Consider the following 55304-nt stretch of genomic DNA (forward strand, 5'->3'; position numbering starts at 1 on the left):
CACTCTGTGCGACCCCCCGGGGATGGCCCCTGGGGAGGGAAGCCCTTGCAAACACGGGTGGGGACCCCGGGCCGGGCGGGAGACCAGGAGCCAAGGGGGGGGGGGCGCCGGGGGGCCCCCCGCCTCCGGGTGTGCGCGGGCCGCTTCGTGGGGCCCGTAGCGGCTACATCGGCTGCGGATCGGGAGTGATCCGGCTCCGGACCGCGGACTGGACGTCCTCCTCCTCGGCCGGATCCGCGGCCAGGCGGCGGAGGCGGTCGACGACGCGGGCGTCGCCCGTGGCCGCGTGCCGGGCGGCCACCTCGCGGGTGCTCTCCTCGCAGTCCCACAGGCATTCCACCGCGAAGCCCGCCGCGAAGGAGGGGTCGGTGGCGGCGAGGGCTCGGGCCGTGCGGCCGCGCAGGTGGGAGGAGGAGGTTTCGCGGTAGACGTGGCGCAGTACGGGCGCCGCGCAGCCGATCGACAGCCGGCACGCCCCGTCCACGAGGGCGTAGAGCCCGGCGGCGTCGGGCCCGTCCCCGCGGACGGTCTCGCGCAGGGCGCCGAGCACCAGCGGGGCGTCCCCGGCGCCGCCGCGGGTGGCCAGGGTGCGGCCGGCGGCCGCCCCGAGCGCGTCGGGGCGGTGGATCCAGGCCCGGGCCCGGTCCAGTGCGGCCTCGCCGCACATGCGTTCGTAGGCCGCGACGGCCGGTTCGTCCGCGGCGGCCTCGATCAGGTCGAGGACGGCCGGGTTCTCCGGCTCGGCCACGACGAGGTGGTGCAGGGCGGTGGCCCGTGCGGCTTCTCCGGCCGCTCCGGCGGCCGCGGCGAGGATCTCGTCCCGGTCCTCCGGGGCGGCCACCGCGGCCAGGCAGCGGGCCGCGGGGACGTGCAGCGGGGTGCCCCGCCGCAAGCCGTCCTCGGCCCACTCGAACACCGCCTGGACTCCCCAGCCGGGCCGCGGCCCGGAGGGGGTGAGCTGGCGCTGCCAGCGCTCGAAGGAGCCTTGCTCCCGGGCCGCGCGCAGGCGGGCGCCGTACGCGGGCATCTCCTCCCACAGGCGCCACGGACGCGGCTCGTAGGCGTCGCGCACGGCGGCGGCCAGCCGCGCCGCGCCGCCGAGGCCCTCCGGGAAGCGGGCGAGCACCGGTCCGGCCAGGGCGCGCAGCCCGGCGTCGTCGTCGCGCAGGGCCAGTTCGTCCAGTGCCCAGGACCAGTTCGCCCCGGCGGCGGCGTACCGGCGCAGCAGCCGGAGCGCGTCGGTGCGCCCGTAGGACGCCAGGTGTCCGAGGACGGACAGGGCGAGGCCCGTACGGCCCTCGGCGTCCCGGTCGCCGTCGGCATCGCCGTCACCGGCGGGTCCGACGGCGTCCATGACGTCCTGGGCGCAGAAGAGGTGCGCCTCGATCTCCGCCAGGTCGCCGTCGAGGTCGAGGTACAGGCGGGCGTAGTACAGGGAGCGGTTCTCGACCTGCCAGTCGCGGCGCGGATCGCGCAGGACGCACAGGTTCAGAGCCGCCAGCGCTTCCGCGCGCGGCGCCGCGAGGGCGTGCAGCGTGCCGTCGCCACGGCCTCTCTGGAGGAGGCCGAGCAGCGTGCCGCTCGGCGCTATGACTGGTTCGAACATGGGAATGGCCTCAAATCAAGCTGGGGACGCGACCGGGAATCGGGATTCACGTGGCCGCGTAACAGCATGTCGGGGCGCCCGCCGTCTTCCGCTCGATGTAGACCATGTCCTTCTCTCTTTCGTCGCTGTCCGGAGCTCCCCCGTACCCCGTACTTCGGGGTGCTCTCCGGATCCGTCGCCATGATGACCCAGCCGGTTTGTGCACCGCGACCACATTTACGGCCTCCCCTGCGGTGCAGCGCTCCCCCGGGGGGCTTCAGTGGGCCCCGAACAGCTCCACGAGATCGGTCTTGCCGAACATCCGCGCCGTGTCCACGGCGGACGGCGTGCCCGCATTCGGGTCGGCACCGCCCGCGAGCAGCGCGCGGATGACGGACTCCTCGCCCTTGAAGACGGCTCCGGCCAGCGGCGTCTGCCCGCGGTCGTTGGCGCGGTCGGCCTCGGCCCCGCGCTGGAGGAGGGCGGTGACGGCCTCGGCGTGGCCGTGGTACGCGGCGAGCATCACGAGGGTGTCGCCGCGGTCGTTGGTGAGGTTCGCCGGCACGCCGGCGTCGACGTACGCGGCGAGGGCCGCGGCGTCGCCCTGCCGGGCCAGGTCGAAGATCTTGGTGGCGAGCTCGACGACGTCCTCGTCGGGGGCTCCGGCACCCTGAGGGGGAACCCGGGAGGAACCCTGGGAGTGCTGCTCACTCATCGGACATGCCGCCTTTCAACCTCTGCCGCTGCTGGTGTGGAGTCGCCCCGGGCCCTGGAGGGCGGGGCGGTACGGCACCGGGGCCGTACGGGTGAATCGACAGGGTACTGCCCGTCACGGGACATGACAGGACTCCCCAGAGGTAAAGATCAGCACGGATCACCCACATGCCCTCCACGCCAGCCGAGCTGAGCCGGTCAAGTGAAATACCGACTTATTCACCCAGATGCACCTTTTGTCGCATTGATACTTGCTGTGAGCCTGGAAGTACTCATGGTGACTGTCCCCATCAACCAGGAGAACTTCCCATGGTCCTCAACATCTCGGGCGTGGTGCTGCTCGGCATCATCTGCTTCCTCTTCTTCCGCAAGGACGGGATGAAGCTGTCGCACGCGTTCGTCTGCGCGCTCTTCGGCTTCTTCCTCGCAGGCTCCGCCATCGCCCCCAGCATCACGGCCAGCACGGCCAGCATCGCCTCGCTCCTCGGCGGCATCAAGCTCTGATCCCGCCCGCTCGACCCGACAATTCCAGGAGACGCCCGTGGCCCGGCGACCACTCCCCCGCATCCTCACCGGCGGCACTGCTTCGCTGGCCCGGGGCCGCGAGATCGCGCGCACAGCGGCCGACAGTGCCACGGACGTCATCCACCCCCTGCTGACCATCGGACGCGGGCTGCGCCTCCTGGCTGCCGCCGGGCGGCGCACATGGTCCGCCACCCCCAAGGACAAGCGCGGTCCCACGCTCTTCCTGGCCGCCGCCTGCGTCCTGGTCGTCGCGCTCATCCCGTACGGGCCTCTGCTGGCCCTCGTCACGGTCATGGGCGCCGCCGCCTGGCAGGGACGGGACCGCACACCGGTGCGGACCGGTCCCACCGAGGCGGAGTCCGAACGGCTCGCGGCCCTCTACGAAGCCCTCGTGCCGTACTTCTCCCTCCCCGAGGACCCGGCCCCGCTCTTCGCCCACGGCGGCGAATGGGACAAGGCCCTGACCGACCACGAGTTCGACGAGGCGGGGCGCATCACCCGGCTGCGCATCCGCTACCCGGCCTACTTCACCGACGGGGAGCCCACCGCACGGGCCCGGATCGAGCAGCTGCTGCACGCGAAGTCCGGGCGCGGGCGCGAGTACCTCTTCGTCTGGGACGAGGAGGGCAACCAGCTCGACCTCAGCGTCCTGGCGGCGCTGCCGACGGGGATCGCCGCCCAGCCGTTCGTGACCTCCCCCGGCGAGACCGTGCTCGGCTTCACCGACCCGGGCGGGGTGCAGCGCACCCTGCCCGTGCTCGACGGCGAGGAGCAGCGCGACGTCCCGCCGGTGCTGTGGCGTACGGGCGCCCGGTCCACCGAGCCGCACCTGCTGGCCGTGGGCCAGCCCGGCAGCGGCACCTCCACCCTGCTGCGCTCGCTCGCCCTCCAGGCCCTGCGCCACGGCGACGTGCTGATCGTCGAGGGCGGTGGGCACGGCGAGTACGCCTGCCTGACCGGCCGCGACGGCGTCCTGGCCGTCGAGTGCGGCCTGACCGGCGCCCTGGCCACCCTCGAGTGGGCCGCGAACGAAACCGAACGCCGGCTGATCGCGGCCAACCGGGCCCGCCAGGCGGGCCGGCCGGCCCCGGAGGACACCCTGCGGCCGCTGTGGATCCTGCTCGACCGGCCGAGCGTGCTCGGCCACCTCGCCGCCGCGGACGGCCGCCCCGACCCGCTCTCCCGGCTCGACGTCGCCCTGCGGCACGGCCGCGCCGCCCACGTCACCGTGGTGGTGGCCGAGCAGTTCGAGAACCTGGAACTCCTCGGCGACGCCGTCTTCGCGCACACCCGGGCCCGTGTCGTGCTAGGTCCGGCCTCCGCCGGCCAGGTCGCGGCGGTGCTCGGCGCGCCCCCGCACACCACCCCGACCGCCGAGGTCCCTCCGGGGCGCGGCTACGCCCGGCTGGGCTCCGGCCCCGTCCACCGGCTCCAGGTCCCGGCCACGCCGGACCCGTACGACGAGACGACGAGCCCGCTCCACCGGCAGGCCGTGCTCGACCTGCTCCCGGAGCGCCGGATGCCCGGCCCCCAGGTGCCGACTGCGCTCAAGGAGCAGCCGCACGCCCCGGACGAGCCGGGACCGGCGGAGGTGGTCGCGGCGCAGCCCGCGCCCGCCGACGCCTCCGGGATCCCCGAGGTCGGCGCCGCCGAGAACGCCCGCTGAGAACGCCCCCTGAGAACGCCCGCCGGGCTGCGCCTGCCCGGCCGGCGGTCAGGCCACGAAGGTGCGCGGGGCGTCGGATCCCGCGCCGGCGCCCGTGGCGACCAGCCGGGCCGCCGTGGCCAGCCGTACGGCCGCCTCGTCGGCCACCCGACCGCCCACCGTGAACGGCAGCCGTACGTACCCCTCGAACGCGCCGTCCACACCGAAGCGCGGTCCCGACGGCACCCGCACTCCGACGCGCTCGCCCACCTCGGCCAGCCGGGAGCCGGACAGCCCGCCCGCCCGCGCCCACAGGGTCAGTCCGCCGCGCGGCACCTCGAACTCCCAGTCCGGCAGCTCCCGCCGCACCGCGGCCACCAGCGCGTCGCGGTTCTCGCGGGCCTGGGTCCGGCGCAGCTCGGCGGCCTGCTCCCAGCCGCCCGTGCTCATGAGCCAGTTGACGGCCAGCTGCTCGACCACCGGCGTGCCCAGATCGGCGTACGCGCGGGCCGCGACCAGGCTGCGGATCACGTCCGGGGCCGCCCGGACCCAGCCGATCCGCATGCCCGCCCAGAACGCCTTGCTGGCCGAGCCGACCGTGATGACGGTGCTGCCCGCCGGGTCGAAGGAGCACACCGGCCGCGGCATCTCGAGCCCCGGCTCCAGCCACAGCTCGGTCATCGTCTCGTCCACCACCAGCACCGTGCCGGCCGAGCGGGCCGCCTCGACCAGCGCCCGCCGCTGCTCCTCGTCGGCCAGGGCGCCCGTCGGGTTGTGGAAGTCGGCGACGACGTACGCGAGCCGCGGGGCGGAGTCCCGCAGGACCTGCCGCCAGACGGGCAGGTCCCAGCCGCCCAGGGCGTCGGCCATCGCCACCGGCACCAGCCGGGCCCCCGCCGCCCGCATCAGCTGGAGGATGTTCGCGTACGACGGCGACTCGACGGCGATCCGCTCGCCGCGCCCCGCGAAGAGGTGGCAGATGGCGTCGATCGCACCCATCGCGCCCGTCGTCACCATGATCTGCTCGGGCATGGTCGGGATGCCCTGGGCCGTGTACCGGTCGGCCAGCATCCGGCGCAGCACCTGGAGTCCGGCCGGGTAGTCGCCGTGCGTGTGCGCGTACGGCGGCAGTTCCTCCAGCGCGCCCTGGACCGCGCGCGTCAGCCACGGCTCGGGCGCCGGGAGCGCGGCGCAGCCGAGGTCGATCATCGAGCCGAGGGCCTCGGGCGGCAGCGGTTCGAGTCCGCGGGCGGGCAGCGGGTTCCCGGCCGGTACGGACGTCCAGCTGCCCGCGCCGCGCCGGGACTCCAGGAAGCCTTCCGAGCGCAGGGCCTCGTAGGCGGCCGCCACGGTGGTGCGGCTGACCTCCAGGGCCTGGGCGAGCTCCCGCTCGGCGGGCAGCCGGGCGGCGACCGGGACGCGGCCTTCGAGCACCAGGAGCCGGATGCCGTCGGCGAGCGAGCGGTACGCCGGGGGCTTGCGGGCGCCGGGCGCGGCGGGCCGGGGCTGCTGGGAGGTGATCAGCCGGGCGAGCTGCGCCGCACCGACGGCCGAGGTCCACTGAGCCATGATGAGGGTCCACCTTCGCGGGATTGGCCTGGCAGGAGGGGTCGGAAGGGATCCAAAAGCGCCTCCAGGGTGTCATGGTGCGGTCCACTCCCGCCAGGGGGCCGTCCACTCGGCTGCAGGACCGGCTGCCGAACGCCGGCCGGCCCGTTGCCGGACCCCTGCCTGCCGGCCCCGCCCAGCCCGTGCCTGCCGCGGCGGCCGCCCCGCCGAGGGTGGATACTGCCGCCGTGACGCACGTACGCCCCCGCCATCCGTATCTCGACCACCCCGCCCCGATCCCGTTCGCCCATCGCGGCGGGGCGGCGGACGGCCTCGAGAACACCGTGACCGCCTTCCGCCGGGCCTCCGGCGCCGGCTACCGCTACTTCGAGACCGACGTGCACACGACGGCCGACGGGAAGCTGGTCGCCTTCCACGACTCGACCCTGGACCGCGTGACGGACGCCTCGGGGCGGATCTCGGACCTGCCCTGGGACGAGGTCAGCCGGGCCCTGGTGGCGGGCAAGGAACCGCTGCCGCTCTTCGAGGAGCTCCTCGAGGAGTTCCCGGAGGCCCGCTGGAACATCGACGTGAAGTCCGAGCCGGCCCTGTACCCGCTGATCGACCTGATCAGCCGCACGCGGGCCTGGGACCGGGTCTGCGTGGGCTCGTTCTCGGAGGGGCGGGTGGCGCGGGCGCAGCGGATCGCGGGTCCGCGGCTCGCCACCTCGTACGGCGTGCGCGGGGTGGTGGGGCTGCGGCTGCGGTCGCTGTCGATCCCGGCGGCCCTGCGGGTCGGGGCGGTCGCGGCGCAGGTGCCGGAGGTCCAGTCGGGCATCCGCGTGGTGGACCGGCGCTTCGTGGACACCGCACACGCGCGCGGGCTCCAGGTCCACGTGTGGACCGTGAACGATCCGCAACGTATGGAAGCGCTCCTGGACCTGGGAGTCGATGGCATCATGACCGACCGGATCGACATCTTGCGCACGGTGCTGGACCGACGCGGGGCCTGGGCCTGACACGTCCCGGCCCGCGCGCGCGGCCCCGCCACCGGTGCCGTACGGGGACCAGCGAGGGGGCACCGTGAGTGCTGAGAACACGGATCCTGCGGGGGTGACCGCAGGACCTGACGGCCCCGGCGGCCCCGCCGGACCGGACGGACCGGTCAGACCGGATGGGCCGGTCAGGCCGGATGGGCCGGGCGCCGCGGAGGCGGCGGCGGGCGCGGCCGCGGAGCGCCGCCGCGAGCAGCACGGATGGTACTTCTACGACTTCGCGTGCTCGGTGTACTCCACGAGCGTGCTGACGGTGTTCCTCGGCCCCTATCTGACGGCGGTCGCCAAGGCCGCGGCGGACGCCGAGGGCTTCGTGCACCCGCTGGGCGTGCCGGTGCGCGCCGGGTCCTTCTTCGCGTACACGGTCTCGGTCTCGGTGATCGTGGCGGTGCTGGTGATGCCGCTGGTGGGCGCGGTCGCGGACCGTACGGGCCGGAAGAAGCCGCTGCTGGCGGCGGCCGCGTACACCGGCGCCACGGCGACGGTGGGCATGTTCTTCCTGAACGGCGACCGGTACCTGCTGGGCGGGCTGCTGCTGATCGTGGCCAACGCCTCGCTCGCCGTCTCGATGGTGCTCTACAACGCCTACCTGCCGCAGATCGCCGGTCCCGAGGAGCGCGACGCGGTCTCCTCGCGCGGCTGGGCGTTCGGGTACACCTCGGGCGCGCTGGTGCTCGTACTGAACCTGGTGCTCTACCAGGGGCACGAGTCCTTCGGCCTGTCCGAGGGGGCGGCGGTGCGGATCTGCCTGGCCTCGGCGGGGCTGTGGTGGGGCGCCTTCGCGATCGTCCCGCTGCGGCGGCTGCGCGACCGCGCGGTGGTGCGCGAGCCGGGCGCGGAGGCCGTCGGCACGGGCTGGAAGCAGCTGGTGGCCACGCTCAAGGACATGCGCAAGCATCCGCTGACGCTGTCGTTCCTGCTCGCGTACCTCGTCTACAACGACGGCGTGCAGACGGTGATCTCCCAGGCCTCCGTCTACGGCTCCGAGGAACTGGACCTGGAGCAGTCCACGCTGATCGTGGCGGTGCTACTGGTCCAGGTGCTGGCGGTGGCGGGGGCACTGGGGATGGGGCGGCTGGCCCGGACCTACGGCGCGAAGCGGACGATCATGGGCTCGCTGGCGGCGTGGACGCTGACGCTGGGCGCCGGGTACTTCCTGCCCGCCGGGGCGCCGGTGTGGTTCTTCGCGCTGGCCGCCATGATCGGGCTGGTGCTGGGCGGGAGCCAGGCGCTGTCGCGCTCGCTGTTCTCGCACCTGGTGCCGCGCGGAAAGGAGGCGGAGTACTTCTCGGCGTACGAGATCAGCGACCGCGGGGTGAGCTGGGTGGGGCCGCTGGTGTTCGGTCTCACGTACCAGCTGACGGGCAGCTACCGGGACGCGATCATCTCGCTCGTGGCCTTCTTCGCACTGGGGTTCGCGCTGCTCGCACGGGTGCCCGTGCGGCAGGCCGTGGAGGCGGCCGGAAACCCGGTTCCGGACCGGATTTAGACGTCGAAGTAAAAGGCCGGTAGTGTACGCCTTTGGCCTGCCAGGCGGACCGTTACTGCGTGCTGATGAAGTGAAAACGCTGGGTGACATCTGCTGCCAGATGTGACAAAACGGGCATTGGTGGGTACAACAAGGGGCGGCACGACGGGCGACGCATGACCCGGAGCGGGAATCTATACCGCCGACCGGACGTTGACCGGATGACGACGACAGCGACACCTGTCCTGTGGGCGACAAGCCCGGGAGGCACGATTCATGAGTGAGCGAGCTCTCCGCGGCACGCGACTCGTGGTTACCAGCTACGAGACGGACCGCGGCATCGATCTGGCCCCGCGCCAGGCGGTGGAGTACGCATGCCAGAACGGACATCGATTTGAGATGCCGTTCTCGGTTGAGGCGGAAATTCCGCCGGAGTGGGAGTGCAAGGCGTGCGGCGCCCAGGCACTCCTGGTGGACGGGGACGGGCCCGAAGAGAAGAAGGGCAAGCCTGCGCGAACGCACTGGGACATGCTCATGGAGCGGCGTACCCGCGAAGAGCTGGAGGAGGTGCTGGCCGAACGGCTGGCGGTCCTCCGGTCCGGCGCCATGAACATCGCCGTGCATCCGCGGGACAGCCGCAAGTCCGCCTAGCGCGGGCGCGCACAGCGCACACGAGAGCCGCGGGGCTCTGCCACTCTCAGTGGCAGAGCCCCGCGGCTTTTGCGTTGCGCGGACGCGGCCTCGGTTGCGCGGACCGCGCACACGGCCGACCCGGGTCAGCCCCGGGTCAGGGGGTCAGCGGCGGCTGCTGCTGCGGGGGCGCCGGCGGGCGGTCCTCGCGGATGACCTCGCCCTGGACGATCTTGCCGTCCGGGTAGTGGATCCGCGCCTGCTGGAAGGCGTCGCCGAGGCTGCCGGGCGCGGCGGCGGTCATCCGGCGCTCGAGGGAGCGCCCCGCGGCCTTGGAGACCAGGCGGCGCACCGGCGGCAGGAGGAGCAGCAGGCCGGCGGCGTCCGAGACCAGGCCCGGCATGATCAGCAGCAGCCCGGCCAGCATCGTCAGGCCGTTGCCCTGGCCCGTGGCGCGGGGTTCGGGCACGGCCCCGGCAGCCGCCTGGGCCTGCGCCTGCTGGAACGTTTCGGTCAGGTTCTTGAAAGCGCGCCGTCCGGCCCGCTTGATGACCACCGCGCCGAGCACGAACCCGCCGGCGAGCAGGGCCACCACGCCCAGTCCGCCGATCCACCCGCCGACCAGGATCAGCAGCCAGATCTCCAGCAGGAGCCAGGCGGCGACGGCCAGGGGGGCGAGGTTGCGGGCGCGCGAGCGCCTGCGGGCGGTCGAGGTGGGTACGCCGGTCGTCATGCCTCCAGTGTGCCGCGCCCGCCGTAAAAGCGGGTTCAGGGCCCCTCCAGGGCTCCGGGGAGAGTCCTCCGGCGCCTCGGGAGCCCCCTCGGGCCACGGGAGCCTCAGGGGCGCCTGGTGCCCCTGCCCTGCTCCTTGCCCTGCTCCTTGCCCTGCTCCTTGCCCTTCGCCATGCCCAGGATCTGGGAGGCCCGGGTGCCCACGCCCCACGCCGTGACCCGCCAGAGGGCCTCGACCACGATGTCCCGGCTCATCTTGCTGTCGCCGAACTCGCGCTCCACGAACGTGATCGGAACCTCCACCACGTGGAAGCCCGCCTCGACCGCCCGCCGGGCCAGGTCGACCTGGAAGCAGTAGCCCTGCGAGGCGACCTCGTCCAGGCCCAGCCCCTCCAGGGTCTCCTTGCGGAAGGCCCGGAAGCCGCCGGTGATGTCCCGGATCGGCACGTCGAGCATCAGCCGCGAGTACGTGCTGCCGCCGCGGGAGAGGAACTGACGGTGCCGGGGCCAGTTGACCACCCGGCCGCCGGGCACCCAGCGGGAGCCGAGCACCAGGTCCGCACCCTTGAGCGCGGTGAGCAGCCGGGGCAGCTCCTCCGGCTGGTGCGATCCGTCCGCGTCCATCTCGATCAGGACGCCGTAGCCGTGCTCGATGCCCCAGCGGAAGCCCGCGAGGTAGGCGGCGCCGAGCCCCTCCTTGCCCTTGCGGTGCAGGACCCGGACCCGGTCGTCCTCGGCGGCGAGCTCGTCGGCGATCTTGCCGGTGCCGTCCGGGCTGTTGTCGTCGGCCACGAGGATGTGGGCCTCGGGCACCGCGGCGCGCACCCGGGTGACGATCGGCCTGATGTTCTCCGCCTCGTTGTAGGTCGGAATGATCACCAGGGCCGTGCCGAGCGGTCCGTACCGCCGCTCACCGCCGTCGCTCACTGAATCCCCTTTGCGCGTCCGTTCACAGAAGCACCACCTTAGCGAGCGCCGGAGGGCGCCTTTGCGCCGACGCGGTCCAGGCGGCCCGGGGAGCGGCGGATCGGGGCCCGGAGCCCTTCGGGCCGGCCCGGTGCGCTCACTGGCTGCGGGCGGCCGGGGCCGTTGTCTACTGGACGTCCGGGCCCCACCCGGGTCGCACCCGCCGACCCGGCAAAACCTTCCCTCGCCCCCGAGGCGCGGGCGCGCTGCATTGCGGGTGCGGTTCGACGGGGTCGGACGTCCTGTGGTGGACGCGGGAGAACCTACCCGCCCCCGGCGGCCCGCTGTCAACACCCCCCTGACCTGGCTTTTTCCTCAAAAGGGCCTGGTCAGTACGGAGACCGGGCAGCAGGTGCACCGGGGGGCGCGCACATCGATCGGCGCAACGGCCCCGGGTGCCGTCACCCCTGTGGCCGTACGAACACGGGCCGGCCGCCGACGTACGTCCCGAGGCAGAGCGGCAGGTCACGGCCGGGGGTCAGGTCCGGGAGGCCCGGGGTGCCCGAGCGCGGGTCGGTGGACCAGCGCGCCACCCGGTCGTCGGGCGCCTGCACCACGAGCTCTTCGGTACGCCAGAGCGCGTAGTCGGCCGGGGCGCCGGGGACCAGGACGCCTGCGTCGTCGCGGCCCAGGGCGCGCCAGCCGCCGCGGGTGTGCGCGGTGAAGGCGGCGCGGACCGAGATCCGGTGCTCCGGCGTGCGGTGGAAGGCGGCGGCGCGCACCGTGCCCCAGGGGTCGAGCGGGGTGACGGGGGCGTCCGAGCCGAAGGCGAGCGGGACGCCGGCGCGCAGCATCGCCGCGTACGGGTTGAGGGTGCGGGCGCGCTCGGCGCCCAGCCGCTCGGCGTACATGCCGTCCTCGCCGCCCCAGGCTGCGTCGAAGGCGGGCTGGACGGAGGCGGTGAGGCCCAGTTCGGCGAAGGCGGCGATGCTCGCCGCGTCCATCATCTCGGCGTGCTCGACGCGGTGCCGGGCGGCGCGGATCCGGGCGATGCCGAGCTTCCCGGCGGCGCTGCGCACGCCCTCGACGACCGCGGAGACGGCGGCGTCGCCGATGGCGTGGAATCCGGCCTGGACGCCCGCCTCGGTGCAGGCGGCGACGTGGGCCGCGACGTCGGAGGCGTCCAGGTAGGCGGTGCCGGTGTGCGCGGCGTCGCGGTACGCGTCGTGCAGGCAGGCGGTGTGCGAGCCGAGCGCGCCGTCGACGAAGAGGTCACCGGCCGCGCCGACGGCGCCGAGCTCGCGGGCGCGTGCGACGTCCTGTTCGGCCCAGTAGCCGAAGACGCGCGGGCCGCTCTCGCGCCGGGCCAGGTCCAGGAGGGCGGTGAAATCCTCCTCGGAGGAGATGCCGGGGCCGCCGCACTCGTGGAGGGACCCGATGCCGAGGGAGGCGGCCTGCCGCAGGGCGGCCCGCTGGGCCTCCTCGCGCTGGGCCGGGGTGACGGCCGCGAGTGCGGCGGCCCGTACGGCGTGGTGGGCGTCGCGTGTCAGCGGCTCGCCGTCGAGGAAGCCGGGCCGGTCCCGGACGCCGGTGACCTGGTCCAGGAGGGCGGTGGTGACGACGGCGGAGTGCACGTCGACCCGGCTGAGGTAGAGGGGGCGGCCGGCGGCGGCCTCGTCCAGTTCGCGGCGGTGCGGGGCCCGGCGCTCGGGCCAGCGTGCCGCGTCCCAGCCGTGGCCGAGCAGGACCCGGTCGCCGGGGCGGCGGGCGGCGTGGTCGCGTACGAGCGCGAGGGCGTCGCCCAGGGAGCGGGCGCCGGTGAGGTCCAGCCCGGTCAGGGCCAGGCCCGCGGCGGTGGTGTGCACGTGGGCGTCGGTGAACGCGGGAGTGACCAGGGCGCCGTCCAGGTCGACGGTCTCGTCCACGCCGTCGGCGAAGGCGTCCGCGGCGCCTTCGGAGCCCACCCAGGCGATGTGCCCGCGCTCGACGACCATCGCGGTGGCGAAGGGGTCGGCGGGGCTGTGCACTTCGCCTCGGCGGAGCAGGACGGTGCGGTGGGGTGCGGCGGCTCCGGCTTCGTCGGCGGGGCCTGCGGGGGTCTGGGTCATGCGGACAAGTCTCGCGCCTCCCGGCGGCCGGTTCCGCACGGGGTGGCCGGGAACGCGGCAGTCGGGCGGGCGGCCGGACGGAGTCCGCCGGGAGACCGGCCCGGGGTCGGGTGGGGTCAGATGCGGGGCGGGCGGGCCTCGTACGGGGTGGACAGCACCACGGTGGTGCGGGTGGACACCCCTGCGAGGGCGCGGAGCCGGCCCAGCAGGTCTTCCAGTTCGAGCGGGGTCGCCACCCGGACCTTCAGGATGTAGTTCTCGTCGCCCGCAACGCTGTGGCAGGCCTCGATCTCGGGGACACCGGCGAGGCGTTCGGCGATGTCGTCGGGCGCGCTCAGATCGAACGGCTTCACCGAGATGAACGCCGTCAGCGGCAGGCCGACGGCTTCGGGGTCCACGACGGCCGCGTAGCCCCGGATCACGCCGCGCTGCTCAAGCCGGCGTACACGTTGATGGACCGCCGACGTGGACAGGCCGGTGGCCTTGCCCAGGTCCGTGTAGCTCATCCGCCCGTCTCTGACGAGCAGGTCCACGATCTGGCGGTCCAGTTCCTCCATTGCGCTCATAGCCGCCCAACCTATTGCCCCGGAGTGCCTCCGGCACAGTGGCGGCGGGCCGTACGAGGCACCTGCAGCAGGCATGTGACGAAGGCCACAACGGTATGCGGGCGTACCCCGGGGTGTTGTGGTTACTCGTGCCGCGCGACGGGAAGTGCTTGCTGTGGCCGAGGCCGAACATGCCCGCCCGGCCCACCCAAGGGGGAGTACATCCATGCCGAACACCAAGCGCGCCGGTCGCACCGAACCGGAGCCCCTCGATCTCGCCGACCCCGTCGACGAGGAGGATCCCGGGCACGGCGACGACCTGTGGTCCGCCGAGTCCTTCGAGGTCCACCACGCGGTCTGCCCCGACTGCACCCAGTCGATCGCCCTCGTCGCGGACGAGGAGTTCCTGCCGGAGCACGCCCTGTGCCTGAGCCCCTGGAACCCCTTCGGCCTCACGGTGTGCCCGGGCACCGGCCGCCCCGCGACGCCGGCCGCCGAGGAGCAGGATGCCGAGCCGGAGCCCCAGGAGCTCGACGGATTCGTGCTCCTGACGCTCCCTCAGGGTCTGGACTGGCGGACGCAGCCCTTCTCGCACGTCGGCGGTCCGGGCTCGCTCCCGGTCAGACTGACGCAGCCGCAGCTGGGGCAGCGCCACCACGCGCAGGCGGCCTGAGCGCCGTTCGCCGGCGGTTCACCAGTAGGTGCCCTGCACCATGGCGGCCAGGCTGGCATGGTGCAGGATCAGTCCGTCCGGGTCCGCCGGGACCTCGACCTCGCCGAAGTGCGCCTGCCGGTAGGCGATCCTGAGCATCACGATCCCGTGCCGCAGTGCGGCGTAGAGCGTGTGGAACTCCATGTCGCGCGGGGTGTGGCCGGTGAGTTCGGCGTAGCGGCTCTCGACGGCCTCGCGGCGCAGGAAGTCCGGCAGTCCGGTCTGGCCGAATCCGACCGTCAGATCCTGGAAGAACCGGTGGAGATAGACCGTCCAGCCGAGGTCCACCTCCCGCGGCGCGTACGCCGCCATTTCCCAGTCGAGCACGGCGACCGGGTCGAATCCCGCGTAGATGACGTTGCCGATGCGCGCGTCGCCCCAGTTGAGCACGGCCGGTCCCTCGTCCGCGGGCCAGAGCTCCTCCAGGCGGTCGAAGGCGCGCTCGATGAGCGGTGACCGGGACAGGCCGCGAACCACCCAGTCGTAGTAGGCGCGTTGGGCGTCGACGTGGCGGCGCAGCGGGCTGCCGCTGCCCGGGGGCAGCAGGAACTCCGCCTCTTTCGCGGGGAACTGGTCGTGCAGCCGGGCGAGCAGCGAGACGCTCGCCTCCTCCAGGCGGGCGCGCTCTGCGTCGGTGGCCGCGTGCAGCCAGTTGCCCTCGTAGGTGTACGGCATCACGTCCGGCGGGACCCGGCCCTCGGCGCGTTCCATCACGAAGAACGGGGCCCCGAGCGGCTCGGGGTCCGTTTCCAGCCACTGGACCCGGGGCACGGGCACGTCCGTGTGCTCGGCGACGAGGCTCATCACGCGGTGCTGGCGGGGCATGTCGTACGACGGGAAGACGGTGTAGGCGGCCGGGTCGGCGGCCAGGCGCAGGGCGCAGGCCCGGAGCGGGGTGTCGGGGTGCTCGATGTCGAAGAGCAGGGTCTCGCTGGACATGCCGTTGGAGGCGGGCACCGAGACGCCGGTGATCTCGGCGCCGGGGAGTTCGCGGCCGAGCCAGCGGGCGAGGCGGCGGCCGAGCTCCTCGGGCTCGCGGGTGGAGGTGCGGGGTCGTGGCGCGGTTGCCATGGGTGCTCCTGTCCGCTGCGGTGGGTTCGGGTGGTGGCCGGGGCCGGTGCGCCGGCGCCGGTGCGCCGGGCGCGGGCTCAGGGGGCGACCGAGTCGTAGCCGGTGAAGCCGCTCGGGTCGTGGCGGCCGAACGAGCCGTGCTCGAAGATGCCGTGGCCGATCCGGCCGTCGAGGGTGAAGCGGGCCGAGTGGTCGGTGACGCCGTACGCCGCCATGGGGTGGGCTGCCGGGTCGGAGAGGTCGTACGCCCGCCGGTCGGTCCAGCCGCGGCCCTGCCAGCTGCCGTGCTGCCAGTCGGTGGCGGGCGGGTAGCCCGCGCCGACGGCGAGCGGGGAGGAGACCAGGATCTCCACGCCCAGTTCGAGGGGCTTGCGGGCCGGGTCGGTGAGGTGGACGACGGCGGACACGGGGTGGCGGGTGCCGGGGCGGTAGCGGATGTCGGTCTGCGGCCAGCCGAGCTGGACGTCGCGGCGGCCGCTGCCCTCGGGGAAGACCTGGACGGCGTCGTTGAGCGTGCGGTGGCCGTCCGCGTCCTCCTGGACGACGACCATGAGGAAGCGGTCGTCGAAGCGGACGGGGATCCAGAGCCAGTGGAAGCCCTCGGGGCGCAGCTCCTCGGCGGCCCGGCCGCCGTCCTCGCCGGGGATCGGACGCACGCCCCAGCTGCGGTCGCGGGTGCCGGTCCACTCCCCCGGGGCGAGCCGGATCTCCTCGCCCCGCGCGCGGATGGTGCCGGTGACGGTGCCGGCCTGGACGAAGCGGCGGCCCTCGAGCATGAGCCGGTCTCCGCGGCGCTGTACGTGGTGCGGTTCCCAGAGGGCGGGGAAGTCGGCGGTCCAGGTGAGGTCGTAGGCGAGGCCGTCTGGGTCGTCGGGTGACGTGTCACATTGCAATGTGAACTGCTTCAGCGGAACGTCGACGGTGATCCTCAGCGGCCCCACCGACAGGTTCATCCGGTCGTCGCCGAGCGCGTCCGAGGCCCGTACGGCGAGCAGTTCGTCCCCGAGGCGCAGGGTGGCGTAGGCGTCGATGACCCCCGCGTTGGGGTAGACGCCGAGGCCGAGGATCAGCACGGCCCGGCCCTCATGGTCGAACACGTGGAAGATGCAGCGGTCGTAGGCGTTCCGGTCGCCCGTCGCGACGTGCTTCATCGACAACGGCGCTTGGTGGACGGGGTACTCGTCAAGGGCGATGGGGCGGTCCGCGGGCACGGCAAACCTCCTGGGCACGGTCGGCACGGTCGGCACGAGCGGAGTTGACGGTACGTCAGAAACCGTGCCCGGGACCATAGTCGTGCCGCTCGCCGAGACGCGGAAGGGGGGCCGGGGACACCTCGAACGGATCCCCGACCCCCCTGGGCGATTACCTGCCCCTCCGGCCTCGCGTTGGCCGGTCATGACCCTGCTCCAGTCCACCAGCGGCCGCCGACGCCGGCCGACGCCCCCGGGTTACGAAGAATCGGTTCATCAGCATCCTGCCGATCCGCCGATCTACCGGGCCCTGCTCGACCGCTGGGCCGTCGACGGCCGGACCCTCCCGGGTCGGCGCGACCCCGAGTGGTCCCGGCTCACCTCCACACCCGTGTGGCCCGGCGCCGGACGGTACTGAGCGCTCCCGCCCGGACCCGCCCGACGCGCGGCCCGGCGCGCCCGCACGGCTCAGCGCGACTCGGGGCCCGCGAGGTGGCGGGCGATCACCATGCGCTGGATCTGGTTGGTGCCCTCGACGATCTGCAGCACCTTGGCCTCGCGCATCAGCCGCTCCGCCGGGAAGTCCGCGGTGTAGCCGTAGCCGCCGAGGACCTGGACGGCGTCGGTCGTCACGCTCATGGCCGCATCGGTGCAGAAGAGTTTCGCCATCGCGGCCTGCCGGGAGAACGGCTTGCCCGCGTCCCGCAGCCGCGCGGCCGCCAGGTACAGGGCCCGGCCCGCCTCGATCTTCGTGGCCATGTCCGCGAGCATGAACCGCAGCCCCTGGAAGTCCGCGATCGGCCGGCCGAACTGCTTCCGCCCGGCCGCGTAGGAGAGCGCCTCGTCCAGGGCCGCCTGGGCCACGCCGATGGCGCAGGCCGCGATCCCGAGGCGCCCGGAGTCCAGGGCCGAGAGCGCCAGGGTGAAGCCCTGACCCTCGTCACCCAGGCGCCGGCGGTCGGAGACCCGTACGCCGTCGAAGTGGATCTGGGCCGTCGGCGAGCCCTTCATGCCCATCTTCTTCTCGGGCAGGGCCGCGCTCAGCCCCGGGGCGTCGCCCGGGACCAGGAAGGCCGTGATCCCGCGGGGGCCCTCGCCGCCGCTGCGCGCCAGCACGGTGTAGAAGTCCGCGACCCCACCGTGGGTGATCCACGCCTTGGTGCCGCTGAGGACCCAGTCGTCGCCGTCCCGGACGGCCTTGGTGCTCAGCGAGGCGGCGTCGGAGCCGGAGGAGGGCTCGGAGAGGCAGTACGCGCCCAGCAGGCCGCCGCCGAGCATGGCCGGGAGGAACTCCGCCTGCTGCTCCTTGGTGCCGAAGCCGGCCAGCCCGTGGCAGGCCAGGGTGTGCACGCTGACGCCGAGGCCGACGGTCAGCCGGGCCGCGGCCAGCTCCTCCAGGACCTGGAGGTAGACCTCGTACGGCTGCTCGCCGCCGCCGAATTCCGAGCCGTACGGGAGCCCGAGCAGCCCCGACTCGGACAGCAGGGCGAAGAGCTCGCGGGGGAAGTGCCCGGCCTCCTCCTGCTCGGCGGCGTGCGGGCGGATCTCGCGGTCGGCGATATCGCGGACGAGTGCGAGGAGGTCCTGGGACTCCTCGGTGGGCAGCTGACGGTCCACCGGCTGCGGGGCACGGTCGGTCATGGCGGCGCTCTCCTCCCATGTTCGGGAACTGCAGCGGACGCGGGCCGGGTGAGCACGCGCCGCCGGATGTACTGGTTCTCGCACCCGATGCTGCCCTTTCGGATCACGAAAGCGGCTGATCAGCGGCTGCGGCGGGGCCGAGTATGCCCGATGACGGGAGTTCCGTCACGGGTTCAAGAGATGAAAGGGCCGGTCAGACGGTTGCGGCGGCCGGCGGAGCCGGGCATTCGGGAACGAATTCCTCGATCACCGTCAAAGTCGCTCTCAGCAGGCGCACGAGCATGGCTCCGAGCTGGTCCCGGTCCGGTGCGTCGGCGCGCGCGCCCTCCGCGATCCACTCCAGGGTGATGTCCTCGACACCTCCCAGCCACCCGACGAGGGCCAGCCGGGCCAGCGGGGGCACGGCACGGCGGCCGTAGGCTCCCTCGGCGATGGTGGCGGCGAGCTCCTCGCGCACGGCGTCCCGGATGGCGAGCACCTCCGCGTCGGAGCCCACGCCTCCCGTGACGATGGTCCGGTAGGCGGCCTGGTGGTGCTGGGCGAAGGTCAGGTAGCCCTCGATGGTGCGGCGCACCCGCTCGGCGCGGGGCAGTTCGGTGTTGCTGCCCGCCCGGGCCACGAGCTCGGCGACCGAGTCCTCGACGATGGCGAGGTAGTAGCCGCGCTTGCTCTTGAAGTAGTAGTAGATGAGGCCCTTGGCGACGCCCGCCTGCCGGGCGATGTCGTCCATCGAGAGCGCGTCGTACGCGGTGTCGGCGAACAACCGCCGTCCCGTCGCTATGAGTTCGGCCCTCCGGACCTGGGATCGCTCGGTCGCACCACGCTGTTGACTCAAAACCGGCCCTAGCCTCGAACTGCCACAGGATGGACCGCAGTATGGCAGACCTAACCGGCCCGGTTTCCCCGCTTCGGGATCACATCAGACCGGTCTGGGTGACGAACATCGCCAGGACGACCACAAGGGTCCAGCCGAGCACGTGCTCGAGCCACTTGGCCCCGTCCCCGGGACCCCCGGTACGGACGAGCTTGCGGGCACGGGTCAGGGCGGCACTGGTCGCAGTCATGGCGTCTCACATCGGTTCGTCGGGCTGTGAACGTCCCCCCGGTGCGTCCAATGTGCCAGCGATCCGGGCCGGTGCGGTAGAGACGTTGGTCACCCGTGGCGCGCGTCACGCGAAGGGCCCCGGCCGCAGCGCCGGGGCCCTCCTGCGTGCCGGTCAGGCCCTTCTGCGGCCGGCCATGGACGACATCGCCAGGCCGAGCAGCAGCGCGACCGCACCGGTGATGACGTTGCTCCACACGCTGCGCGTCGTGCTCATGTCGCCCGCCATGACCCAGGGCGACACGATCGTCCACGCACCGATGGCTATGGCGGCCCACGCCATGGAGTGCGTGCGCTCGTAGGCGGACCCCAGGCCGCCCATGAACAGGCAGTACGCCGCGCCGGTGATCAGGTTGCAGATCGCCAGCGGAGTCAGGTTGCTGAACCCGACGATCCACGGCGAGGCCGCCAGGAAGACACCCGTGAGCAGGGCCAGTGTCTCCACGGCCTGGGCGCGGGGGGTGATGGTCGCCGCCTCGAACCGGGAGCGCATCTCGGCGAGGTCGGGGTGGTGCTCGATGGTGGGATGGATGGACATGGCGGGCCCTCCTACAGGAGCATTTATATGCCCTTTATCCCCTATGAAACGCTTGTCCGGCGCCCTTGGTCAACGGCTGGTCATCCGGTCCGCAGAAGGCCAGGTCAGAGCACTCCGACCGCGGCCAGCGCCCTGATCTGGGAGGCACTGGGACGGGCCGGTGCGTACAGGTAGCAGACCCCGCCCGAGCCCGAGACCGCCTTGCCGGCGGCGTTGTACCGCCTGGTGCGCAGCCAGACGTTCTCGAACTGGCGCCGCTGGTAGATCCGGCGCACCGCCTCGTCGGTGGCGGAGTTCGGGTCGTTGGCGACGACGTCCCCGGAGGGCGTGAAGCCGACCACGGTCATCAGGTGCCCCGCGGTGCCGTAGCCCGCGCCGGTCAGCTCGCCCTCCCGGAAGGACTGCGAGGTGATGACCGGGATCCCGGCGCGGACGAGCAGTTCCGCGTCGGCGAGGGAGCACAGGCGGGTGACGACCCCGGCCAGGCCGGGGTAGGTGGCGGCGTACGCGGCGTTGAAGGGCCAGTTCCCGCAGCCCTTGTACTGGTGGTCGTAGGTCTGGCGGGCCGCGTGGCACACCTGCGGGTCGTCGTAGGCGGGGTCGACCCAGGCGAGCTCGGCGGGGCTGGGGGCCCGCCCCCAGTACTCGATGGTCATCTGCGAGGAGGTGGGGCTGCACCAGGCCTCGCCGCCGTTGTCGTACTGCGGGTACCGGCCCTTGTGGATCTCCTGCGAGTACCGGGGCACGGGCAGTTCCCGCGCCGACCCGGCGGCGGTGGCGACGGGCGCGGCGGGCACCTCGAAGCGGTCCGGGACGTCCGAGGCCATCGCCCCGGCCAGGTGGACCACCGGAGAGCGCCGGGTGCCGGGCGTCCGGTACAGGGTCAGCCGCAGCTGCCAGTCGGTCATCCGCAGGCCCGCGGCGGCGGCCGGGGGGTCGAGCGCGAGGGTGTCCGTCCACACGGTGCTCTTGCCGTCGCCCTGCCCGTCGACCGACGTGCGCCGGATGTCGTCCTCGCCGGAGGCCCAGCGGGCCATGACGTACCAGGGGCTGCGGGTGCCGTCGCCGTAGCCGGCCCGCAGGTCGGCCTGGATCCAGGTGCCGGGCGGGGTGAGGGCGTTCCAGGAGGCGATGACCTCGGTCGCGGGCACGGCGGGGCGGTGCACCGGGGAGAACCAGCGCGCGTACTCCCATTCCTTTGTCCGGCCGGTGTGCGGATCGGTGTACTCGGTGCTGCCGAGGGCCACCGCGATCTGCAGTCCGGGCCGCGATCCGGTGGCCGGTCCGGTTCCGTCGTGGATTCCGGCCCGCCAGTGGCTGCGGCCGTACCAGAAGCGGTTGTCGACGGTGCGGGCCGGGGCGGCGGCGCGGGGGCCGGCCGCGGCCAGGACGGTCCCGGGCACGGCGGCGGCCGCGGCGACGGCGATCGCGGCGGCCAGGACGGCCCGGCGCGGAGTGGAAGCGGTCATCGGCGGGGAACCCCCAGTCGGATCCGGACGGCTGTCCGGCCACCTTCCCAGTCCGCGGCCGCCCGCGGCCAGGCAATGGGGCCGTGTCCCGGCTAAGTACGCTGGTCGGGTGGAACGCCTCGACGCACTTGCCCGCGAACTGACCGCCCTGCCGCCCTCCTGCGGCCCGGTGCGGCTCGTCGCCGTCGACGGGCACGCGGGCTCGGGCAAGAGCACCTTCGCGGGCCGGCTCGCCGAGGCGCTCGGCGGGGCGCCGGTGCTGCACCTCGACGACGTGGCCACGCACGCGGAGCCGTTCGCCTGGACGGGCCGCTTCCGGGAGCAGGTGCTCGACCCGCTCGCCGCCGGGCGCGCCGCGCACTGGCAGCCGTACGACTGGGTCGCGCGCCGGTTCGGCCCGGTCCGGGTCCAGGAGCCGGTGCCGCTGCTGCTGATCGAGGGCGTGGGGACCGGGCGCCGGGCCCTGCGCCCGTACCTGGCGCGTCTGCTGTGGATGGAGACCCCGCGCGCCGAGTCGTGGGGGCGGGGACGCGCGCGCGACGGGAGCGCGCTTTCCGCCTTCTGGGACGGATGGGAGCGCGCGGAGCTCGATCACTTCGCGAGCGATCCTTCGCGCCCCTTCGCCGACACCCTGGTACGCCAGAGCCGTACGGGATACGAGTGGTCTTCGGGGGCAGGTGCGACACCGGAGGCGGCCACTTTCGTCACCGAGGGTGACGACATGCCCTCCGTTTGATCCTCGCTCAAAACTGGCCCCGGGCAGCCCCTCGCACCCGCTTGACCTGGGCGCCGCGACGGCCTTACGTTCTGAATGTGCGGCCCCAACCGGCCGACACGGACACGAAGCCCCCGATTGTTCCCCCGTGATCGGGGGCTTCGTTCTGCCTTCCGCCGCCCGCTCCGGTGGGCCGGACCCCCGCGCCACTCGTTCACCCTGCGTCACGAACGGCACTCGGCGCCCCGGGGCGCCGAGTGCCCGTCGCACCCTACGTAAGGACCGTAACCGCAGGTACGATGCGAACCTGATCCGGCGAAGCGGCCTGCGTAACTCCCGTCCAAGACGCGGAGGTTGGGGGATGCAATGGACTTCGGCAGGCAGGGCGGCACGTACGCCCCGGCCGAACTCGCCTGGCTGCGCGGGGTGGACGCGTACACGATGGGCGCATATCCGCAGGCCGAGGACGAGTTCAGAGCCGCCGTGCAGCTCGATCCCGGCATGGCGGACGCCTGGCTGGGCCTGCACGCGCTCCGCGTGGACACCACCAGTGCGCTGCTGCGCATGTACGCCCACCGGGACCGGTTCGGCGAGCAGCGGACGCGCCACCGGCGCACGCTGAACTCCTGGTACTGGCTGGGCTGGTGGGTGCAGCCGGTGCTGGAGAGCCGCCGCGACCTGCTCCTCGCGCACGCCTCCCACTGGCTGGACGGCCGCCACGTGCCGGAACTGGACCAGGCGCTGGCCGGGCTGCCGCCGGTGGACGCCGACCCGCAGGTCCGCTTCCTGCACGCCTGCCGCGCGTACCTGGTCAAGGACTGGGACCAGCTCGTGCGGCACACCGAGCCGCTCGTCGACGACCCGCTGCTGGGCATCGAGTCGGGGCTGTTCGGCGGGATGGCCCGGGTCCGCCTGGAGATGTACGGGCAGGCCGAGCCGGTGCTCTCGGCCGCACTGATGCGCTGCCGCAGCGAGCAGCCGCAGCGCAAGGAGCTGCGGTACTGGCTGGCGCGCGCCCACGAGGGCACCGGCCGCAGCGCCGCCGCCCTCCCCCTCTACCGCGCCGTGCACCGGGTCGATCCGGCCTTCATGGACACCGCGGCCCGGCTGACCGCGATCGCCGAGGGCGACGGGCTGGACGGCACGGACGGGCTCGACGCACTGGACGGGCCGGGCTTCCCGTCCGGCGGGGACTACGCCGCCGTGCCCATGGGCGGCGGCACCGCGCAGGACATCGCCGAGGGGCAGTCGGATGCGGACCCGCTGCTGGCCCCCGAGCCGCCCGAGGGCCGCGAGGCCCGGTTCGGTCCGGGACCGGCGGCCCCGCCGCCCGCCCCGGCCCCGCCGGAGCGGGCCCGCCGCAAGCCCGCCGTACCGCTCCAGCCCGGGCCGCCCGCGCTGCCGGCCGGGCCGGCGGACCCCGCGCTGCTCGCCGAGGCGCTGGCCGAGCTGGAGCGGATGGTGGGGCTGGAGCCGGTCAAGCGCCAGGTGAAGGCGCTGTCCGCACAGTTGCACATGGCCCGGCTGCGGGCCGGGCAGGGGCTGCCGGTCCAGCCCCCGAAGCGCCACTTCGTCTTCTCCGGGCCCTCCGGCACGGGCAAGACGACCGTGGCCCGGATCCTGGGCCGGGTGTTCTACGCCCTCGGGCTGCTGGGCGGCGACCACCTGGTGGAAGCCCAACGGGCCGATCTCGTGGGCGAGTTCCTCGGCCAGACCGCAGTGAAGGCCAACGAACTCATCGATTCGGCGATCGGCGGGGTGCTGTTCGTCGACGAGGCGTACAGCCTGTCCAACTCCGGTTACAGCAAGGGCGACGCGTACGGCGACGAGGCCCTCCAGGTGCTGCTGAAGCGGGCGGAGGACAACCGCGACCAGCTGGTGGTCATCCTCGCCGGCTACCCGGCCGGCATGGACCGGCTGCTCGCCACCAACCCCGGGCTGTCGTCGCGCTTCACCAGCCGCGTCGACTTCCCCAGCTACCGGCCCCTCGAACTGACCTCGATCGGCGAGGTGCTCGCCGAGGCCAACGGCGACCGCTGGGACGAGGAGGCCCTCGACGAACTGCGCAGCATCAGCGCGCACGTCGTGGACCAGGGCTGGATCGACGAGCTCGGCAACGGCCGCTTCCTGCGCACCCTGTACGAGAAGAGCTGCGCCTACCGCGACCTGCGGCTGGCGGGCTACCCGGGCACCCCGGGCCGCGAGGACCTGGCCACCCTGCGGCTGCCCGACCTGATGCAGGCGTACGGCGAGGTGCTGTCCGGCCGCGGCCCGCAGGACCGCGGCCGGACGGATCCGCCACCGCTGTGAGCGCCCGTCTCCCCGGAGACGGCCTAGCGGACCAGCGCCTCGGCGGGGCGGCGGGCCGCCGGGGCAGGGGCGCGGCGCCGGTGCGCCGGGTCCCGTACCTCCCCGACGAGCATCTCCAGTACGTCCTCCAGCGCGACGAGTCCGAGCACCCGGCCGGCCGGGTCCGCGACCTGGGCCAGGTGGGTGGCGTCCCGGCGCATCACGCTCAGCGCGTCGTCGAGCGGGAGGGTGGCGCTCAGCGTGGTCATCCGGTGCCAGACGTGCTGGGGCACCGCACGCTCCCGGTCCTCCAGGTCCAGCACGTCCTTCACGTGCAGGTAGCCCATGAAGACGCCGCCGTCCGAGCGGACCGGGAAGCGCGAGTAGCCGGTGCGCACGGTCAGCGCCTCGATCTGCCGCGGGGTCGCCGAGGGGCCGACCGTGACCAGCTGGGCCCGGTCGAGCAGGACGTCGGTCACCGGGCGGCTGCCCAGCTCGAGGGCGTCCTCCAGGCGCTCCTGCTCACCGGGCTCCAGGAGCCCGGCCTGCCGGGAGTCCTCGACCAGGCGGCCGAGCTGGGCGCTGGTGTAGACGGCCTCCACCTCGTCCTTGGGCTCGACCCGGAAGAGCCGGAGCACCAGGCGGGCGCACGCGCCGAGCGCCGTGGTGACCGGCCCGCACACCCGGGCGAAGCCGACGAGTCCGGGGCTGAGCCACAGCGCGGTCCGCTCCGGGGCGGCCATGGCGAGGTTCTTCGGCACCATCTCGCCGATCACCAGGTGCAGGAAGACCACCGCGGCCAGCGCCACGGCGTACCCGAGGGGGTGGATCAGCCCCTCCGGCACGTGCACGGCGTGGAAGAGCGGCTCGAGGAGGCGGGCCACCGTCGGCTCGGCGACCGCGCCGAGGGTCAGGGAGCACAGGGTGATGCCGAACTGCGCGGCGGCCATCATCCGGGGCAGGTTCTCCAGCCCGTACAGGGTCTGGCGGGCCCGCTTGGAGCCGGCGGCGAGCGGTTCGATCTGGCTGCGCCGGACCGAGACCAGGGCGAATTCGGCGCCCACGAAGAAGCCGTTCGCCAGCACGAGCAGCAGGGCGAAGAGCAGTTGGAGCGCGTTCACCGGCCGCCCACCGCTTCCAGTTCCGGCGCCGGCCGGGCCGGCACGGTGCGCACCAGGCGCACCTGCTCGGCGCGGTAGCGGCCGACCTGGCGCACGGAGAGCCGCCAGCCGGGGAGTTCGGCGCGGTCCCCGGGGGCGGGGATCCGGCCCAGCAGGTCGGCGACGAGTCCGGCTACGGTTTCGTACGGTCCCTCGGGCACCTCGAGGCCTATCCGGCGCAGCGTGTGCACCCGGCAGGAGCCGTCGGCGTCCCAGGCGGGGCTGCCGTCCTCGGCGGGCGCGGCGGCCAGCTCGGGGGTCTGCTCCTCGGCGCGGTCGTGCTCGTCGCGGACCTCGCCGACCAGTTCCTCGACGATGTCCTCCAGCGTGACGACCCCGGCGGTGCCGCCGTACTCGTCGACGACGACGGCCATCGGCTGCTCCTTGCGCAGCCGATCCAGGAGCGCCTGCACGGGCAGGGTCTCCGGCACCAGCAGGGCCGGTACGGAGATCAGGCCGGCGCTGGTGCGCAGCCGGTCCCGCTCGGGCACCGCGAGGGCGTCCTTGAGGTGGACCACTCCGACGATCTCGTCGATGCGCTCGCGGTAGACGGGGAACCGGGACAGGCCGGTGGCGCGGGTCAGGTTGAGCACGTCGGCGGCGGTCGCGGTGGAGTGGAGCGCGCTGACCCGGACGCGGGGGGTCATCACGTGCTGGGCGGTGAGCCCGCCGAGCGAGAGCGTGCGGACGAAGAGGTCCGCCGTGTCCTGTTCCAGCGCGCCCGCCTGGGCCGAATGGCGTACCAGCGAGACGAGTTCGCCGGGGGTGCGGGCGGAGGCCAGCTCCTCGGTGGGCTCCACGCCGAGCGCCCGTACCAGGTGGTTGGCGACGGTGTTGAGGCCGGAGATGACCGGCCGGAAGGCGCGGGAGAAGGCGTGCTGCGGGCCGGCCACGAAGCGGGCCACCTGGAGCGGCCGGGAAACGGCCCAGTTCTTCGGCACCAGCTCGCCCACCACCATCTGGACGGCGGAGGCCAGCAGCATGCCGACGACGACGGAGACTCCGGGGACCGCGCCCGTGGGAAGTCCGGTCGCGGTGAGCGGGCCGGCGAGCAGCCCGGCGAGGGCGGGCTCGGCCAGCATGCCGACCACGAGGGAGGTGAGGGTGATGCCGAGCTGGGTGCCGGAGAGCTGGAAGGACAGCTCGCGCAGGGCCTTGACGACCGTTCGGGCGCGGCGGTCGCCTTCGGCGGCGGCGCGCTCGGCCTCCGGCCGCTCGACGGTGACGAGGCCGAACTCGGCGGCCACGAAGAAGCCGTTGGCCAGGATCAGGGCGAAGGCCGCCCCGAGCAGGATCAGGGGGATGGTCATGCCGCCGCCTCCGGTGAGGTGGCGGCGCGGGTACTACCGGACGATCCGTCCATTGCTGGAGGGAGTCACTCCTCGAGTCGCAGGTGCCCGCGGGCCACGGGGATCCGGGGCCGGCGGCAGGGCGCACGGCTGCGCCCCGCCACCAGGGTAGTCATTGCGATCGTCCCCGCAATGGGGGCTCAAGTGGCGGACGTGCCGGTGCCGCGGGATTCGACGAGCGCGCGCAGGGTGCGGGCGTCGCCGATCGCCTGCTGCCTGGCCACGCCGGGCTGGATGCCGAGGGCGGGCAGGCTGGTGCCGTCACTGAGGTCGAGGAAGACCCAGGGGTCGCCCGGGCGGAGGTTCACCCGGAGGATCTGCGCCCAGGCCAGCCGGCGGCGGGTGGTGAGGTTGACCACGGTCACACCGGTCTCGTCGGCGACGACCTTGGGCCGGCTGAGCAGCACGAGGACGGAGCTGAGCAGGGCGGCGGTGAAGACGAAGCTGATCTTCTCGCCGGTACTGAGGCGGTCCAGCATCAGGGCGACCGCGGTGATGGTCGCGAACATGGCCGAGCCGACGCCCAGCAGAACGGCCCGGGTTCGCGTCGGCCGGAAGGTGACCGGGAGGGTGGGCTGTTCGGCGGGGGCGGCGGACTCGGCCATGGTGTGCTGTTGCCTTTTCGGGGGTGTGGATCAGAGACGGCAGGCGTGGATCGAGGTGGTGAGGATCGCGCGCGCGCCGAGCTCGTACAGGTCGTCCATGATCCGCTGGGCCTCCTTGGCCGGGACCATGGCGCGGACCGCGACCCAGCCTTCGTTGTGCAGCGGGGAGACGGTCGGCGACTCCAGGCCCGGGGTGAGGGCGACGGCCCGCTCCAGGTGCTCGGCGCGGCAGTCGTAGTCCATCATCACGTAGCTGCGGGCGACCAGGACGCCCTGGAGGCGCCGCAGGAACGTCTGGACCTGGAGGTCGACGGTTTCGTCGGCCTCCGTGCCGGCGCGGCGGACCACGACGGCCTCGGAGGTGAGGATCGGCTCGCCGATGACCTCCAGGCCGGCGTTGCGCAGGCTGGTGCCGGTCTCGACCACGTCCGCGATGATCTGGGCGACGCCCAGCTGGATGGCGGTCTCGACCGCGCCGTCGAGGTGCACGACGGAGGCGTCGATGCCCTTGTCGGCGAGGTGCTTGGCGACGATTCCCTCGTACGAGGTCGCGATCGTCATCCCGTGGAAGTCCTCGGGGCCCTTCGCGGTGCCCGGCCGGGTGGCGTAGCGGAACGTCGAGCGGCCGAAGTTCAGCGGCAGGATCTCCTCCGCGCTGGCACCGGAGTCCAGGAGCAGGTCACGGCCGGTGATGCCGATGTCCAGCTTGCCCGAGGACACGTAGATCGCGATGTCCTTCGGGCGCAGGTAGAAGAACTCGACCTCGTTGTCGGGGTCGATGACGACGAGTTCCTTGGACTCCTTGCGCTGGCGGTAGCCGGCCTCATGGAGCATCTCCGACGCAGGCCCGGAGAGAGAACCCTTGTTGGGGACGGCGATGCGCAGCATGGGGTCGGTTCCTTTTCGCGAGAAGTGTGGTGCTGTGCGGAGCGTGCGGTGTGCGAGGGGTACGGCGGTACGGCTCAGAGGTGCTTGTAGACGTCTTCGAGGGTGATCCCGCGCGCGACCATCATCACCTGGACGTGGTACAGCAGCTGCGAGATCTCCTCGGCGGCGGCTTCTTTGCCCTCGTGTTCGGCGGCCATCCAGACCTCCGCGGCCTCTTCGACGACCTTCTTGCCGATGGCATGGACACCCTTGCCGACCAGCTCTGCGGTGCGGGAGGTGCTGGGGTCGCCGTTGGCGGCCTTGAGCTGGAGCTCCGAGAAGAGCTCCTCGAACGTCTTGGGGGTCTTGTTGGCCATGATGGTCCTCAGAATACGGGGTGGACCGCCGCCACTCAGCGCCAGGGTTCGCTGACGGTCCGCAGGGTCATGGCGGTGGCGACTGCGGCGGTGACCGCTTCGTGGCCCTTGTCCTCGTTGGATCCCTCGAGGCCGGCCCGGTCCAGGGCCTGCTCGTCGGTGTCGCAGGTCAGTACGCCGAAGCCGACCGGTACGCCGGTGTCGACGGAGACCTGCACGAGGCCCTGGGTGACGCCCTGGCACACGTAGTCGAAGTGCGGGGTTCCGCCGCGGATGACGACGCCGAGGGCGACCACTGCATCGTAGCCGCGCTCGGCGAGGACCTTCGCCACGACGGGGAGCTCGAAGGTGCCGGGCACGCGCAGCAGGGTGGGCTCGTCGATGCCGAGCTCGTGCAGGGCGCGCAGGGCGCCGTCGACGAGGCCGTCCATGACCTTCTCGTGCCACTGCGCCGCGATCACGGCGACCCGCAGGTCACCGCAGTTACGTACGCTCAGTTCGGGTGCGCCCTTGCCGCTCACAGCTCTCCTCGGTGCTTCGGGTTACGACTAAAACGGGATGACGGGGTTACGGGGTTACGGCTGCCGCGGGTCACTGGTTGCCGCAGGCGGACACCGCGGCGGCCGCTGCGGGGTCCAGCCAGGGCAGGTCGTGACCCATGCGGTCCCGCTTGGTGCGCAGGTACCGCAGGTTGTGCTCGCCCGCCTCGACCGGCATGGGCTCCCGGCCGGTGACGCGGACCCCGCCGCGGACCAGGGCGGCGGACTTCTCGGGGTTGTTGGTCAGCAGACGGACCGAGCGGACGCCGAGGTCGGCGAGCATCCGGGCGCCTGCGCCGTAGTCGCGGGCGTCGGCGGGCAGGCCGAGTTCCAGGTTGGCGTCGAGGGTGTCGCGGCCGCGCTCCTGGAGCTCGTAGGCGCGCAGCTTGGACAGCAGTCCGATGCCGCGGCCCTCGTGTCCGCGCAGGTAGACGACGATCCCGCGGCCCTCGGTCGTGATGCGCTCCATGGAGGCGTGCAGCTGGGGGCCGCAGTCGCAGCGCAGCGAGTGGAAGATGTCGCCGGTCAGGCACTCGGAGTGCATCCGGACGAGGACGTCCTCGCCGTCGCCGATCTCGCCGTGGACGAGGGCGACGTGCTCGACGCCGTCGACGGTGGAGCGGTAGCCGTAGGCGGTGAACTCGCCGAACGACGTGGGCAGGCTGACCTCGGCCTCGCGGCGGACGGTGGGCTCGGAGCCGCGGCGGTAGGCGATCAGGTCCTCGATGGAGATGATCGTCAGGCCGTGCTTGCGGGCGAAGGGGATCAGCTCGGGCAGCCGCAGCATGACGCCGTCCTCGCCGGCGATCTCGACGATCGCTCCGGCGGGGCGCAGTCCGGCGAGCCGCGCGAGGTCGACGGCGGCCTCGGTGTGGCCGGGGCGGGTCAGGACGCCGCCGGGCTTGGCGCGCAGCGGGAAGATGTGGCCGGGGCGGACGAAGTCCGAGGCGTCGGTGGTGCCGCTCGCGAGCAGCTGGAGGGTGGTGGCGCGGTCGGAGGCCGAGATGCCGGTGGTGATGCCGTGCGCGGCGGTGGCGTCCACGGAGACCGTGAACGCGGTCTGCATCGACTCGGTGTTCTCGGCGACCATCTGCGGGAGTTCGAGCCGCTCCAGCTCGTCGTTCTCCATGGGCGCGCAGATCAGGCCGCGGCACTCGCTCATCATGAAGGCGACGATCTCGGGGGTGGCCTTCTCGGCCGCGATGACGAGGTCGCCCTCGTTCTCGCGGTCCTCGTCGTCCACGACGACGACCGGGCGGCCGGCCGCGATGTCGCGGATGGCCTGTTCGACGGGATCCAGCCGGAAGCTCTCGGTGCCATCGACGAGATCCGGTACGGGCTTGAGAGTCATGCCGCCGCTCCTTCGAGAGCCGGGGTGGAGGTGGAGGTCGTACGGGAGCGCTGGTACCAGTCGTAGGCGCCCCAGAGGACGAGTGCGCCGTAGACGACGTAGACGAGGCCGGAGAACGCGTAGCCGTTGGCGAAGGCGAGGGGCACGCCGACCGCGTCGACCAGCAGCCAGGCGAACCAGAACTCGACCATGCCCTTGGCCTGGGCGTACATGGCGACGATCGTGCCGACGAAGACGTACGCGTCGGGCCAGGCGTCCCAGGAGAGCGTCGGGAAGGCGGTGAAGAGCCCGCCGACGGCCAGGGTGCCGAGGGCGGCGGCGCCGAGCAGGTACGCACGCTCGCGCCAGGTGGCGAAGCGCACGGCGAGCGAGCCGTCCTGGGCCTGCTGCCGGCCGCGGGTCCACTGGATCCAGCCCCAGGTGGCCACGAGGACGACGACGACCTGCTTGCCGGCGCTGCCGGAGAGGTGGCCGGCGGCGAAGGCGACGAAGAGGATCGCGCCGGACAGGAGCTGGATGGGCCAGGTCCATATGGAGCGGCGCCAGCCGAGGGCGAGGGCGATCAGGCCGGCCGTGTTGCCGATCATGTCGGCCCACTTGATGTGCTGCCCGAAGACGGTGAAGGCCTCGGAGTTCAGCCAGGTCAGGGCGCTCATGCCGGGGTGCCTCCGGCGTGCAGCGGGTCGACGCCGGCGGCGAGGAGGCGCTCGACGTACTTGGCGAGGACGTCGACTTCCAGGTTGACCGGGTCGCCGCTCTGCTTGATGCCCAGCGTGGTGAGCGCGAGCGTGGTGGGGATGAGGCTGATGGTGAACCAGTCCGCGGCCGCCTCGACCACCGTCAGGCTCACGCCGTCGACGGTGATGGAGCCCTTCTCGACGACGTAGCGGGACAGCTGCGCCGGGAGCGAGACCTTGACGATCTCCCAGTGCTCGGAGGGGGTGCGGGAGACGATGGTGCCCGTGCCGTCCACGTGGCCCTGGACCAGGTGGCCGCCGAGCCGCCCGCCGAGCGCCATCGGGCGCTCCAGGTTGACCCGGGAGCCGGCGCCGAGCGCGCCGAGGCTGGAGCGCTTGAGGGTCTCGGCCATCACATCGGCGGTGAACTCGCCGTCCGCGGTCTCCACCACCGTCAGACAGACGCCGTTGACGGCGATCGAGTCGCCGTGCTTGGCGCCTTCGGTGACGACCGGGCCGCGCAGCCGGAAGCGGGAGGCGTCCTCGAGCTCCTCGACGGCGGTGACCTCGCCCAGTTCTTCTACGATTCCGGTGAACACTCAGTGCTCCTTGGGGGCGGTGGGGACGGCGGTGATGCGGAGATCGGGGCCGATGCGGACGGTCTCGGTGATCTCGAGACGGAGCGCGTCGGCGATCGTGGTGATCCCGGCGTCGGCGAGGGCGGCGGGGCCCGCGCCGAGCAGGACCGGGGCGAGGTAGCCGACGACCTTGTCGACGGCTCCCGCGGCGACGAAGGCGCCGGCCAGGGTCGGCCCGCCTTCGAGGAGTACGGAGCGGACGCCGCGCGCGTACAGCTCGCGCAGCAGGGCGTCCACGGAGAGTCCGGGCCCGTCGTACGGCAGCCGGGCCAGCTCGACGCCCGGCAGGTGGCCGGTGTCGGCGTCCTCGGCGACGGCGACGAGGGTGGGCGCGGCGTCGTCCAGGACCCGGGCGCCGGGCCGGATGCCGGCGCGGGTGTCGACGACGACCCGCAGCGGCTGGACGGCGCCCTCGACGCCCCGGACGGCGAGGTGGGGGTCGTCGGCGCGCAGGGTGCCGGAGCCGACGACGACGGCGTCGGACTCGGCGCGCAGCCGGTGGACGTCGGCGCGGGAGCCGGCGGAGCTGATCCAGCGGCTGGTGGAGTCGGCGGCGGCGATGCGGCCGTCGAGGGTGGCGGCGTACTTCCACAGGACGTACGGGCGGCCCAGGCGGACGGAGGTCAGCCAGGCGGCGTTGCCTTCGGCCGCTTCGGCCTCCAGCAGCCCGCCGGTGGTCTCGATCCCGGCTGCGCGCAGGGTCGCGGCACCGCCGCTGGCCTGCGGGTTGGGGTCGCCGACGGCGTAGTGGACACGGGCGATGCCGGCGTCGATCAGCGCCTGGGCGCAGGGGCCGGTGCGTCCGGTGTGGTTGCAGGGTTCGAGGGTGACGTACGCCGTGCCGCCGCGGGCCCGCTCGCCGGCCGCGCGCAGGGCGTTCACCTCGGCGTGGGGGCCGCCGGCGCGCTCGTGGTGACCCTCGCCCACGACGGTCCCGGCAGCGTCGGTGACGACGCAGCCGACGACGGGGTTGGGGCTCGTGGAGCCGAGGCCGCGGGCGGCGAGCGCAACGGCTCGTCGCATGGCGTCTGCATCGGCGTGGTGCGCCACCGGGTCCTCCTGCCTCATCGGGCACGGACTCCGGGGCCTGTCGGGATACGACAGAAGAGCGGGACACGCACGGGGACGCCGAGGCCGAAAACGGCCGGCCCAACGGCGGAAACGCCGGTGAACCGCCAACGGCGGCGTACCTGTGACTGGCCCGCCGCGCACTGCCTCCCATCCGGACTTTAACCGTCGGTCCAGGAATTTCACCTGGTCAACCGGCCGCTGGCTGCGGACGGGTCGCGGACTATAACCGCCGGTTCGGAATTACACCGACCCCGGAGTGCGCTGCTACTGGTACTAGGGCCAGTGTGCCACGCCCGATCGACGCCCATGCGGGTGACCGAGTGTGGCCTGGCTCACAACCGGACGCATTCAGGCAGGTTCAACCGCCCCGCCCGGCTTTGGTCCAGACCTATTGACGGCGTGGTCTAGTCCTCTTAATGTCTGCTTCACCTTCCCGGGAGACAGCCCGTCAGATGTGCGCACATCACGGGCCAACACGCGCCACCTATCAGTTCGTTGTGTCCTGCCAACCTCCCTTCCCCAGGAGGCACGATCGTGCTGTCCCCCACGCGCACGAGAGCCACGCTGATGGCAGCCGGAGCCGCAGTTGCCGGCCTGCTGTTCAGCTCGCTCTCGGCCGGCGTCTCGCACGCCGCCGACAACGAGTCCTGTCGCCCCGACGGGCTTCACAAGACCCCGGGCGTCGACGTCCCCTACTGCTCCGTCTACGACACCGAGGGCCGCGAGAAGATGGGCGCGGACCACCAGCGCCGCGTCATCGGCTACTTCACCGGCTGGCGCACGGGCAAGGACGGGACCCCCGCCTATCTGGCCAACAACATCCCGTGGTCCAAGGTCACCCACCTGAACTACGCGTTCGCCCACGTCGGCAGCGACAACAAGATCTCCGTGGGCACCGACGGCCCGTCGAACGCCGCCACCGGGATGACCTGGCCGGGCGTCGCCGGCGCAGAGATGGACCCGGCCCTCCCGTACAAGGGCCACTTCAACCTGCTGAACAAATTCAAGAAGCAGTACCCCGCCGTCAAGACCCTCGTGTCGGTCGGCGGCTGGGCCGAGACCGGCGGCTACTTCGCCGACAACGGCGACCGGGTGGCCTCCGGCGGCTTCTACTCGATGGCCACCAACGCCGACGGCTCGGTCAACCAGGCCGGCATCAACACCTTTGCCGACTCGACGGTCGCGTTCATCAAGAAGTACGGGTTCAACGGCGTCGACATCGACTACGAATACCCGACCACGATGAAGGACGCGGGCAACCCGCTCGACTGGACCCTCGCCAACGCCCGCCGCGCGGGCCTGGTCCAGGGCTACGCGGCGCTGATGAAGACGCTGCGCGAGAAGCTCGACACCGCGGGCGCCGCCGACGGCCGGCACTACCTGCTCACCGTCGCCGCCCCCTCCTCCGGCTACCTGCTGCGGGGCATGGAGACGTTCCAGATGCAGAAGTACCTGGACTACGTCAACATCATGTCCTACGACCTGCACGGCGCCTGGAACGAGTACGTGGGCCCGAACGCCTCGCTCTTCGACGACGGCAAGGACGGGGAGCTGGCCGCCGCGGGCGTGTACGGCAGCCAGCAGTACGGCGGCATCGGCTACCTCAACACCGACTGGGCGTACCACTACTTCCGCGGGTCCATGCCGGCGGGGCGCATCAACATCGGCCTGCCGTACTACACCCGCGGCTTCAAGAACGTGCAGGGCGGGACCGACGGCCTGTGGGGCAAGGCCGCGGCGGCCACCTGCCCGGCGGGCGCGGGCCTGACCAAGTGCGGCGACGGGGCCGTCGGCATCGACAACCTGTGGCACGACAAGGACACCAACGGCGTCGAGTCCCCCGCGGGCTCCAACCCGATGTGGCACGCCAAGAACCTGGAGAAGGGCGTCGTCGGCGACTACGTCACCAAGTACGGCTTCCCGGCGAACACCACCCTGACCGGCACCTACGCCCGCAAGTACGACGCGACGCTGGTCGCGCCGTGGCTGTGGAACGCGCAGAAGAAGGTCTTCCTCTCCACCGAGGACGAGCAGTCGGTCGCCGCCAAGGCGGACTACGTGGTCGACCGCGGCATCGGCGGCACCATGGTGTGGGAGCTCGCGGGCGACTACTCCTGGAACGCCGCGAAGGGCCAGTACGAGCCCGGTGACACGCTCACTTCGCTGATGTACGACAAGTTCAAGGCTGCCGCCCCGTACGGCGCGAAGAAGGCGGGCAGCGCCCTGCCGACGCAGGCCGTGGACGTCAAGGCGGAGTTCACCGAGTTCAAGCTGGGCGACTCCAACTACCCGCTCACCCCGAAGATCAAGATCACCAACAACACGAAGACCGCGCTGCCCGGCGGCACGGAGTTCCAGTTCGACTACTCGACCTCGGCTCCGAACAACGCCTCGGACCAGTCGGGCTTCGGCACCAAGGTGATCAGCAGCGGCCACACCGGCAACAACGTCGGCGGCCTCAAGGGCGACTTCCACCGGGTCTCCCTGAAGCTCCCGGCCTGGCAGTCGCTGGCCCCGGGCGCCACGGTCGACCTGGCCTTCAACTACTACCTGCCGGTGTCCACGCCCTCCAACTGGACGGTGAACATCTCCGGCACGACGTACGCCCTCGCCGGCGACCTGGCGCGCGGCACGACACTGGTCGAGCCGGGCTCCGGCAGCACGACGGGCGGGACCACGGGCGGAACGACGGGCGGCACCACCGGCGGGACCACCGGCGGCACGACGGGCGGCACCACCGGCGGAAGCACCGGCGGCACCTGCACCACCCCGGCCTACGTCGCGGGCACGATCTACAACAGCGGCGCGCTCGTCTCCCACAAGGGCCGCACCTGGAAGGCCCAGTGGTGGACCCAGAACGAAGAGCCCGGCACCACGGGCGAGTGGGGCGTCTGGAAGGACCAGGGCGCCTGCTGACGCGGCGGAGCCCGCGCTGATCCTTCGCCGATCGTGCGCCGACCCTGCGGGGTCGGGCTCCCTGCACCCGTGAGGACCCGGTGGCCCGGCGGCCACCGGGTCCTCCGCCGTCCCGGCTCTCCGGCACCCTCGTGCACCTGAGCGCACCGGACGCAGACGGATTCGAGGACAACCCGGACAAGCTGCGGTTCCTCCGGCCCGGATGTCACATTCCTGAGCGCCATCCGGTCTGAACTGTGTACGCATACGCATCCCACACAGCGAAGGCAGGACCCATGAGCACGATCCTCGTCACCGGCGGCACCGGCACCCTGGGCTCGCTCGTCGTCGCGCGGCTGCGCGCCGACGGGCACGAGGTCCGGGTGCTCAGCCGCCGGTCCCCGCAGTACCCCGTGGACCTGCGCGACGGCGCCGGGCTGGACGCCGCCCTGGCGGGCGCGGAGGTCGTCGTGCACTGCGCGAGCAGCCCGCGCGGCGGCGACGACACGGCCGCCGGCCACCTGATCGCGGCCGCCCGGCGGGCCGGGATCCGGCACCTGCTCTACATCTCGATCGTGGGCGTGGACGAGGTGCCGCTCGGCTACTACCGGACGAAGTACCGGGTCGAGCAGCAGATCGAGGCCTCGGGCCTGCCGTACACGATCCTGCGCACCACGCAGTTCCACGACCTGGTCGCCACGTTCTTCCGGGCCCAGTCGAAGCTGCCCTTCCTGGCGGCCCCGGCGGGGGTCCGGGACCAGCCGCTGGACGTCGCGGAGGTCGCCCGCCGGCTGGCGGAGCTCGCCGTCCTGCCGCCGGCCGGGCGGGTCCCCGACCTGGGCGGCCCCGAGGCGGTGGCCATGACGGACCTGGCCCGCGTCTACCTGCGCGCCACGGGCAGCCGCCGCCCGGTACTCCCGGTCCGGCTGCCGGGCAAGACCTTCGCGGCCTTCCGGCGCGGCGGCCACCTGACCCCGAACCGCGCCGCGGGGACGGCCGCGTTCGCGGAGTTCATGCGCGCGAAGAGCTCCGGGCACGGGCGCTGACGGCCCGCAGCACGGCCCGGCGGATCACTCCGCCGAAGGGGCGGGCGAGGAGGTACCAGTACGGCGCGAAGATCCGCCGGGTGCGCGGGTCGAGGGCGAGGACCCGGGTCCGCGTGGAGAGCAGACTGCCGCGCGGGTGGGCCGTCACCCGGAAGCCGATGACGGCCTTCAGGTGGCCGCGGGCGTCGAACCGGCCGAAGTGCTCCGGCCCGTCGAGGCGGACGAAGGGCGCCGCGGGCTTCCACCACTGCCCGGCGGCGCCCGACACGGTCTCCTCGCCGGGCCGTTCCGCCAGCGGTACGAAGGAACCGGCGAGCGCGTCGCGCAGCGTCCTGGCGCCGCCGTCCGCTGTCGCACCGGTCCTGCCGCGGAGCCGGGCGGGCAGCGAGCGCACGCCCATGAGCAGGCGGGCGACCGGCACGTCGGCGGGCGTCAGCTCCTGCAGCGCCTGCCAGACGTCCGCGGGCGGGGCGGGGACCACGAGGGTGTGCTCCTCCTGGAAGTCCCACCGGTCCATGGCCTCGTCGATCAGCACGGTCTCCCCCTCAGCCGGTCGTGAACACGGAGTCCTGGGCGGCGTCGCGGGCCACCAGCCGGGCGCCCTCGAGGACCGCGGTACCGCCCAGCGCGGTGGCCCGTACCCCGGTGGGGACGGGGGTCAGGGTGAGCAGGCGGGCCGCGACCCGGTCGGCGAGGCCGGGGCCGCCGGCGAGGCCCAGCTCGCCGCCGAGCACCACACAGCCCGGGTCGAGCACGGCGGCCACCGCGGCCGCGCCGACCGCGAGGCGCTCGGCGAGCGCGTCGAGGAACGCCTCACCGGCGGCTCCCGCCACGGCTTCCTCAGCCGTGCCCCGGAATCCGTGCTCCGCTGCGAGCCTCCCGACGGCCGCCCGGCCGGCCAGGGCGTGGAAGCCCCCCTCGCAGCCGGTGGCCGAGGGCAGCCCGCCGGTGCCGGGGACCGGCAGGAAGCCGATCTCGCCGGCGCCGCCGGAGGCGCCGCGGCGCAGCCGTCCGTCGAGGACCACTGCGGCGCCCACTCCGGCGCCCAGCCACAGCAGGACGAAGGACTCGGTGTCGCGGGCGGCGCCGAGCCGCTGCTCGGCGACCGCGGCCAGGTTGGTCTCGTTCTCGACCAGCACGGTGGCGGGCAGCCGCTCCTGGAGCAGGGCGACCAGTTCCCGGTGCCAGGCCGGCAGGCCGGCGGTGCTGCGCAGTTCGCCCGTGGCCGGTGCCACCAGGCCGGGTGCGCCGATCACAACCGTGTGCAGCTCCCCGGCGCCCGCCTCCCGGGCGGTGCGCTCCAGCTGGGCCACCGCGTCCCCGGCCGCGCCGGGGGGCAGTTCGGTCCGGGCGAGCGGGCGGCCCAGCAGGTCCGTGACGACGGCGGTGGCGCTGTCGGTGCGGACGTCCAGGGCCGCGAGGTGCGCGCGGCGGGCGACGATCCCGTACACGCGGGCGTTGGGGCCGCGGCGCTGCTCCCCGGACTCCCCCACGATCTCGATCAGGCCGGAGGCGGAGAGCCGGTCCACGAGGTCGGCGACGGACGGCCGGGACAGGCCGGTGAGCGCCTTGAGCTGGGTCGCCGTCAGGGGACCTTCCTCCTGGAGGAGGCGCAGCGCCAGCCGGTCGTTGATCGCACGGGCCGTGCTCGGGGAGGCAGAAGACATCGAACGCACGGTCCAGAAACTATCGCTTCGGTCCACAGTTCGGTTCACAGGCGGCTTCCCGGTTCGATTCGCTCTGGTTGGTGCGGGCGTGTTGCGGGCGTGGTGCGGGGTTCTGCGGAGGGTGACGCGGGGGGCTTAATCATCAGGCAGGTTCCCTGATAGTTTACGCCCATGACTGGGGACACCGACCTCACCCCGCGGCGGCTGCGCCGCGCCCGCTTCGCCATCGCGTCCGTCTTCTGCGTCCACGGCGCGGTGACCGGAAGCTTCGCCACCCGCATCCCCTGGATCCAGGAGCACGCGTCGCTCAGCGCGGGCGCCCTGGGGATGGCCCTCGCCTTCCCCGCCGTCGGCGCGGCCCTCGCGATGCCGCTGGCCGGGCGGATCAACCACCGCTTCGGGGCCCGCACCGCGCTGACCGGCCTGCTGGCGCTGTGGACCCTCTCCCTCACCCTGCCGAGCCTCGCCCCCGGGCTGCCCGCGCTCTGCTTCGCCCTCTTCGTGTACGGCACCACGGCCGGGATGTCCGACGTGGCGATGAACGCCCTCGGCGTCGAGACCGAGAACCGGCTGCGCCGCTCGATCATGTCGTCGCTGCACGGCATGTGGAGCGTCGGCGCGCTGCTGGGATCGGCGGCCGGCACGGTCGCCGCCCACGCAGGTACGGACGCCCGCCTGCACCACCTGGTCGCGGCCCTCGTCCTCACCGCCCTGGGGCTGTTCGCCTGCCGCGGCGTGCTGGACCTGCGCAGCGCCCCCGGCGAGGAACCGCCGCCGCACTTCGCCCTGCCGCCCCGGTCCGCCCTGCTCATCGGCGCCGTCGGCTTCTGCGCCGTCTTCGCGGAGGGCGCGAGCCTGGACTGGTCCGCGGTCTACCTGCGCGACGTCCTGCACACCGACGCCGGTCTCGCGGCCGCCTCCACCACCGCCTTCGCGCTCACGATGGCCGTGGCGCGGCTCGCGGGCGACCGGGTGGTGGACCGGTTCGGGCCCGTCCGCACCGTGCGGACCGGCGGGTTGCTCGCCACCGCCGGCGGGCTCCTGGTCGTCACCGCCTCCCATCCGGGGGCGGCGCTGGCCGGGTTCGGGCTGATCGGGCTGGGCATCGCGGTGGTCGTGCCCCTGGCCTTCGCCGCGGCCGCGCGCAGCGGCCCGGCCCCCGCGCAGGCCATCGCGGGCGTCGCGACCATCACGTACACCTCGGGGCTCATCGCCCCCTCCGCGATCGGCGCGGTCGCCGACGCCACCTCCCTGGTGGTGTCGTTCGGGCTGGTCACGCTGCTCGCCTTCGCACTGACCGCGGGGGCCTCGGTGCTGCGGCAGAAGGGGCGTACGAACCGGGAGGCCGCCGCCTCCGAGGCGTCCAACCAGGACGAACCCGCAGGAATACGACCGTAGGATACGGCTGGCCGCGCCGCGGCCCGCAGCAGCACCACCCCGGCGGCAGCCGGGCGGAAACGGAGTGGAACATGCGCCTCGGCGTGGGCTGGACCCTGCACGGCGACGGGCGGACCCCCGCCCCCGGAGCGGTGGTGCGGCCGGACGAGCGGCTGTCGTGGCCGCGCACCGCCGGGCTCGGCGCCCAGCACGTCGTGGCCATGTTCGGCGCCAGCTTCGTGGCCCCCGTCCTGATGGGGCTGGACCCGAACCTCGCCATCATGATGTCGGGCATCGCGACGGCGATCTTCCTGCTCGCCACCCGCGGCCGGATCCCGTCCTACCTGGGCTGCTCGCTCTCCTTCGTCGGTGTGGCCGCCGCGATCCGCGCGTCCGGCGGGGACAGCGCGACCGTCACGGGCGCGGTGTTCGTGGTGGGCGCCGCGCTGTTCCTCGCCGGCCTGGCCGTGCAGCGCTTCGGCGCCCGGGTCATCCACGCGGCGATGCCCCCGGTGGTCACCGGCGCCGTCGTGATGCTGATCGGCTTCAACCTCGCCCCGGTGACGGCGGCGACGTACTGGCCGCAGGACCAGTGGACCGCGCTGCTCGTGATGCTCTTCACCGGCCTGGCGGTGGTGTGCCTGCGCGGCTTCTGGTCGCGGATCGCGATCTTCCTGGGCCTGGTCTTCGGGTACGGCATCTCCTGGGTCTTCGACCGGGTCTTCGGGAAGATCCACTCCACCGCGGGCGGCGCCGAGGCCGTCGACCACTGGCGGCTGGACCTCTCCGGGGTGGCCAGGGCCGACTGGCTCGGGCTGCCGTCGTTCCACGCACCGGCCTTCGAGTGGTCGGCGATCCTGGTCGCCCTGCCGGTCGTGATCGCGCTGATCGCCGAGAACGCCGGACACGTCAAGGCCGTCGGCGAGATGACCGGCGATCCGCTCGACGACAAGCTCGGCACCGCGATCGCCGCCGACGGCGCGGCCTCCATGCTGTCGACCGCAGTCGGTGGCCCGCCGAACACCACGTACTCCGAGAACATCGGCGTGATGGCGGCGACCCGCGTCTACTCCACGGCCGCCTACTGGGCCGCCGCGGGATTCGCCCTGCTGTTCGGCGTGTGCCCCAAGTTCGGCGCGGTCGTCGCGGCGATCCCCGGCGGCGTGCTCGGCGGCATCACCGTCATCCTCTACGGCATGATCGGCCTGCTCGGCGCCCAGATCTGGCTCAACGGCCGGGTGGACCTGCGCAATCCGCTGAACCTGGTCCCGGCCGCCGCCGGCATCATCATCGGCGTCGGCGGGGTGAAGCTGCAGATCTCGGACAACTTCGAACTCGGCGGCATCGCCCTCGGCACGATCGTGGTCATCACCGGCTACCACGCACTGCGCCTCTTCGCCCCGGCGCACCTCAAGGAGCAGGAACCCCTGCTGGACTCGGGCACCTCCGCCTACGACGAGCGCGCGACCCCCTAGCCGGTGTCCGGGACGCGTTCGCCCGAACCGGGGAAGCACCCGGCCAAGTTCCCCGTACCCGCACCGCATGCTGCGAACCTGCCCCCATGGATGCAGTACTCACGCGGATGCGCGCGCTGGACGAACGGCTCCCCCCGCACGACGGCGTCGCGGTCTTCAACCGCGTGTACCTCGCCGTCACCGAGGAACTGCAACGGCGGATCAGATCGGGGGAGTTCCCGGTGCGGCGGACCGCCGCGACGCTGGCCGCGCGGTTCGCGGAACGCTACCTGGCCGCGGTGGAGGCGGCCGCCGACGGGGACCGCGCGCCCGCCTGCTGGCGGCCGCTGTTCCAGTACCGCCGCCACCCCGGCGTCCGGCCGCTCCAGCACGCGCTGGCCGGGATCAACGCCCACATCGGCCACGACCTCGCGCTCGCGGTGGTCACCACCTGCCGGACCCTGCACTGCGATCCGCCCGCCCTCGAAAGGGACTTCGACCAGGTCGGCGAGACCCTGGTGGCGCTGGAGGAGCGCATCCGCGAGGAGCTGATGCCGGGCCCCGACCTGCTCCAGATCGCCGACCCGCTCACCCATCTGCTGGGCTCGTGGTCGCTCCAGCGCGCCCGCGACGCTGCCTGGGCCTCCGCCCGGCTGCTGTGGAGCCTGCGCGGATCACCGGACCTGGCGGACGAGTTCAGGGAGTCGCTCGACGCGGGCGTGGGACTGGTCGGGCGCTGTCTGCTCACCCCCGTCGCCGCGCGCTGCGAGCGCCCGGTCCAGCTGTGCGGATGACGGGTAGCGGTTGACCGGTGCCGGGCGACGGTGCGACCCGCGCCCGGGCATGAGAACGGGCCGCCGCCGTGCAGGCTCCATGCGCACGGCGGCGGCCCGGGTTCGGGGGGACCGGGTGATCAGTCCTCGGGGAGTTCGACCGGCGCGATCTCGTCGTACAGGTCGCCGGGGCCCCGGTTCGTCGCGTCCGTCTCGCCACCGAAGTGGTGCATGACGCCCCACACGGCGTTCAGCGCGGTCTGCACGGCGCCCTCGGCCCAGCCGGCCGTCCAGGAGATGTCGTCGCCCGCGAGGAAGATGCCCCGCTTGTCCTCGGGCAGCCGGTCCTGCATGAAGTGGGTGAACAGGCGGCGCTGGTAGCGGTAGTGCCCCGGCAGGTTCGCCTTGAACGCGCCCATGAAGTACGGCTCGTTCTCCCACGACACGGTCACCGGGTTGCCGATGATGTGGCGGCGGATGTCGACGTTCGGGTAGATCTCGCCGAGCGACTTCAGCATGACCTCCATCCGCTCGTTCGCGGACAGCGGCAGCCACTTCAGGCTGTCGTCGCACCAGGTGTACGACAGGCAGATCACGGCCGGCTTGTCCGGGCCGTTGTCCAGCAGGTACGTGCCGCGGGTCATCCGGTCGGTCAGCGTCATCGACATGGTGTCGCGGCCGGTCTGCTCGTCCTTGTCCAGCCAGAACGGCCGGTCCACCGGCACGAAGAGCTTCGAGCTCTCCATGTAGTGGGTGCGCTCCATCGCCGTCCAGTGGTCGATCGGGAAGAGCGAGTCGTCGCACGCGATCTTGGACAGCAGCATCCAGGACTGCGCGGTGAAGATCGCCGCGCGGTACGTGCGGATGTCGCCGGAGGCGTCGGTGACCGTGATGCGGTTGCCCGCGGTGCGGTGCAGACGGGTCACGGCCGGGCGCGGGGTGCCGTCGTGCAGCGAGGACAGGGACGTGCCCGGGGCCCAGTGCACGATCTTCTCGGGCTCGCGCTCCCACAGGCGCAGCGGCAGCTGCTGCGAGCCGCCCACGATGCCGCGGTGGTGGTCGTCGGCCTCGGTGTAGACGACGCGGAGGATCTCCAGGATGGAGTTCGGGAAGTCGGTGTCCCAGCCGCCGGTGCCGAAGCCGACCTGGCCGAAGATCTCCCGGTGGCGGAAGGACTTGAAGGCCTCCGACTTGCAGAGGAACCCGTAGAAGGTCTCGTCGTCGAGCTTCTCGACGAGCTTCGCCCAGATCTCGCGGATGCGCGGGACGTCCCGCTCGCGCATCGCGGTGTTCATGTCGGAGAAGTCGGCGCCCTCGTCGAGGCAGGCGTTCCACGCGTCGGCGACGTCGCGGTAGACCTGCGGGAGGTCGGCGATGGTCTCGGCGTAGTGCGTCTCGCCCTTGAGGTCCACGACCGTCGAGGGGGTGGCCTCGGCCAGCGGGTTCGGGAAGGGCTCCGTCTTCAGGCCGACGAGGTCGATGTAGTGCTGGAGCGCGGTCGAGGACGGCGGGAAGCGCATGGCGCCCATCTCCGCGGTCAGTTCCTCGGTGCCGGCGCCCTCGAAGCCGACGGTCCGCAGCCGTCCGCCGATCTGGTCCGCCTCGTAGACGACGGGCTTGAGGCCCATCTTCATGAGCTCGTACGCCGAGATTATGCCGGACAGGCCGCCGCCGATGACCGCGACCTCGGCGCCGTGCTCGGTCGCGGGTATCTGCCCGAGGCCCGCGGGGTGCGCGAGGAAGTCGTCGTACGCGTACGGGAAGTCCGGGCCGAACATCGTGATCGGCGGCTGGCCGTCGGCGTGCGGGACGGCGGTGGGGACCGTGGACGTCATGGGGGTACGGCTCCTTGCGGGCAGGGGTGCTGAAGCGGAGGGGGTCAGACGAGCGAGGCGTAGAGGCCGGGGCGGCGGTCGCGGAGGTACGGGTTGTTCTCGCGCGAAGCGGCGAGCAGCTCCGGGTCCACCTCGCCGAACACCATTTCCTCCCCGCGTCCGGCGCGGGTCCGGGTGACTCCGTCGGGACTGGCCAGGCAGCTCAGGCCGACGAACTCGAACTCCCCCTCCGGGCCGGTCCGGTTGACGTACGCGACGTACATCTGGCTCTCGAAGGCCCGTACCGGGACGAGGTGCTCGGCGACGAACTGGAACGGGTGCATCTGTGCGGTCGGCACCAGCAGCAGGTCCGTACCGGCCAGCGCGTGGGCGCGGACGTTCTCCGGGAACTCGACGTCGTAGCAGATCATGATCCCGACCCGCAGTCCGCCGAGCTCGGCCTGGACCACCGGCACGTCGCCGGGGACGAAGCTGTCCTGCTCGAAGCAGCCGAAGAGATGGGTCTTGCGGTAGTTCGCCAGCGAGGTCCCGTCGGGGCCGATGAGCTGCGCCGAGTTGTACACGGCCTCGCCCTCGCGCTCCGGGTAGCCGTAGAGCACGGCCACGCCGTGACGGCGGGCGATCTCGCCGATGGCCCGCGCGGACATCCCGTCGCTCGCCTCGGCCAGCTTCGGCACGTCCTCGCCGATCGCGTACCCGGTCAGGAACATCTCCGGGGCGACGAGGAGGCCGGCTCCGGCGCCCGCGGCACGCTCGGCGGCCTCTTCGAGCACCTTCAGGTTCTCGGCGACGTCGCCGAGCCGTCCGGAGCTCTGAAGAAGGGCGGTGCGCAGCTGGGGCATGAGCGACCTCTGAGGCGAAAGGGGGTTCCTGGGGGACCTTTAGACCGTACGGTGCGCTCTTCGGCCCGGACAAGGCGCGACCATTGCACGCCGCTGAACGATTCGTTGCGCGTTATGCACGCCGGACGGCGATTTGTTGCGTGCCCCTCGTCAGCCCGGAGGAGTACCCGGGGACCGCCACGCGGCGGAGGCGGTCCGTACCTCGGTGTGACGCCCGGCGGGGGCCCGGCCACGAGAGTGGGAGTCACCGGGGAACGCCCCCGCCGACCTGCCGAAAGGGCCCGTGATGAACCTCCGCACCAAGACCTCTGCCGTGTGCCTCGCGCTGCTGCTGACCGCGGGGGCGGCCGGCTCCGCCCTCGCTTCGGGGGAGCAGGCGCCGGACCGCGGCGGGCCGCGCGAGGCGGCGGCGCTGACCGGTACGGCGAAGCTGTACCGCCCGGCCGGGGACGACATCACGTTCACCTTCGACGCGCACCTCGCGGCGAAGGACAACAGGAATCCGAACGCCGCCACGGGCACCTTCCGCTTCAGCCACTACGTGCCGGGGTCGGACTGGGGCGGCTCGGCGGACGTGCGGGTCGACTGCCTGATGACGGGCGGCAGGACCGCCGTGGTCAGTGGGATCGTCACCCGCTCGGACGGCGTGCTCGGCCCCTCGAAGGGCAAGCGCGTGGGCATCTCCGTGACGGACGACGGCAAGCGCGACCGGCTCGGGTACAGCTGGGCGGCCACGAACGACCCGACGGCCCACGACGTGCCGCCGTGCACCAGCTCGGCGCCGTTCGAGCGGACGAAGGCGGGCACGGGCGACTTCCGGGTGCTGCCGTGGCACCCGGAGTACCCGCGGGGCTGATCGCGGAGGTGGCCCTGGGTGGCCCGTGGGCGGGTGTCCCGTCGGCGAGACAGGGCCCGGGACCGGCTAGCCGGGCGCGCCGGAGGTGAAGCGCCTGAGCAGGGGGGAGAGCACCAGGACGGACTTGGTGCGCTCCACGAACGGCTCGCCGGCGATCCGTTCCAGGACCCGTTCGAAGTGCCTCATGTCCGAGGCGAAGATCTGGACGAGGGCGTCCGCGTCGCCGGTGACGGTCGACGCGGACACCACCTCGGGGTACCGCTCCAGACCTCGCCGGATGTCGTCCGGCGAGGTGTTGTGGCGGCAGTAGATCTCGATGAAGCCCTCGGTCTCCCAGCCCATGGCGGCGGGGTCGACCCGGACGGTGAATCCGGTGATGGCGCCTTCCGCCCTGAGCCGGTCCACGCGCCGCTTGACGGCGGGCGCGGACAGGCCGACCTCGGAGCCGATGTCGGCGTAGGACCGGCGGGCGTCCTCGGCGAGGGCGTGGACGATGCGTTCGTCGAGATCGTTCAGTCGCAAAGCGGGCGGATCACTTCTGTTCAGTGGCCTCGGCGGCCACAGTGGCCAGGCTGGAGCGGCGCATGCCGTAGAAGAAGTAGATCACGAACCCGGCGGCCATCCAGCCACCGAAGGCCAGCCAGGTGGCGAGGGGCAGCTTGGTCATCAGGTAGCCGCAGAAGACGAAGCCCAGGATGGGGGTGACCGGGAAGAGCGCGACCTTGAAGGTGCGGTTCATGTCGGGGCGCTTGTAGCGCAGGATCACCACGGCGATGTTGACCAGGCCGAACGCGAAGAGGGTGCCGATGCTGGTGGCGTTGGCGAGCTCGCTGAGCGGAATGGTCGCGGCGAGGATTCCGCAGAAGAGGCAGACGATGATCGTGTTGGCGCGCGGGGTGCCGGTCTTGGGGTCGACCTTGGCGAAGACCTTGGGGATCAGGCCGTCGCGGGCCATCGCGAAGAGGATGCGGGTCTGGCCGTACAGCACGGCGAAGACGACGCTCGCGATGGCGACGACGGCGCCGGCGGCGAGGACGACGCTCCAGAAGCTGTGGCCGGTGACGTCTTCCATGATCTGCGCCAGGGCGGCCTCGCTGCCCTCGAACTTCTCCCACGGCATGGCGCCGACGGCGACGAACGCGACGAGGCAGTACAGCACGGTGACGATCAGCAGCGAGAGCATGATCGCGCGGGGCAGGTCCTTCTTCGGGTTCTTGGCTTCCTCGCCGGCCGTGGAGGCGGCGTCGAAGCCGATGTACGAGAAGAAGAGCATGGAGGCGGCGGTGCTGATCGCGGTGACGCCGAGCGGGGCGAGCGGGGTGTAGTTGCCGGCCTTGATGCCCATGAAGCCGATGACGCAGAACAGCACCAGGGTGACGATCTTGACGCCCACCATGATCGAGTTCACCCGCGCGCTCTCACGGGCGCCGCGGAGCAGGAACACCATGGACAGCATGACCACGACGAGGGCCGGCAGGTTGATGTAGCCGCCCTCGCCCAGCGGGGCGGAGAAGGTCTCGGGGATGGTCAGCCCGATGGTGCCGTCCAGCAGCTCGTTCAGGTACTGGCCCCAGCCGACGGCCACGGCCGCGACGGAGACGCCGTACTCGAGCACCAGGCACCAGCCGCAGACCCAGGCGACGAGCTCGCCCATGGTGGCGTACGAGTACGAGTACGAGGACCCGGAGACGGGTATGGAGCCGGCCAGCTCCGCGTAGGACAGGGCCGAGAAGAGCGCGGTGAGGCCCGCGACGATGAAGGCGATCCAGACGGCCGGGCCGGCGACCGGGGTGGCCTCGCCGAGCACGACGAAGATGCCGGTGCCCAGGGTCGCGCCGATGCTGATCATCGTCAGCTGCCACATGGTGAGGGAGCGCTTGAGCGCACCGCCCTCGCCCTGGCCGCCCTCGGCGACGAGCAGCTCCACCGGCTTGCGCCGCATGAGGGGGCTGCCGGTGCGCGCAGGCTTGGTGAGGGGCGGCGCCTGGCCGTTGTCCAGCACGGGGGGACTCCTTGTCGCTGCGGGGGGAGTGGGGTGGCGTCGACCGCGGCGAATCCGGAGCAGGGCGGACCTGAATCAGAGCAGGAGCATGCCGGGGACCGCCGAGCAGGCAGTCGCACCACTCCACGTACAGCGAGTGAGCCTACGAGCTGGGGGTTCCCGCCCGTAATGCACCATCTTTGCACAATGGCGCACGATCATTGCGCGCATCTGCCCGAGATGGTTGTTTGTTGCACGAGAGCGATCGATCAATGCGCACTCACTCTCCGCTACCGCCTCCGGAGACCCTTGACAGTTCGTCAGATCTGCCGCACTGTGCGCCCGCCCCGACCACCGACGCAAGGCTCTCGGGAGGCTGCCGTGGACCTGGACGTGCTCTACGAGATCGACGTGCCGAGGCCCTGGCACGGACCCCATCCGCACGGCCAGCGGGCGGCCGAGCAGCGCGCCTACCGCGAGGCCGTCGAGCAGATCCGGCTGGCCGACCGGATGGGCTTCCGGACCGTCTGGGCGGTCGAGCACCACTTCCGCGAGGGCCGCTCGCACTGCCCCGCCCCCGAGGTCCTGCTCGGCCACCTCGCGGCGCTGACGGAGCGGATCCGCCTCGGCTTCGGAGTGACCCTCACCCCCTTCGGCTTCACTCCCCCGCAGCGCATCGCGGAGAAGGTCGCCGCCGTGGACGTGCTCTCGGGCGGCCGCGTGGAGTGGGGCACCGGCCGCTCCACGCCCATGGAGCAGGCGGCGTTCGGCGTCGACCGCGAGCGCTCGCGGGACGACTGGCGCGAGGCGATCGGGATCGTCACCGACATGTGGCGCGAGGAGTACTTCGCCTACGCATCCCCGCGCTTCTCCTTCCCCCGCCGCATGGTCACCCCCAAGCCCGTCCAGGATCCGCACCCGCCGGCCTGGATGGCCGCCACCTCGCCGGGATCGGCGCAGGTCGCGGGGGCCGCCGGCCTCGGACTGCTGTCCTTCTCGATCATGCAACCGCTGGCGGAGATGGCCCGGCAGATCACGGCGTACCGCGCGGCGGGCCGCACCCCGTCCCCGCTGACGGACGTCACCACCGACCGGGTCGCGGCCTACACGCTGGTCCACGCGACCGGGCCGCGGACCGCTCCGTCCGCCCGCGTCTGGGACTCGGTCGCCTGGTGGTACGGCAACCTCGCCCGGTTCACCCTCGACTGGGAGCTCCCCCACCTCTCCCCCGACGAGCGCGACCGCGCCTTCCCGCTGCTGCGGCCGATCCTCGAAGGCGCCGTCCCGGTAAGGGAGTTCGACGACGGGGACATGATCCTCATCGGCGACGCGGAGACGATCGTCCGCAAGGCCAAGCGGTACGCCGACCTCGGCGTGGACCAGCTGATCTGCTACGTCCAGTGGGGGTACCTGGAGCACCGGGAGATCCTGCGCACCCTGGAGGTCCTCGGCAAGGAGGTCATCCCCGAACTGGCACGGTACGAGCCCCGCCCGGACCGGACCCCTCGGTGAGCGCGCCCGCAGGCGGCCCCGCCGCCGGCCCCGGACCGGCGGAGCCCGACACCTCCCCCGTGCCCGACTACGCCCGCCTCCACCGCCTCGACGGCCGGCGCTTCGTCCTGCTCGGCGCGGGCAACGGCATCGGCCGGCAGAGCGCCCACGCACTCGCCGCGGCCGGGGCCCGGGTGCTGTGCGTGGACCTCGACGGGCCGCGGGCCGGGGCCGTGGCCGCCGAGACCGGCGGGGTCGCGTACCGCGCGGACGTCACCGGGCGCGCGGCCGTACGCGAGCTCTTCGCCGCCGCTCCCGGCCTGCTCGGCGGCCCGCCGGACGGCGTCGTCGACATCGTCGGCATGGCCCGCTACGCCGCCCTCGACGAGCTCGACGACGAGGCCTGGGACTGGCACTTCGACATCGTGCTGCGGCACGCCTGGCTGACCGTCCAGTACGGCGGCGCGGCCCTGGCGGCCGCCGGCGGCGGCACCCTCGCCTTCGTCGCCTCCGTCTCCGGGCTGACGGCCGCGCCGCTGCACGCCGCGTACGGCGCCGCGAAGGCCGCCCTCGTCTCCCTGGTCCGCTCGGCGGCGGTCGAGCTCGGCCCGCGCGGGATACGGGTCAACGCCGTCGCACCGGGGGTGGTGTGGACACCCCGGGTCGGCGCGCTGCTCGGCGCCGGGGGCCGGGCCCGCAACGCCGCCAACGCCCCGCTGGGCCGGGTCGCGGAGCCGTCCGACATCGCCTCCGTGCTCCTTTTCCTCTCCTCACCCATGGCGGCGTACATCTCTGGGCAGACCTTGGTGGTGGACGGCGGCGTGGGAGTGAAGTTCCCGTATCCGACGATCGGAGGCGAGCGTTGAGCGCAGTGCGCGAGGGCCGGGACGACCGGGACGGCAGAGCCGGCGGGGAGGGCCGGGACGGCTGGCTCGATCCGCTCCCCTTCCTGCGCGGGGTGGCCTGGCTGGAGGGCGGCCGGGTGGTCCGGGCCGACCCGGCGGACTCCATGCGGCTGCCGTGGGACACCGGCGAGCGCGCGACCCTGCCGATAGGCGTCCGGCTGGAGTTCGACGCCGGGCCGGGCACCCGGGCGGTGGAGATCCGCTACCGCGCGACCGTGCCCGGGCCGACCGACGCCCTGCGGGACCTGGCGCACGTCTTTGCCCTGTGGAACCGCCACGGCATGCTGCGGGAGCTGTTCACGGAGCCGGCGGAGGAATCCGTCGTGCGCATCGCCCTGCCGCCGGGCCGGGGGCCGTACACGGTCCACCCGCCGGAAACCCAGTCCCCGCTGATCCTCGGCCTGCGCGGGCTGGGCGGCCCGCTGCTGCCCGCGCCGCCCACGCCGCGCTGGGTGGTGCACGGCGACTCGATCACGGAGGGGTGGTGGTCGACCCGCCCGGCCCACGGCTGGCCCGCGGTCGCGGGCCGGGCGCTCGGCCTGGACACGGTGAACCTCGGCTACGCCGGCGCGGCGCGCGGGGAGCTCCCCACGGCCGAGCAGCTGGCCACGCTCCCGGCCGACCTGATCACCCTGGCGTTCGGCACCAACTGCTGGTCTCGCATTCCCTACTCGGTACCGCTGCTGTACGAGACCACGCGGACCTTCCTCGACCTGGTCCGCCAGGGCCATCCCGAGACCCCGCTGCTGCTGGTCTCCCCCGTCGTCCGGCCGGACGCCGAAGCGACGCCGAACCGGCTGGGCGCCACGCTCGCGGAGCTGCGGGCGGCGATGGAGCGGGCGGTACGCGACCGGATCCTGGCCGGGGACCGGCGCCTGGCCCTGCTGCCGGGGCTGCCCGTGCTCGGCCCGGAGCACCTCGCGGACGGGCTGCACCCCAACGACGCCGGGCACGCCGCACTGGGCACGGCCGTCGCGGAGTCCCTGCGCAAGGAGGGGTTCGCGCCCGCGTACCCCTGAAACCCGCCCGGCACGCCCGCGGCCCCCGCTTCCGCCCGTACCGGAGTACGGGGACGCGGGGGCCGCGGGACGGGCCCTGGCGGGCCCGGTAACGGGTACTAGCTCCAGCTGGCGTGCAGCGGCTTGCCCTCGGCGTAGCCCGCCGCGGACTGGATGCCGACGACGGCCTTCTCCTCGAACTCGGCCAGCGAGCCCGCACCGGCGTAGGTGCAGGAGGAGCGGACACCGGCGATGATCGAGTCGATCAGGTCCTCGACGCCCGGGCGCTGCGGGTCGAGGAACATCCGCGAGGTGGAGATGCCCTCCTCGAACAGCGCCTTGCGGGCGCGGTCGTAGGCGGACTCCTCGCTGGTGCGGTTGCGCACCGCGCGGGCGGAGGCCATGCCGAAGGACTCCTTGTACAGGCGGCCGTCGGCGGCCTGCTGGAGGTCGCCCGGGGACTCGTACGTACCGGCGAACCACGAGCCGATCATCACGTTGGACGCACCGGCGGCGAGCGCCATGGCGACGTCGCGCGGGTGGCGGACACCGCCGTCGGCCCACACGTGCTTGCCGTACTTCTTGGCCTCGGCCGCGCACTCCAGCACCGCGGAGAACTGCGGGCGGCCCACGCCGGTCATCATGCGGGTGGTGCACATGGCGCCGGGGCCCACACCGACCTTGATGATGTCCGCGCCGGCGTCGATGAGGTCCTTGACGCCCTCGGCGGCGACGATGTTGCCCGCGACGATCGGGACCTGCGGGTCGAGGGCCCGCACGGCCTTGATCGCGGTGATCATCGACTCCTGGTGGCCGTGCGCGGTGTCGATGACGATGGTGTCCACGCCCGCGTCGAGCAGCTGCTTGGCCTTGGCCACGAAGTCGCCGTTGATGCCGACGGCGGCGGCGATGCGCAGCTTGCCGGCGGCGTCGGTCGCCGGGGTGTAGAGGGTCGCGCGCAGCGCACCCTTGCGGGTGAGGATGCCGACGAGCCGGCCGTCCCCGTCCACCGCGGGCGCGAGCTTGCGGTGCCCGGCGTCGAGGCGGTTGAAGGCCTCGCGGGGGTCGATGTCGGCGTCGAGGAGCAGGAGCTCCTTCGACATGACCTCGGAGAGCTGCGTGAAGCGGTCCACTCCGGAGAGGTCGTGCTCGGTGACGACGCCGATCGGGCGCTGCTCCGCGTCGACGACGACGCCGGCTCCGTGCGCCCGCTTGGGCAGCAGCGAGAGGGCGTCGGCGACGGTCTGCGTGGGCGCCAGGGTGATCGGGGTGTCGAGCACGAGGTGGCGGGTCTTGACCCCGGAGATGACGTCGGTGACGACCTCGATCGGGATGTCCTGCGGGATGACGACCATGCCGCCGCGGCGGGCGACGGTCTCGGCCATCCGGCGGCCCGCGATGGCGGTCATGTTCGCGACCACGAGCGGGATGGTGGTGCCGGTGCCGTCGGGCGAGGAGAGGTCGACACCCTGCCGGGAACCCACCGCAGAGCGGCTCGGCACCATGAATACGTCGTCGTACGTCAGGTCGTACGGCGGCTTCAGGTCATTGAGGAAACGCACGTGCTGAACATCCCAGTCGGTCGGAGGTAACCCAGGTCGCCCCGGCAGAAGCCGGGGAAAACGCACGTACTTCATTCTCCCACGTCCGGCCCGGTGTGCCGCCCGGGACGATCGTCCAGGACATACCGGGCCGGGTGGTCCGTTCCTACGGGACCAAAGGCCTGCTGCGGGGGTGGAACGGCGTGCGCAGGCCGTTCGGCGGGGCCGCGGCGGCGGGCGCGGCGGCCCGGGGGCGGGCGGCCAACAGGGTGGCCGCGTGCGCGACGCTCGCGAGGGTGGCGTGGTGGTGCCAGCCGCGGAAGGAGCGGCCCTCGAAGTCGCGGATGCCGACCGGCTCGCAGATCTCCGCGAAGTCGAGCGCGACCCGGTCGGTGAGCTTGGCGAGCAGGAAGAGCTGGGCGAGCGGGCGGTCGCCGATGTTGGTGATCCAGAATTCCGTGGGCAGCAGGGAGGACTCGGTCCAGGCGCCGAGGAGCAGCAGCGGGGCGGCGGACCCGGTCCGCTCGTCGCAGGGGGCGGGGAGGACGGCGGCCGAGGTCAGCAGGGTCACGGCGCCCTCGGCGCAGCCGTGCCGGGTCCATTCGACGACGCGGCGCTGCGAGCGCAGGGAGTCGATGACCTCGCGGGCGGACGCGGTGCGCAGCCCGGCCTTGGGGAGTGCGCCCGTCGGCAGCCCCGCCGGGGCTGCGGGCGTTCGGGCCCCGGGCGCATGGGCCCCGTACGTGCGGGTGCCGGGCGTACGGGGCCCTTCGGGCGCGTGGCGGTCCGCGCCGGAAGGGCCGCCGAAGGCCACGCGCAGGGAGCCGCCGACCTTGAGGACGAACGGGATGTCCTGGAGGGCGAAGGCCTCGACGCAGGGCAGGAACTCCGCGTTGCAGACCTCCATGACCACGGGCCTGCGCTGGAGCTCCCAGCCGGCGGCCATCCGCCGGACGGCCTGGACGGCGTCCTGGGCGGGCGTCAGGGAGCGGGCGGTGTCGGGGATGCCGGCCCGGCGGCGCAGCAGCTCGGTGGTCCAGGCGCCGGGGAGCGCGAGGCTCCATTCGACGGGGAATCCGGCTTCGCTCGAGGCGAGCCAGATGCCGTTGGCCTGCTGGCAGTTGGCGGTGCGGCCGAGCTGGGGGACGAACTGCCGGCCGACCCCGACGGAGCGGTCCCCCGCCTTCTCGATGACCAGGGGCCGGACCACCCAGGCCAGGGGCTGCCGGGCGGTGGCTTCGAGGTGGCGGGCCAGGGCCCGGCGCACCGGGGTCCAGTCCCACGGCGACTTGCTGATGAACTGCTGGAGGCTCTGTTCGACGGATCCGGGGCCGGAGCCGGCGATGTTGCGGATCGTCTTCTTGCCGGTGGCGGAGACGAGTCCGTTCAGGTAGACGCGGGCCCAGTTCCGCTGGTCCCGCCGGGGTAAGGACTCGAAGAACAGGGAGATCAGCACGTCGATCGCTTCGGAGACTTCCCTGGTGGACCCCTCCGGCAGGACTCCGCGAGCCATCTGCGCCTCCCCCGCCCAACTGCCCCGGGCAAATACCCTACTTGACCGGTCACACGGGCCGCAGGCGCGCGCGGCGACTTCCTGAAGTCGTCGTTTCGCGCCGCCACGCGTCCGCGTGCGCTCCGCCCCTTGCGATCACCGGGCCCGCGGGTGCAACGTTGATTACATGATTACAGCCGAACAGCGTGAAGAGCTCCGCGGCTGGTTCGCCGGCCGCCTGCCGGAAGACGTCTACGAAACGCTGGTGGAGGTGGTGGTCGACCGCGAGGAGATCACCGTCATCGGGCGCATACCGGCCGACGAGGCGGTGGGGGAGTTCCGCGAGCGCACCCGCGCCCGCCGTATCGAGGTGGCCCGCGAGGCCGAGCAGCTCTACCGCCGGAAGGTCGCCTGGGGGGTGGAGAGCGGGTCGGAGCGCACGCTCTTCACCCACCTCGCGGTGCCGGTGATGACCCGGCTGCGCCAGTCGGAGCGCCAGGTGCTGGACACCCTGGTCGCCGGCGGCGTGGCCCGCAGCCGGGCGGACGCGCTCGCGTGGTGCGTGCGCCTGGTCGGCCGCAACACCGACGACTGGCTGGCAGAGCTGCGCGCATCCCTCGAACACGTCGGGCGGGTCCGCGACCGGGGCCCCGATTCCCGGGAGTCCGGCTCGGATTGACCGGATCCGCTGACGCGCCGCCCCGGTGCCGGGAGGGTGGCTGCGACAGCCGGCACAGGGAGAGGCAGCACATGACCACGACCGTCGAGTACATCCGCTACCGGATCGCACTGTCCGACCAGCAGGCCTTCGAGGACTCCTACCGCCGGGCCGCGGAGTCGCTGGCGGCCGCCACCGAGTGCATCGACTACGAACTCGCCCGCTGCGAGGAGGAGCCCGAGCGGTACGTCCTGCGGATCCGCTGGACCTCGGTCGCGGACCACCTCCAGGGCTTCCGCAAGGGCGGGCAGTTCCCGCCCTTCTTCGACGCGATCAAGACGTACGTGGCGGCCATCGAGGAAATGCAGCACTACACGACCACGGACGTGACGGGCGTCGGGAAGGCGGCCGGACGGCAGTGAGCACACCCACGATCTACGAGTGGATGGGCGGCGAGGAGGCCCTGGACCGCCTCGCCGACGCCTTCTACGGGCACGTCCTGCAGGACGACGTCCTGCGCCCGGTCTTCGCCGGCATGGATCCGGGGCACCCGCGGCACGTGGCGCGCTGGCTCGGCGAGGTGTTCGGCGGTCCGGCCGCCTACACCGGGCACCACGGCGGCCACGCGCACATGGCCTCCCGCCACCTGGGCCGCGGCATCACCGAGCAGC

The 55304-nt window shown here is 72.9% G+C and carries 52 protein-coding genes and 1 riboswitch (1 of these 53 only partly in view); of the genes, 20 read left to right on the forward strand and 32 right to left on the reverse strand.

From position 1 onward, the window contains the following. Nucleotides 1–163: 163 nt before the first annotated feature. Both ACZ7H1_RS21485 and ACZ7H1_RS21490 read right to left on the reverse strand, forming a co-directional pair. The gene (locus tag ACZ7H1_RS21485) at nt 164–1606 is read right to left on the reverse strand and encodes a HEAT repeat domain-containing protein (protein ID WP_470788719.1); all 1443 of its coding nucleotides are present in this window, start codon (nt 1604–1606) and stop codon (nt 164–166) included. Nucleotides 1607–1862: 256 nt separating this feature from the next. Further along, a complete protein-coding gene (locus ACZ7H1_RS21490; RefSeq protein ID WP_470788721.1) occupies nt 1863–2300 on the reverse strand; it encodes an ankyrin repeat domain-containing protein in 438 nt (145 codons plus the stop codon). 308 nt (nt 2301–2608) lie between these two features. Here ACZ7H1_RS21490 and ACZ7H1_RS21495 point away from each other — a divergent pair, with 308 nt between their 5' ends. Both ACZ7H1_RS21495 and ACZ7H1_RS21500 read left to right on the forward strand, forming a co-directional pair. Continuing rightward, nucleotides 2609–2803 (forward strand): hypothetical protein, encoded by a 195-nt coding sequence (locus ACZ7H1_RS21495; RefSeq protein ID WP_226733415.1) that lies wholly within the window; start codon nt 2609–2611, stop codon nt 2801–2803. Nucleotides 2804–2840: 37 nt separating this feature from the next. After that, nucleotides 2841–4490, forward strand: coding sequence for a hypothetical protein (locus ACZ7H1_RS21500; RefSeq protein ID WP_470788723.1), 1650 nt, complete (start codon nt 2841–2843; stop codon nt 4488–4490). Between the two features lie 48 nt (nt 4491–4538). Here ACZ7H1_RS21500 and ACZ7H1_RS21505 read toward each other — a convergent pair whose 3' ends face one another. Beyond that, the gene (locus ACZ7H1_RS21505) at nt 4539–6038 is read right to left on the reverse strand and encodes an SCO1417 family PLP biosynthesis transcription factor (protein ID WP_470788725.1); all 1500 of its coding nucleotides are present in this window, start codon (nt 6036–6038) and stop codon (nt 4539–4541) included. A gap of 227 nt (nt 6039–6265) precedes the next feature. Between ACZ7H1_RS21505 and ACZ7H1_RS21510 the strand changes: the two genes are divergently transcribed. The 3 genes from ACZ7H1_RS21510 (at nt 6266) to ACZ7H1_RS21520 (ending at nt 9191) form a co-directional block, all read left to right on the forward strand. Then, nucleotides 6266–7036: a glycerophosphodiester phosphodiesterase gene (locus ACZ7H1_RS21510; protein ID WP_470788726.1), complete on the forward strand. Its 771-nt coding sequence runs from the start codon at nt 6266–6268 to the stop codon at nt 7034–7036. 94 nt (nt 7037–7130) lie between these two features. Next, nucleotides 7131–8561 (forward strand): MFS transporter, encoded by a 1431-nt coding sequence (locus tag ACZ7H1_RS21515; protein ID WP_470788728.1) that lies wholly within the window; start codon nt 7131–7133, stop codon nt 8559–8561. Between the two features lie 255 nt (nt 8562–8816). After that, on the forward strand, nt 8817–9191 hold the full coding sequence (locus tag ACZ7H1_RS21520) for an RNA polymerase-binding protein RbpA (RefSeq protein ID WP_003959706.1): 375 nt from the start codon (nt 8817–8819) through the stop codon (nt 9189–9191). Nucleotides 9192–9327: 136 nt separating this feature from the next. Here the strand turns inward: ACZ7H1_RS21520 and fxsA are convergent, their stop codons facing one another. From fxsA to ACZ7H1_RS21540, 4 genes are all read right to left on the reverse strand, one after another. Further along, nucleotides 9328–9903 (reverse strand): FxsA family membrane protein, encoded by a 576-nt coding sequence (gene fxsA / locus ACZ7H1_RS21525; protein ID WP_470788730.1) that lies wholly within the window; start codon nt 9901–9903, stop codon nt 9328–9330. 104 nt (nt 9904–10007) lie between these two features. After that, nucleotides 10008–10829 carry a polyprenol monophosphomannose synthase gene (locus ACZ7H1_RS21530; RefSeq protein ID WP_470788732.1) on the reverse strand — a complete coding sequence of 274 codons (822 nt, stop codon included), beginning with the start codon at nt 10827–10829 and terminating at the stop codon, nt 10008–10010. A gap of 440 nt (nt 10830–11269) precedes the next feature. Beyond that, nucleotides 11270–12916 carry an amidohydrolase gene (locus ACZ7H1_RS21535; RefSeq protein WP_470788733.1) on the reverse strand — a complete coding sequence of 549 codons (1647 nt, stop codon included), beginning with the start codon at nt 12914–12916 and terminating at the stop codon, nt 11270–11272. A 116-nt stretch (nt 12917–13032) separates the two neighbouring features. Next, the gene (locus tag ACZ7H1_RS21540; RefSeq protein WP_226733531.1) at nt 13033–13473 is read right to left on the reverse strand and encodes an Lrp/AsnC family transcriptional regulator; all 441 of its coding nucleotides are present in this window, start codon (nt 13471–13473) and stop codon (nt 13033–13035) included. 214 nt (nt 13474–13687) lie between these two features. Here ACZ7H1_RS21540 and ACZ7H1_RS21545 point away from each other — a divergent pair, with 214 nt between their 5' ends. Then, a complete protein-coding gene (locus ACZ7H1_RS21545; protein WP_470788734.1) occupies nt 13688–14134 on the forward strand; it encodes a hypothetical protein in 447 nt (148 codons plus the stop codon). An 18-nt stretch (nt 14135–14152) separates the two neighbouring features. Here ACZ7H1_RS21545 and ACZ7H1_RS21550 read toward each other — a convergent pair whose 3' ends face one another. The 7 genes from ACZ7H1_RS21550 to ACZ7H1_RS21580 form a co-directional block, all read right to left on the reverse strand. Continuing rightward, nucleotides 14153–15244 carry a phosphotransferase family protein gene (locus ACZ7H1_RS21550; protein ID WP_470788736.1) on the reverse strand — a complete coding sequence of 364 codons (1092 nt, stop codon included), beginning with the start codon at nt 15242–15244 and terminating at the stop codon, nt 14153–14155. A gap of 77 nt (nt 15245–15321) precedes the next feature. Further along, nucleotides 15322–16395 carry an Rv3169 family protein gene (locus ACZ7H1_RS21555; RefSeq protein WP_470788890.1) on the reverse strand — a complete coding sequence of 358 codons (1074 nt, stop codon included), beginning with the start codon at nt 16393–16395 and terminating at the stop codon, nt 15322–15324. A gap of 507 nt (nt 16396–16902) precedes the next feature. Further along, complete coding sequence (locus tag ACZ7H1_RS21560) at nt 16903–18075, reverse strand: acyl-CoA dehydrogenase family protein (protein WP_470788737.1); 1173 nt, start codon at nt 18073–18075, stop codon at nt 16903–16905. Between the two features lie 193 nt (nt 18076–18268). Then, nucleotides 18269–18910 (reverse strand): TetR/AcrR family transcriptional regulator, encoded by a 642-nt coding sequence (locus ACZ7H1_RS21565; protein ID WP_470788739.1) that lies wholly within the window; start codon nt 18908–18910, stop codon nt 18269–18271. A gap of 79 nt (nt 18911–18989) precedes the next feature. Then, complete coding sequence (locus tag ACZ7H1_RS21570) at nt 18990–19139, reverse strand: SCO1431 family membrane protein (protein WP_470788740.1); 150 nt, start codon at nt 19137–19139, stop codon at nt 18990–18992. Between the two features lie 153 nt (nt 19140–19292). Next, nucleotides 19293–19715: an SPW repeat protein gene (locus ACZ7H1_RS21575; RefSeq protein ID WP_470788742.1), complete on the reverse strand. Its 423-nt coding sequence runs from the start codon at nt 19713–19715 to the stop codon at nt 19293–19295. Nucleotides 19716–19819: 104 nt separating this feature from the next. Continuing rightward, nucleotides 19820–21184, reverse strand: coding sequence for a peptidase C39 family protein (locus tag ACZ7H1_RS21580; RefSeq protein WP_470788744.1), 1365 nt, complete (start codon nt 21182–21184; stop codon nt 19820–19822). Between the two features lie 109 nt (nt 21185–21293). Here ACZ7H1_RS21580 and ACZ7H1_RS21585 point away from each other — a divergent pair, with 109 nt between their 5' ends. Beyond that, on the forward strand, nt 21294–21920 hold the full coding sequence (locus ACZ7H1_RS21585) for a uridine kinase family protein (protein ID WP_470788745.1): 627 nt from the start codon (nt 21294–21296) through the stop codon (nt 21918–21920). Between the two features lie 345 nt (nt 21921–22265). Next, nucleotides 22266–24209 (forward strand): AAA family ATPase, encoded by a 1944-nt coding sequence (locus ACZ7H1_RS21590; protein WP_470788747.1) that lies wholly within the window; start codon nt 22266–22268, stop codon nt 24207–24209. Nucleotides 24210–24232: 23 nt separating this feature from the next. Here ACZ7H1_RS21590 and ACZ7H1_RS21595 read toward each other — a convergent pair whose 3' ends face one another. The 10 genes from ACZ7H1_RS21595 to ribD form a co-directional block, all read right to left on the reverse strand. Then, nucleotides 24233–25309 (reverse strand): hemolysin family protein, encoded by a 1077-nt coding sequence (locus ACZ7H1_RS21595; protein WP_470788749.1) that lies wholly within the window; start codon nt 25307–25309, stop codon nt 24233–24235. Next, nucleotides 25306–26658, reverse strand: coding sequence for a hemolysin family protein (locus ACZ7H1_RS21600; protein ID WP_470788751.1), 1353 nt, complete (start codon nt 26656–26658; stop codon nt 25306–25308). The genes ACZ7H1_RS21595 and ACZ7H1_RS21600 overlap by 4 nt, the downstream gene beginning before the upstream one ends. 179 nt (nt 26659–26837) lie before the next feature. Beyond that, complete coding sequence (locus tag ACZ7H1_RS21605; protein WP_470788753.1) at nt 26838–27302, reverse strand: PH domain-containing protein; 465 nt, start codon at nt 27300–27302, stop codon at nt 26838–26840. 30 nt (nt 27303–27332) lie between these two features. After that, nucleotides 27333–28190, reverse strand: a complete 858-nt coding sequence (gene hisG / locus ACZ7H1_RS21610; RefSeq protein ID WP_470788755.1) for an ATP phosphoribosyltransferase — start codon at nt 28188–28190, stop codon at nt 27333–27335. 74 nt (nt 28191–28264) lie between these two features. Then, complete coding sequence (locus ACZ7H1_RS21615) at nt 28265–28546, reverse strand: phosphoribosyl-ATP diphosphatase (RefSeq protein ID WP_470788757.1); 282 nt, start codon at nt 28544–28546, stop codon at nt 28265–28267. A gap of 35 nt (nt 28547–28581) precedes the next feature. Beyond that, entirely contained in the window at nt 28582–29067 is a 486-nt protein-coding gene (ribH, locus tag ACZ7H1_RS21620; RefSeq protein WP_470788758.1) for a 6,7-dimethyl-8-ribityllumazine synthase, read from the reverse strand. Between the two features lie 70 nt (nt 29068–29137). Next, on the reverse strand, nt 29138–30436 hold the full coding sequence (locus tag ACZ7H1_RS21625) for a bifunctional 3,4-dihydroxy-2-butanone-4-phosphate synthase/GTP cyclohydrolase II (protein WP_470788760.1): 1299 nt from the start codon (nt 30434–30436) through the stop codon (nt 29138–29140). Further along, complete coding sequence (locus ACZ7H1_RS21630; RefSeq protein ID WP_470788761.1) at nt 30433–31092, reverse strand: nicotinamide mononucleotide transporter family protein; 660 nt, start codon at nt 31090–31092, stop codon at nt 30433–30435. Before ACZ7H1_RS21630 ends, ACZ7H1_RS21625 begins: the two co-directional genes overlap by 4 nt. Continuing rightward, nucleotides 31089–31712, reverse strand: coding sequence for a riboflavin synthase (locus tag ACZ7H1_RS21635; RefSeq protein ID WP_470788763.1), 624 nt, complete (start codon nt 31710–31712; stop codon nt 31089–31091). Before ACZ7H1_RS21635 ends, ACZ7H1_RS21630 begins: the two co-directional genes overlap by 4 nt. Beyond that, the gene (gene ribD / locus ACZ7H1_RS21640; RefSeq protein ID WP_470788765.1) at nt 31713–32774 is read right to left on the reverse strand and encodes a bifunctional diaminohydroxyphosphoribosylaminopyrimidine deaminase/5-amino-6-(5-phosphoribosylamino)uracil reductase RibD; all 1062 of its coding nucleotides are present in this window, start codon (nt 32772–32774) and stop codon (nt 31713–31715) included. It abuts the gene before it with no gap. A gap of 181 nt (nt 32775–32955) precedes the next feature. Next, a riboswitch (FMN riboswitch) is annotated at nt 32956–33086 on the reverse strand. A gap of 270 nt (nt 33087–33356) precedes the next feature. Between ribD and ACZ7H1_RS21645 the strand changes: the two genes are divergently transcribed. Together ACZ7H1_RS21645 and ACZ7H1_RS21650 are read left to right on the forward strand one after the other, a co-directional pair. Continuing rightward, nucleotides 33357–35738, forward strand: a complete 2382-nt coding sequence (locus tag ACZ7H1_RS21645) for a chitinase C-terminal domain-containing protein (protein WP_470788767.1) — start codon at nt 33357–33359, stop codon at nt 35736–35738. Between the two features lie 275 nt (nt 35739–36013). Then, nucleotides 36014–36763: an SDR family oxidoreductase gene (locus ACZ7H1_RS21650; RefSeq protein WP_470788768.1), complete on the forward strand. Its 750-nt coding sequence runs from the start codon at nt 36014–36016 to the stop codon at nt 36761–36763. On the opposite strand, the gene ACZ7H1_RS21655 is transcribed toward ACZ7H1_RS21650, so the two are convergent. Beyond that, nucleotides 36729–37298, reverse strand: coding sequence for a hypothetical protein (locus ACZ7H1_RS21655; protein ID WP_470788770.1), 570 nt, complete (start codon nt 37296–37298; stop codon nt 36729–36731). The two genes, ACZ7H1_RS21650 and ACZ7H1_RS21655, sit on opposite strands and share 35 nt — an antisense overlap. Nucleotides 37299–37308: 10 nt before the next feature. Then, nucleotides 37309–38430, reverse strand: a complete 1122-nt coding sequence (locus ACZ7H1_RS21660; protein ID WP_470788772.1) for an ROK family transcriptional regulator — start codon at nt 38428–38430, stop codon at nt 37309–37311. Between the two features lie 171 nt (nt 38431–38601). On the opposite strand from ACZ7H1_RS21660, the gene ACZ7H1_RS21665 reads away from it, so the two are divergent. From ACZ7H1_RS21665 to ACZ7H1_RS21675, 3 genes are all read left to right on the forward strand, one after another. After that, nucleotides 38602–39828: an MFS transporter gene (locus tag ACZ7H1_RS21665; RefSeq protein ID WP_470788774.1), complete on the forward strand. Its 1227-nt coding sequence runs from the start codon at nt 38602–38604 to the stop codon at nt 39826–39828. A gap of 71 nt (nt 39829–39899) precedes the next feature. Next, on the forward strand, nt 39900–41282 hold the full coding sequence (locus ACZ7H1_RS21670; protein ID WP_470788776.1) for a uracil-xanthine permease family protein: 1383 nt from the start codon (nt 39900–39902) through the stop codon (nt 41280–41282). A gap of 86 nt (nt 41283–41368) precedes the next feature. After that, nucleotides 41369–42055 carry a DUF5995 family protein gene (locus tag ACZ7H1_RS21675; protein WP_470788778.1) on the forward strand — a complete coding sequence of 229 codons (687 nt, stop codon included), beginning with the start codon at nt 41369–41371 and terminating at the stop codon, nt 42053–42055. Between the two features lie 119 nt (nt 42056–42174). Here the strand turns inward: ACZ7H1_RS21675 and ACZ7H1_RS21680 are convergent, their stop codons facing one another. Together ACZ7H1_RS21680 and ACZ7H1_RS21685 are read right to left on the reverse strand one after the other, a co-directional pair. Then, entirely contained in the window at nt 42175–43869 is a 1695-nt protein-coding gene (locus ACZ7H1_RS21680; protein WP_470788779.1) for a flavin monoamine oxidase family protein, read from the reverse strand. Between the two features lie 44 nt (nt 43870–43913). After that, a complete protein-coding gene (locus ACZ7H1_RS21685; protein ID WP_470788781.1) occupies nt 43914–44711 on the reverse strand; it encodes a carbon-nitrogen hydrolase family protein in 798 nt (265 codons plus the stop codon). A 286-nt stretch (nt 44712–44997) separates the two neighbouring features. Between ACZ7H1_RS21685 and ACZ7H1_RS21690 the strand changes: the two genes are divergently transcribed. Further along, a complete protein-coding gene (locus ACZ7H1_RS21690; RefSeq protein WP_470788783.1) occupies nt 44998–45567 on the forward strand; it encodes a Repetin in 570 nt (189 codons plus the stop codon). 66 nt (nt 45568–45633) lie between these two features. Here ACZ7H1_RS21690 and ACZ7H1_RS21695 read toward each other — a convergent pair whose 3' ends face one another. Together ACZ7H1_RS21695 and ACZ7H1_RS21700 are read right to left on the reverse strand one after the other, a co-directional pair. Next, nucleotides 45634–46089, reverse strand: coding sequence for an Lrp/AsnC family transcriptional regulator (locus tag ACZ7H1_RS21695; protein ID WP_352195102.1), 456 nt, complete (start codon nt 46087–46089; stop codon nt 45634–45636). 10 nt (nt 46090–46099) lie between these two features. Further along, the gene (locus ACZ7H1_RS21700) at nt 46100–47569 is read right to left on the reverse strand and encodes an amino acid permease (protein ID WP_470788785.1); all 1470 of its coding nucleotides are present in this window, start codon (nt 47567–47569) and stop codon (nt 46100–46102) included. Nucleotides 47570–47929: 360 nt separating this feature from the next. Here ACZ7H1_RS21700 and ACZ7H1_RS21705 point away from each other — a divergent pair, with 360 nt between their 5' ends. Genes ACZ7H1_RS21705 through ACZ7H1_RS21715 form a run of 3 tightly spaced genes read left to right on the forward strand, consistent with a single transcriptional unit; the run spans nt 47930 to nt 50963 of the window. Continuing rightward, entirely contained in the window at nt 47930–49060 is a 1131-nt protein-coding gene (locus ACZ7H1_RS21705) for an LLM class flavin-dependent oxidoreductase (RefSeq protein ID WP_470788787.1), read from the forward strand. Further along, a complete protein-coding gene (locus ACZ7H1_RS21710) occupies nt 49057–49905 on the forward strand; it encodes an SDR family NAD(P)-dependent oxidoreductase (RefSeq protein ID WP_470788789.1) in 849 nt (282 codons plus the stop codon). The genes ACZ7H1_RS21705 and ACZ7H1_RS21710 overlap by 4 nt, the downstream gene beginning before the upstream one ends. 5 nt (nt 49906–49910) lie before the next feature. Continuing rightward, nucleotides 49911–50963, forward strand: coding sequence for a GDSL-type esterase/lipase family protein (locus tag ACZ7H1_RS21715; RefSeq protein ID WP_470788891.1), 1053 nt, complete (start codon nt 49911–49913; stop codon nt 50961–50963). 98 nt (nt 50964–51061) lie between these two features. Here the strand turns inward: ACZ7H1_RS21715 and ACZ7H1_RS21720 are convergent, their stop codons facing one another. Both ACZ7H1_RS21720 and ACZ7H1_RS21725 read right to left on the reverse strand, forming a co-directional pair. Continuing rightward, entirely contained in the window at nt 51062–52504 is a 1443-nt protein-coding gene (locus tag ACZ7H1_RS21720) for a GuaB1 family IMP dehydrogenase-related protein (RefSeq protein ID WP_470788790.1), read from the reverse strand. Nucleotides 52505–52649: 145 nt separating this feature from the next. Next, on the reverse strand, nt 52650–53996 hold the full coding sequence (locus ACZ7H1_RS21725; protein WP_470788792.1) for an IS701 family transposase: 1347 nt from the start codon (nt 53994–53996) through the stop codon (nt 52650–52652). A 166-nt stretch (nt 53997–54162) separates the two neighbouring features. Here ACZ7H1_RS21725 and ACZ7H1_RS21730 point away from each other — a divergent pair, with 166 nt between their 5' ends. From ACZ7H1_RS21730 to ACZ7H1_RS21740, 3 genes are all read left to right on the forward strand, one after another. Next, nucleotides 54163–54654 (forward strand): hypothetical protein, encoded by a 492-nt coding sequence (locus ACZ7H1_RS21730; protein ID WP_470788793.1) that lies wholly within the window; start codon nt 54163–54165, stop codon nt 54652–54654. Nucleotides 54655–54725: 71 nt separating this feature from the next. Next, a complete protein-coding gene (locus ACZ7H1_RS21735; protein WP_470788795.1) occupies nt 54726–55055 on the forward strand; it encodes a putative quinol monooxygenase in 330 nt (109 codons plus the stop codon). Next, nucleotides 55052–55304, forward strand: partial view of a group II truncated hemoglobin gene (locus ACZ7H1_RS21740; protein ID WP_470788796.1) — the 5' portion only. The gene runs 212 nt beyond the window's last position; the window shows 253 of its 465 coding nt (coding positions 1–253); it begins with the start codon at nt 55052–55054; its stop codon lies beyond the right edge, outside the window. The genes ACZ7H1_RS21735 and ACZ7H1_RS21740 overlap by 4 nt, the downstream gene beginning before the upstream one ends.

Source organism: Streptomyces sp. NPDC037401 (assembly GCF_055602345.1).

Excerpts from the sequence above, each read along its gene's own strand:
- ACZ7H1_RS21650 (WP_470788768.1), top strand. The coding sequence starts at position 36,014 with ATGAGCACGATCCTCGTCACCGGCGGCACCGGCACCCTGGGCTCGCTC.
- ACZ7H1_RS21485 (WP_470788719.1), bottom strand. The coding sequence starts at position 1,606 with ATGTTCGAACCAGTCATAGCGCCGAGCGGCACGCTGCTCGGCCTCCTC.
- ACZ7H1_RS21660 (WP_470788772.1), bottom strand. The coding sequence starts at position 38,430 with ATGTCTTCTGCCTCCCCGAGCACGGCCCGTGCGATCAACGACCGGCTG.
- ACZ7H1_RS21615 (WP_470788757.1), bottom strand. The coding sequence starts at position 28,546 with ATGGCCAACAAGACCCCCAAGACGTTCGAGGAGCTCTTCTCGGAGCTC.
- ACZ7H1_RS21670 (WP_470788776.1), top strand. The coding sequence starts at position 39,900 with ATGCGCCTCGGCGTGGGCTGGACCCTGCACGGCGACGGGCGGACCCCC.
- ACZ7H1_RS21570 (WP_470788740.1), bottom strand. The coding sequence starts at position 19,139 with ATGACTGCGACCAGTGCCGCCCTGACCCGTGCCCGCAAGCTCGTCCGT.
- ACZ7H1_RS21580 (WP_470788744.1), bottom strand. The coding sequence starts at position 21,184 with ATGACCGCTTCCACTCCGCGCCGGGCCGTCCTGGCCGCCGCGATCGCC.
- ACZ7H1_RS21625 (WP_470788760.1), bottom strand. The coding sequence starts at position 30,436 with ATGACTCTCAAGCCCGTACCGGATCTCGTCGATGGCACCGAGAGCTTC.
- ACZ7H1_RS21630 (WP_470788761.1), bottom strand. The coding sequence starts at position 31,092 with ATGAGCGCCCTGACCTGGCTGAACTCCGAGGCCTTCACCGTCTTCGGG.
- ACZ7H1_RS21685 (WP_470788781.1), bottom strand. The coding sequence starts at position 44,711 with ATGCCCCAGCTGCGCACCGCCCTTCTTCAGAGCTCCGGACGGCTCGGC.
- fxsA (WP_470788730.1), bottom strand. The coding sequence starts at position 9,903 with ATGACGACCGGCGTACCCACCTCGACCGCCCGCAGGCGCTCGCGCGCC.
- ACZ7H1_RS21540 (WP_226733531.1), bottom strand. The coding sequence starts at position 13,473 with ATGGAGGAACTGGACCGCCAGATCGTGGACCTGCTCGTCAGAGACGGG.
- ACZ7H1_RS21605 (WP_470788753.1), bottom strand. The coding sequence starts at position 27,302 with ATGGCCGAGTCCGCCGCCCCCGCCGAACAGCCCACCCTCCCGGTCACC.
- ACZ7H1_RS21575 (WP_470788742.1), bottom strand. The coding sequence starts at position 19,715 with ATGTCCATCCATCCCACCATCGAGCACCACCCCGACCTCGCCGAGATG.
- ACZ7H1_RS21550 (WP_470788736.1), bottom strand. The coding sequence starts at position 15,244 with ATGGCAACCGCGCCACGACCCCGCACCTCCACCCGCGAGCCCGAGGAG.
- ACZ7H1_RS21590 (WP_470788747.1), top strand. The coding sequence starts at position 22,266 with ATGGACTTCGGCAGGCAGGGCGGCACGTACGCCCCGGCCGAACTCGCC.
- ACZ7H1_RS21560 (WP_470788737.1), bottom strand. The coding sequence starts at position 18,075 with ATGACCGACCGTGCCCCGCAGCCGGTGGACCGTCAGCTGCCCACCGAG.
- ribD (WP_470788765.1), bottom strand. The coding sequence starts at position 32,774 with ATGCGACGAGCCGTTGCGCTCGCCGCCCGCGGCCTCGGCTCCACGAGC.
- ACZ7H1_RS21730 (WP_470788793.1), top strand. The coding sequence starts at position 54,163 with ATGATTACAGCCGAACAGCGTGAAGAGCTCCGCGGCTGGTTCGCCGGC.
- ACZ7H1_RS21555 (WP_470788890.1), bottom strand. The coding sequence starts at position 16,395 with ATGAAGCACGTCGCGACGGGCGACCGGAACGCCTACGACCGCTGCATC.
- ACZ7H1_RS21520 (WP_003959706.1), top strand. The coding sequence starts at position 8,817 with ATGAGTGAGCGAGCTCTCCGCGGCACGCGACTCGTGGTTACCAGCTAC.
- ACZ7H1_RS21675 (WP_470788778.1), top strand. The coding sequence starts at position 41,369 with ATGGATGCAGTACTCACGCGGATGCGCGCGCTGGACGAACGGCTCCCC.
- ACZ7H1_RS21725 (WP_470788792.1), bottom strand. The coding sequence starts at position 53,996 with ATGGCTCGCGGAGTCCTGCCGGAGGGGTCCACCAGGGAAGTCTCCGAA.
- ACZ7H1_RS21535 (WP_470788733.1), bottom strand. The coding sequence starts at position 12,916 with ATGACCCAGACCCCCGCAGGCCCCGCCGACGAAGCCGGAGCCGCCGCA.
- ACZ7H1_RS21665 (WP_470788774.1), top strand. The coding sequence starts at position 38,602 with ATGACTGGGGACACCGACCTCACCCCGCGGCGGCTGCGCCGCGCCCGC.
- ACZ7H1_RS21680 (WP_470788779.1), bottom strand. The coding sequence starts at position 43,869 with ATGACGTCCACGGTCCCCACCGCCGTCCCGCACGCCGACGGCCAGCCG.
- ACZ7H1_RS21545 (WP_470788734.1), top strand. The coding sequence starts at position 13,688 with ATGCCGAACACCAAGCGCGCCGGTCGCACCGAACCGGAGCCCCTCGAT.
- ACZ7H1_RS21600 (WP_470788751.1), bottom strand. The coding sequence starts at position 26,658 with ATGACCATCCCCCTGATCCTGCTCGGGGCGGCCTTCGCCCTGATCCTG.
- ACZ7H1_RS21735 (WP_470788795.1), top strand. The coding sequence starts at position 54,726 with ATGACCACGACCGTCGAGTACATCCGCTACCGGATCGCACTGTCCGAC.
- ACZ7H1_RS21690 (WP_470788783.1), top strand. The coding sequence starts at position 44,998 with ATGAACCTCCGCACCAAGACCTCTGCCGTGTGCCTCGCGCTGCTGCTG.
- ACZ7H1_RS21505 (WP_470788725.1), bottom strand. The coding sequence starts at position 6,038 with ATGGCTCAGTGGACCTCGGCCGTCGGTGCGGCGCAGCTCGCCCGGCTG.
- ACZ7H1_RS21495 (WP_226733415.1), top strand. The coding sequence starts at position 2,609 with ATGGTCCTCAACATCTCGGGCGTGGTGCTGCTCGGCATCATCTGCTTC.
- ACZ7H1_RS21490 (WP_470788721.1), bottom strand. The coding sequence starts at position 2,300 with ATGAGTGAGCAGCACTCCCAGGGTTCCTCCCGGGTTCCCCCTCAGGGT.
- hisG (WP_470788755.1), bottom strand. The coding sequence starts at position 28,190 with ATGCTGCGCATCGCCGTCCCCAACAAGGGTTCTCTCTCCGGGCCTGCG.